Below are 56,786 nucleotides of genomic sequence, written 5' to 3'. Positions count from 1 at the left end.
CCAGGTCGGCGACCACCTGCTCGACGCCCTGGCGGACGCCATCTCGCGGCTGCGGGTGGCCGGCCAGTTCGCGGAGCCCGCCCCCTTCTACGGCGGCCTGGTCAGCGTGGCGGCAGCCGACGGCCTGCTCGCGGCCCAGGAAGCGCTGGAGGCGCAGGGCGGCGCGGTACTCTCGCGGATGGCACGCCTGGCGGCCGGCACCAGCCTGCTGTCGCCGGCGCTGATCGACGTCACCGGCCTGGACGTGCCCGACGAGGAGCACTTCGGCCCCTTGCTCAAGGTATACCGTTACCGGACCTGGGGCGAGGCGATCGAACTGGCCAACGATACCCGCTACGGGCTCTCCGCCGGGCTGATCGGCGGCGAGCGTGCCGACTGGGACGACTTCCTGGTGCGCATCCGCGCCGGCATCGTCAACTGGAACCGCCAGACCACCGGCGCCTCCGGCGACGCTCCCTTCGGCGGCGTCGGCGAGAGCGGCAACCACCGCCCCAGTGCCTATTATGCGGCCGACTACTGTGCCTATCCGGTGGCCTCCATGGAGAGCGAGGAGCTCCATCTGCCCGACCAGCTGCCGCCGGGGGTGAGCCTGTGAGTACCGACCATCGGGAAGTGAACTTCGACGGCCTGGTGGGCCCGACCCACAACTACTCGGGCCTGGCACTGGGCAACGTCGCCTCCATGACCCATGGCGGCCTGGTGGCCAACCCCAGGGAGGCCGCCCTGCAGGGGCTGGCCAAGATGAAGGCGCTGATGGACGCCGGCTATCCCCAGGGCGTGCTGCCGCCCCAGCAGCGCCCCGACCTGGGCGCGCTGCGTGCGCTGGGCTTCACCGGCAGCGACGAGCGGGTGCTGGCGCGGGCCGCCGGTGAGGCGCCGCAGCTGCTGCGTGCGGTGTGCTCCGCCTCGAGCATGTGGACCGCCAACGCCGCCACGGTGACACCGAGCCTCGACGCCCCGGACGGTCGGGTGCACTTCACTCCGGCCAACCTGCAGTCGAGCTTCCACCGCTTCCTGGAGCCGGCCACCACGGCCCGGGTGCTGGCGGCGATCTTCCGCGACGAGGCGCGCTTCGCCCACCATCCGGTGCTGCCGGCGTCCCCGGCCTTCTCCGACGAGGGGGCGGCCAACCACACCCGGCTCGCCGCCGCCCACGGCGAGCCCGGGGTACACCTCTACGTCTATGGCCGCGAGGCCTTCGGCTGGGGCAGCGAGCCGGGCGTGGCGCCCAGGCGTTTCCCGGCCCGCCAGACCCTGGAGGCGAGCCAGGCGGTGGCCCGCCAGCATGGCCTGGCCGACTATCAGGCGGTGTTCGCCCAGCAGCACCCCGATGCCATCGACGCCGGCGTCTTCCACAACGATGTCATCAGCGTGGGCAACGGCCCGGTGCTGCTCTACCACGAGCAGGCCTTCCTCGACGAGGCGGGCACCCTCGCGGCCCTGCGCGAGCGGATGGCCGAGCCGCTGATCCCGGTGCGGGTCCCGGCCGAGGCGGTGAGCCTCGAGGACGCCGTGGGCTCGTATCTCTTCAACTCCCAGCTGCTCAGCAACCCCGACGGTAGCATGACCCTGGTGGTGCCCGGCGAGTGCCAGGAGCGCGAGAGCGTGTGGCGGACGGTCCAGGACCACCTGCTGGCGGGGGCCAACCCCATCGCCGAGGTGATGGTGCAGGACGTCAAGCAGAGCATGCGCAACGGCGGCGGCCCCGCCTGCCTGCGCCTGCGGGTGGTGCTCTCCGCCGAGGAGCGCGCCGCGCTCTCCGGTCGGGTGCTGCTCGACGAGTCCCTCTATGCCGAGCTCACCGCCTGGGTGGAGCGGCACTATCGCGACCGCCTGGCCCCCGAGGATCTCTCCGACCCGGCGTTGGCCCGGGAGACGCTCACCGCCCTGGACGAACTCAGCCGGCTGCTCGGCATCGGCGCCGTCTATCCCTTCCAGCTGGGAGAGCGTTGAGTTCCCGGCTCCTTCGTCGGAATCGTGGCCATGGGCAACGGCCCCATGGCAACTGGAGCGCTTCGGGCTGGCCCAGGGTGAGCCAGTGGGCCGGGCAAGGGGCCCGGCCCGGTGGTACGAGATGGGGCCGGGGCTCTCAGCCGCCGCTGGCGGCCCCTCCGACCACGCCGTCGCGCAGGCCGCTCGGGGCGGGGCCTTTGCGCAGGTGCTGGGCCACGGCGTCTTCCGGAGAACCGGCCATCTCGCGGAACATGCCCATGGAGCCGAGCAGGGCGCTGGATTCGTAGGGCACGAACACGCGCTCCCCTTCCTCGGCCATGGTCGGCAGGACCTTGATGTAACTCTGGCCCAGCAGGTAGCCAACCACGGTGCGCTTGTTCTCCTCGCTGTCGCCGATGGCATTGAGGACCAGCTTGATCGACTCCTGCTCGCCCTGGGCCCGCAGGATGGCGGACTCCTTGTCGCCCTGGGCATTGAGGATCGCCGATTCGCGCTGCCCTTGGGCCTTGGCGATGGCCGCGGCCTTCTCGCCCTCGGCCTCGGTGACGGTGGCGCGGCGCTTGCGCTCGGCGGCCATCTGCAGGCGCATGGCGGTCTCCACCTCCTCGGGCATGGCGATGTCCTGCACCTCGACCCGCGAGATCTTCACCCCCCACTTGGAGGCGGGCTCCTCCATGGCGGCCTGGATCTCGTTATTGACCTCGGCACGGGACTCGAACAGCTTGTCGAGCTCCATCTTGCCGACCACCGAACGCAGGGTGGTCTTGGCCAGCACCTCCACCGCCTGGCTCATGTTCTCCACCTCGTAGACGGCCCGCTTGGGGTCGATGATCTGGTAGTAGAGGGCGCCGTTGATGGTCACCGTGACATTGTCGGTGGTGACCACCGGTTGGCCGGGGAAGTCCATCACCGTCTCGCGGCGGTCGATGCGGATCTCGTCGCTGGTGATGGCGTGATAGTCATCACCCATCTTCCGGTAACGGATCATGGTGATGGCGCGGGGCTGCTCGAGGAAGGGGATGATGATGTTGATGCCGCTCTCGAGCAGCCGGTGGAACGACCCCAGGCGCTCGATGACCATGACCTCGGACTGGCGCACGATCACCAGCCCCTTGGCGATGATCAGGATGCCGATGACGACGACGATCAGGCTGAGGATCAGGCCCGGGCTGATGGGTAGGTCCATGTTCACTGCTCCCTGTGTGTGGGGGATGAGTCGTTGGTTGTGGCGGTTGCGGTTGAAACGATGGCGGTCGTGCCATCGAACCTCTCGAAGGTCACCAGGGTAGCCGCCGGCAGCTCGGTGGCGCCGGTTTCCACCACCCGCAGGCGGTAGAAGTCGCCATTGATCTTGATGCCGGTGGCCCCGTCGAAGTCGCGCTTGAGGGTGGTGTAGGTGCGATGCTTCTCCACCCCGGTGCCGGTGGTGCCGTAGGCCACGCCGCGGGGCGAGAACCTCGGGCGGATCACCATCACCGCCAGCGGTACCAGCAGCCCCGAGAGTATGCCCATGCCGAGCAGCTGCCAGGGCAGGGAGAGCCCCAGGGCGGCGAGTCCGGCGGTGAGGGCCGCGGCGATGCCCAGAGCCAGCAGCACAAGGCCGCCGGTGCCCAGTTCGCCGGCGCTCAACAGCAGGGCGAGGATCAACCAGAGGTAGGCGAGGTTCCAATCCATGGTGGCTCCACAGTCGGCGGGGAATACTGTCGACCATCATCGCCGCCGCGTCGAGGGTTTTCCAGCGATGGGGTATGCTGCCGGTCAGACAGGACAGGGAGACAAGGCATGTCGTCACTGATCTACTGGTTGGACATAGCGGGGGTGATCGTCTTCGCCCTGTCGGGGGTGGTGCTCGCCTGCCGCTCGCGGATGGATCCCTTCGGCATGCTGGTGCTGGCCGCGGTGACCGGCATCGGCGGCGGAACCCTGCGCGACCTGGTGCTCGGCGTGCGGCCGGTGTTCTGGGTCACCGACCCCACCTACCTGTGGGTGATCCTGGGCACCGTGGGCCTCTCCATCCTCGGCTTCCACTACATCCACCGGCTGTCGCGCGGCTTCCTGCCGGTGGCCGACGCCTTCGGCCTGGCGCTGTTCACGGTGATCGGCACCCACAAGGCGCTGCAGCTGGCGGCACCCGGCGTGGTGGCGGTGCTGATGGGGCTGCTCACCGGCGTGGCCGGCGGCATGGTACGCGACGTGCTGGCGCGCCGGGTGCCCATGGTGCTGCGTCAGGAGGTCTATGCCACCGCCGCCATCGCCGGCGGCGTCGCCTATGTGGCGCTCGACGCCCTGGCGGTGCCCGACGCCGTCAGCGTGCCCCTGGCGTTGCTGGTGACCCTGGGCCTGCGCCTGGCGGCCATCCACTGGCACCTGGAGCTGCCCACCTTCGCCTGGGTGGTGATTCCCCGTGTCCCCCGGGAGGCCGCCCCGGCCGGTGAGGGAGAGCCGGCGTCCATGCCGTCGGGCGAGCCATCGCGTCCCAAGGTGCGGGTGCGCATGATCCGACCCGAGCAGTCGCGTCGCAGGAGGCGACCATGAGAGCGCAACGGCGGGTCAGCGTCTGGTACCGAGGGTGGCTGGCGTGCCTGCTGATCCTGCTGGCGGCCTGTGCCGCGCCGTCGCGCGACGAGGCGCCCCAGACGCATTATCGTCAGGCGGCCGACGAGATCCAGGCGATCTACGAGGCGGCGCTGCCGAGCCTGCCATTGAGCAAGCGGCGTCACTATGCCCAGCGTCTCTATCGGCTGACCGGCGAGGCCCGCTATCTCCCGGCGAACCGGGACTACATGGCGAGCCTGGCCGACCGGCTCGAGGAGGATATCGCGGGACTGGGCACGCCCGGGGTCGTCGAGCGACGCAGTCGGGAGAGCGTGGAGAACTATCCCCGGCGTACCGCCAAGCAGCGGGCGCGTGCCGAGATGCTGGCCGAGTGGGGCGAGATCGCCTATGCCCGTCGCCTGTTGTTCCGCCTGGTCCAGGCGGAGTACCACGGGATGCTGGACACCCTTCCCGGGCATGAGCGGGCCCTGGACTACCTGGGCGAGGTGGACTGGGAACCCTTCCTGACCGACCCCGAGGTGCTGGGCGTCTACGCCGCCCAGGTCGCCAACCAGGTCCACTTCCTGCACCAGCTCGGGGTGATGGACCTGCGTCGCGAGGTCGAGGCCGCCTTCCGCCGCCGCTATCCCCCCGAGGTGGTGGCCGGCCTGGACTCCGACGAATACCGCAATTGGCTCTACGGCCTGACCCACTTCGTGATTGCCGCCAGCCGCTACTACCAGCAGCAGGTGGATGCCGAGGCCCACGGCTGGGTGCTGCAGGCCCTCGAACGCGACGCCGATCGCCTGATGGTGGAGGCCACCGAGGACATCCAGGCCGAAGTCGCCCTGAGTTTCCTGCTCGTCGGGCGCGACGACCACCCGCTGGTGGGGCGCGTCCGCGATGCCCTGGTGGCCGCGGTGGACCCGCGGGCCGGCATCATCCCCTCGCCGGGCGGCAGCACCGACCTGGACAGTGGCGAGCACCGCAACGTCCTGGCCATCATGGTGCTGGGCTGGCGGGGGGAGCTGTATCAGGGGCCTTTTCGGTGGCAGGTCGATTATGGGGTCAGCGGAGAGCGAGCGGGTTTCGGAAGCGCGCCGGCAAGCTGTGGCGATAGCTCTCGCTTGATGCTGCGATAGAAGGGGCGCAGGGAATCGCTCATTTCCGCCTCGGCTCGCTCGTTGTCGATGTAGTAGGCGTTGCGCCTGCCATGGAGCTCGATGGCTTCGCCGATCTGCTGGAAGTGGAACCCCGACCTGGCCAGTAACCGCGGCAGCTTGGGCTGCATCATGGCGAAGATATGACGTCGTCCGGCGAGCTCGACCAAGGCATGGGTGGCAAGGAAGAGAGCTCCGGTGAGAAGCGGGAAGAGGTGTCGCTCGTCCTCGGTGAAAAGCTCGGTGACATAATCCTCGGAGATCGTCTCATGATGGACCGGGTGATGACGGAACGTTCTTGCCGTGGCGAGTCGGGATATCTCACAGATCTGCCGTAATGGAAGCCGATCGGGGTGCAGCGTCTCATGTGTCAGGCTGCCCCCCCCATACTCCTGCAAGGGCAGGCGGGGCGTCGGATTCAGGGACCCTCGTTTCGGCAATACCAGCCTGAAGCAGCCTGCGGCCAGACCCGTACGCCGATGCTTGATCATGCAGTGAATGGAATGGAGGTCATGCGCGTCCACTTCGATGCCGATCGATGCACCACCCGGTGGGGTATAGCCGATTTCCTGACAATAGACCCGATGTCGGAGCTGGTAGATCTCCATGCGTCGAGCCTCGCTGTCGGCCAGGGTGAAGCCGAAATCGTCTAACAGCCTTGTATACCCATGGGTAATACCCGCCCTAGAGAGGCTATTCCTGCTGTTTGTCATGGCCCATTTTCCTGAAATAAGCGACTCGCCACTGCCGGACTTCGACACAAGATCACGGCTAGGGACTCTCATCCAATGAGAAGACCTCGCGGAGGGAGGCAGGGAGACCAAGGTGGAAGCCCTGACCGTATTGGATCCCATAAGAGAGCAGGATATCGATCAGGGGGTCTTGGTCGACGAATTCGGCGATGGCCTGCTTGCCGAAACCGGTCGCGATATCGGCGATGGCCTTGACGATCACCCGGCTATCCGCGTTGACCGGCAGGTTGCGAATGAAACTGCCGTCGATCTTGATGTAGTCCACCGGCAGTTGTCCAAGGTAGTGGAAGCTGCTGAACCCCACGCCGAAGTCGTCGAGCGCGGTGCGGCAACCCAGGTCGCGGAGCGCCTGCAATACCCCTCGGGCGGTCGAGAAGTCGGTGACGGCAGCGGTCTCGGTGACCTCGAGGATCAGGTACTCGGGATTGGCGCCGCTGGCGGCGATCTCGTCGGCCAGGTACTGCTTGAGCTGCGCATCGTGCAACGACTGTCCCGACAGGTTGATGGCGAGACTCACGCCGCGTCCACTCAGCTTCGCCAGCACCTCGAGGGTATGCCGGATCACCCAGCGGTCGAGCTGGATGATCTGGCCGCTGCGCTCGGCGACCGGAATGAAGGCGCCCGGAGCTACCAGGGCGCCATCCTCATCGCGCATGCGGATCAGGACCTCGTAGTGGCGGACGTCGCGATCCTCCAGGCGCACGATGGGTTGCACCATCAGCTCGAAGCCATCTTCCTCCAGGGCCCGATGCAGACGCTCCTCCCAGTAGACGCGCTCCTGCAGCTCGTCGCGGGCGTTGTCCAGCGTGGAGAGCAGGTACCAGCGCTGGCTGCCCGAGGCCTTGGCCTGGTACATGGCCATGTCGGCGCTGGCCATCAGGTCGGTAGGGTCGTCGCCGTGGGCCGGGAAGAGGGCGATGCCGATGCTGGCACCGATGCGATGGCGGCGTTCGCCGACGTCCAGGGTCACGGTCGCGAGGATCTGGTTGACCTGCTGGGCGATGCGAATCGCCAGGGTATCATCGGATCCACGCAACAGCAGGGCGAACTCGTCGCCCCCCAGGCGGGCGATGGTGCCGCGATGGCCCAGCTCCTCGAACAGCACGCCGGCCACCGTGCGCAGCAGCTGGTCGCCGGCCTGGTGGCCGCTCAATTCGTTGACGTCCTTGAACTGGTCCAGGTCCAACAGCAGCAGGGCTCCCGAGGTGCCGCGCTGCAAGGCTTCCTTCAGCGCCTCCTGGAGGTAGCGGCGATTGAACAGCCCGGTCAGGGGATCGCGCTCGGCCAGCCAGGTCAGTCGGGCCTCTGCCGCCTTGCGCTCGGTGATGTCCAGGCCGACGGAGATCCTGCCCGGGCGTTCGTTGCCCCCCGCGGGCAGCGGGGCATGGTACCAGGCGATGGTGCGCTGGCGTCCATCGGCGGTGACTAGCAGCCGCTCCTCCTGTTGGGCGGGGTTGGCCACCGGCGACATGACGGGGCTGTCGGGGCCGAAGACATCCTCGAAGAGCCGCTTGAGCAGCAGCTCCTCCCGGACCGCCATGACCGAGAGCGCATAGTCGTTGACCAGGGTGATCCGGCCGTCGGCGTCCTGGGTGATGATGAAGACCCGTGCGGTGTCCAGCAAGCTGCCGATGAAGTCGCGCTCACGGGCCAGTTCCTCGACGCGTTCGGCCAGTTGCTCGCCGCGGGACGTGACCTCCTGCTCCAGGGTCTCCAGCTGGCCCGCCAGTCTCAGCGTCGAGCCTTCCAGGATGTCGATCTCGTCGGCCAGCCTGCCGCTGGGCTGGGGGATGGCCGTCCGGACCTCGTCGAAGCCGCCCCTGGCGAGCCTGGGCAGGATGGCGGAGATACGCCTCAGCCTGGCCATGGGACTGAGCAGGATGGCGAGCAGCAGCAGTTCCGCCGCCAGCCAGCCGCCCAGGCCGATCCCGACGAGGATGCGAGTGTCCTGGCGGATGGCGTCGATCTGGGCCGTGATGTCGGTCGAGAGCAGGAAGTAGCCGACGCTGCGCCTGTCGCCATCCTCGTCCATGCGCATCGCACTGAGCTCGATGTCCCTGGCCTGGTGGCGCAACCGGAACGGGGAGTCGACCAGCTCGGCGAGATCGGCCTGGGCGGAGGCCTGCCGGAGCACGGGCAGGTTCTGCGCCTGGCTCGTCAGGGCGACGAGATGCCCCCGCCATGCCCGGAGTAACCGCTCATCGGGAAATTCGTCGGCCCCGAAGGGGCCGGTGACCAGCAGGGCGACATCCCCGTCGGAGACTTGCTGGGCCTGGCGCGTGACGTCGGCGAGGGAGCGCGAGAGGATGACGATGCCTGCGCTGCTGCCATCGACGAGTACCGGAACCGCCGCGTACTGGCGGCAGTCCGTGGAGCAGCGCAGGGTGGTGAGCGGCGTCTCGTTGGCCAGGACCACCTGCACCCACCGTTGCACCGGGCGGCCGGTTTCCGGCTGTGGTTCACCCCATACGGCCTGCCGCTCCCCCTGGGCATCGAAGGTCAGGATCTCGTCGACCCCTCCCTCGAGCTGCAGGGTGGGCCACTGGGTGTCCAGGGCCGCCAGTATCCGGTCATGGCGCCCTTGCTCCAGGGCCGGGCCCAGTCCTTGCGCCGAGGCCACCAGGGAGGCGAGCTGTCTCAGGCCATCCTCCGAGCGCTGCAGTGCCAGTCGGATCTCGCGTATCTGGCGCTGGGTGCTCTCCTCGCGACTGGCCTCGAACTGGCGCGACAGGTTGGTATGGCCGATCCAGGAGAAGACCAAGACCAGGCCCAGCAGCAGCAGGCTGCTGAGGGCGATGACCCGCCATGTCAGGCTCAGGCGCGATCTGGTGTCATGGCTAGGCTGGTCTTGCATCGAGGCATCCCGACCGGCGATTGAGGATCAGAAACGCAGGGAAAGCTGGAAGAGCAGCATGTTCCAGCGCCGCTCGGTTTCCGAGGGATCGGGGTTGTCCTGAATGGGCAGCCAGCCGGTGCCGTCGACGTGGTGGTACTCGGCGGCGAGCATCATCCTGGGGTTGACGTTCCACTGCAGGCCCAGAGTGATGTCGTCGGCATACTGGCTGTGGGCCGGCCCGGCGCCGCTGGCTTCGAAGCTACGGCCGGAGCGGTCATCCCGATTGCTGGTCAGGCTGTCGTACCTCACCAGCCATTGCCAGTCGTCATGAAACCGGCGGGTGTATTGCAGGTACCAGCTCTCGCCGGTCACATCGACGTTGAGGAAAGGGTTAGAGAATCCGTCCAGCGTTGAGGTTCGCAGGGCATATTCCGCCGTCAGACTCCATAGTTCCTCGTTGTACTGGAGAGAAAGCACCCAGGGTTGAAAGCTGAAGTTGCCGTCACTCTCCCCGGGAGCCTCGGGCTCGAAGCGCGCTCGAGCATGGGCGGCACTCAGGGCGGCGATCACGCGACCACCGTCATGCTCGTAGCGAATCTGCCCGATGGCCGAGAGACGAGGCTCCAGGGAGCCGGGCGTGTTGTCCAGACGCATCGTGCGTCTCAGGTCGTCACCAGCCTGGATCATGCCGGCACCGAGCTGAAGGTTCAGGTTGCCATCAGGCAAGTGTTGCTCGTGGTAGAGGGACAGGCCATCCGCCGCAAGCCCCAGCGAGCGGGTCCTGTCGAAATATATCGATTGGGGAAGCAGGATGCTGGGACGGGTGAAGGCCACGTCTCGCGTCTGGTTATAGAAGCCGAACGGGTTCTTGAAGCGCCCTACCTGAATGCCCAGGGTCCGATGCTGATTGGCAATCATCTGGTAATCGATGACCCCATGATCGAGAACGGGTCGTGCATCGCTGCCATCCCCACCGGCGCGCCGGCTCAATACCTGGGCGGCGAGCAGGACATTCTCGTGGGGGCGGATCGAGGCGTTGGCGCCGATCTCGGTGTATTTCAGGCTGCCGTCGCTATCGCTGCTGGGACCGAAGAAGTCGTTGTCATCGGTGATGACCAGCGCCTGGCTCAGGAAACCGTGCACCTGGAAGGTATCCAGCATGCCCTCGTCGGCCAGGGCCGGTGCGGCGAGGCCGTGGAGCAGCAGCCCCGAGAGCACGAGCCCGAGTCGGCGTTCAGTCCATCGCAATGACTTGGACACGATCATCCAGGTACTCCCTATCCAGATAGCCCAGGGCGCCGGGGGTAGTGGCGATTTGCTCGCGCATCTCGGCCTGGGTGGCGACTCGGGTGGGGGCCTGTCCGGTCCCCGAGAAGACCATGCGATCCCAGGCCAGCTGCAGCTGGTGGGGATAGACGGCCAGGCTTTCCTTGACGAAGCGGGCGTGCAGCGGGTGGTCATTGGGCAGCACGAAGACCCGAGCCGCCTGGCCGTCCGGCCAGGTGCGCTGGCGCATGGCGAAGATGGCACGGGTGGTGTCCCGCGTCAGACGGGGGGTGCTCACGTCCGGGTGGGCCACCAGCAGCACGCTCTGTTCATCGGCCACGGCATGGGTAGCCGTGGCCAGTGCCAGCAGGCTCACCCGCAGGGCCGCTTTCAACCACGCCACTGAGCGACCTCGCGGGGTTGGAGGGCATGGCTGGGCAGCGCTGCGATGTGGCGATGGATCGACATTCGGCTTCCCTTCTGGTGATGCCAGGCTGTCCTGTGGCAGGCAGGGCGGGTGATGCGTCGGGGCCGAGCCTGCATCGCTGCCGCTGGCTCGCCTGGTCTCTAACAGGCGTCCCGAGCGACTGTGCCAATATGGCCATCCTTCCCCTAACGCTACATCAAGGGAAACCAATGTAAAGCAGTTTGCATCAACGCAGGGGCCCGGCGGCGGCAAACCGCCGGGCCGAGAGGGCGGAACTCAGCCGAAGACGGTAAAGGTCTCGGCATTGATCCACAGGTGGGCGGCGATGCTAGTGACATAGCCCAGGGCGATCACTGGCGCCCAGCGCAGGTGGCCCATGAAGGTGTAATTGCCGCGCGCCTGGCCCATCAGCGCCACCCCGGCGGCGGAACCGATGGACAGCAGGCTGCCGCCTACCCCGGCGGTGAGGGTGATCAGCAGCCAGTGGCCGTGGGACATGTCCGGCTCCATGGTCAGCACCGCGAACATCACCGGGATGTTGTCGACCACCGCCGAGATCACGCCCAGGGCGATGTTGGCCCAGGTGGCATCCCAGCCGGTGTAGAGCGCCTCCGAGAGCATCGCCAGGTAGCCCATGTAGCCCAGGCCGCCCACGCACATCACCACACCGTAGAAGAACAGCAGGGTGTCCCACTCGGCGCGCGCCACACGGTTGAAGACGTCGAAGGGCACCACGCTGCCCAGCTGGGCCAGCTTCTTGTCGTCGCCGCGACGGGCGTAGCGGGTACGCTTGCGCTCCAGTGAACGCGGTAGGCTGCGGCGCAGGTAGTAGCCGAAGAACTGCAGGTAGCCCAGGCCGGTCATCATGCCCAGCACCGGTGGCAGGTGCAGCAGGGTATGGCAGGCCACGGCGGTGGCCACGGTGAGCAGGAAGAGCGCGATGATGCGTCGCGCGCCGCGCTTGAGCCAGACGTCCTCCTCGACGCTGTCGGGCTTGCGGTTGTTGATGAAGACGCTCATCACCACTGCCGGGATCAGGAAGTTGACCAGCGAGGGGACCAACAGGACGAAGAACTCCTGGAAGTGGATCAGCCCGGCCTGCCAGACCATCAGGGTGGTGATGTCGCCGAAGGGGCTGAAGGCGCCGCCGGCGTTGGCCGCCACCACGATGTTGACACAGGAGAGATTGATGAAGCGCTTGTCACCCTCGGCCACCTTGGTGACCACGGCACACATCAGCAGGGCGGTGGTCAGGTTGTCGGCGATGGGCGAGATGACGAAGGCCAGCACCCCGGTGATCCAGAACAACTGGCGGTAGCTGAAGCCCTTGCGCACCATCCAGGCGCGCAGGGTGTCGAAGACGCGACGTTCGTCCAGGGCGTTGATGTAGGTCATCGCCACCAGCAGGAAGAGCATCAGCTCGGTGAACTCGAGCAGGGTCTCGCGGAAGGCGTGCTCGGCCTCATCGGGCATGCCCGCCTGGACATAGACCCAGCCGATCAGCGCCCAGATGATCCCCGCGGCGACCAGTACCGGCTTGGACTTGCGCATGTGCAGCTTCTCCTCGCCCATGACGAGCGCATAGGCGAGGACGAAGATACTCACGGCGACGATGCCGGGCAGCGAGCCCGTCAGGTCCAGTTCACCGGTCACCGCGAGGGCGGCGGGGCTGAACAGCAGGGCCAGGAGGGCGAGCACGAGGGCTCCCGGCCGCCAGGCGGCGTGCCGGGGCCGTGGTGAAGGGCTTTCGATTGTCGGCATGGCGAATCGATCCGGAAAGTGGGTTCATGGGTAGGGTGAAAAAGCGCGCGTATTCTAGCATGCCGTAATGCACCGCAACATGCGGCCGGCCCTTATCCCTTGGGGGTAGAAGGCAACTTTGCAGGCCCTGGAGAATCCCCGGTACAGGCATCCTCCGATGCCGGGCACGGGGGTCGGGGATGGGCTGCGTGATCGGGGAGGGCGTCGCTATCGGGCTACGTCGAAGGCGATTTTGTGGCATCATCTGCCCTCCGGCAGTCGCCGGGCACAGCAATCCGGATCGCCAACGACGCAGGCTAGGCACGCATGTTTCTCGATGAATTCCATACGCTGGCAGGAGACCGCATCACCATCACCGCGGAGCAGGCCAGCCGATTCGCCAAGGGAGTCGCCGGCGACTACAACCCCATCCACAACCCGGGGGCGCGCCGCTTCTGCGTGCCGGGCGATCTGCTGTTCGCCCTGGTGCTGGGACGCTTCGGGCTCTCCCAGCGGATGGATTTCCGCTTCCTCAACATGGTGGGCGAGGGTACACCGCTCCGCTTCCTCGAGCAGCAGGATGGTGGCATCCGGGTCCTCGACGAGGCCGGCAAGTGCTACCTGGAGGTGTCGCGCAGCGGCGACGAAACCCGGGACGAGGGGGTGATCGAGGCCTTCACGCGCTGCTACGTCTCCTTCTCCGGCAAGAACTTCCCTTACTACCTCAAGCCCCTGATGGAGGAGAAGGGGGTGATGTTCAATCCCCGGCGCCCGCTGGTGATCTACGACAGCATGGGGTTCTCGCTGGAACGCCTGGATGGCCTGTCGCCGGCGCTCGAGTTGCTCGACGCCTCCCTGGAGGTCAACGGCAAGCGCGGCGACACCCTGCTGGAGTTCCGCATCCAGTCCGCCGGCGAGTCGGTGGGCACCGGCTCCAAGAAGCTGGTCGTCAGCGGCCTGCAAGACTACGACGCCGACGCCATGGACGAGATCGTCGCCGAGTTCTATCGCCTCAAGGCCGCCTACGAGGCCGAGTACGGCTGAGGCGAGGCTGGCGTCAGGTGATGCGCAGCCGCTTGCCGAGCAGCAGGCCGCCCAGCGACCAGCGGTTGGCGACCAGGTTCAGGGCGATGGAACCGGCCATGCCGACTGCCGCCAGCAGGGCCGCATAGCCCCACAGCGGCAGCCTCTCGTCGGGGTCGAGCCGGTCGACCAGGTTGAAGAACATCGGGTGGGCCAGGTAGATGCCGAAGGAGAACTCGTTGAGGCGCTTGATGATCGGTGGCGCCGGCCGGTCGCGCAGGTGGTTCATCACCCATAGGGTAAAGAGCACGAACAGCGGCACCACCCAGACCTCCTTGGACGAGTACGCCAGCCAGCCGGGCAGCGACAGCCCCAGCACCAGCACCAGCATCGCCAGCAGCCAGCGGGGCCGCGCCAGTTCCACCAGCCAGGTGGGGCGAGCCGCCTGGGTCTTGCGGAAGTGCTCCACCGTCACCAGTGCCAGGAAGAACAGGTAGAGCCAGCCTAGCGGGGCGATCCAGTGCAGGTAGCCCGGTGGCTCCGCCCTCTGCCACTGCCAGAAGCCCCAGTAACTCATGCTCACCAGGCCGCCGATGACCAGCCAGGGGGCCGGTGGCAGCCAGCGCTTCAGGTCGAAGCGCCCATAGGCCCAGTAGAAGGCATAGAACTGGGCGGCGATGATCAGGAAGTAGCCGTGCCAGCCGGCGAAGAGGAGGTACTCGACGGCGACCTCGGCCAAGCCCGCTCCCTCCCCGCGGCGCTCGAGCTTGAGGTACTCGGCGGTGGCATAGGCCAGGCCGTAGACCAGGTAGGGCACCATCACGTACTTGAGGCGGCTGGCCAGGAAGCCCTCGGGGATGTCGCGTCCGTAGCGCGCCGAGAACAGGAAGATCGAGATGAAGATGAAGATCGGCGTGCCGAGCACGGTGGGAATGCGGATCAGGTCGGTGCCGAGGTTCGACAGGCGCTGGTTGAGGTGGTCGAGCAGGTGGAAGGCGAAGACGGCCAGGCAGCCATAACCCCGTAACCAGTAGATTTCCTCGATGCGCCGCATGCCGGACCGCTCCTCCCCCTCGTAACTGACTGAACGTTCTCGCGATACCCGTTGTCGGACCACGACAGCCACGATGAATTCCCTGCCGGGGAGATCGCCTTAGCACCCGGGCACACGGAGGGCCGTCCATGACCCTGGCCGCACGCGGCGCATTCCTGCTCATCGGCCTGCTGCTGGCGGCCCCGAGCCTGGCCGGCCAGGTCAGCCATCACCGCTTCCACTCCGAGACCCTGGGACGCGACTACCCCTACACCCTCTACCTGCCCGACGGCTACCATGAATCGGGGCTGGACTATCCGGTGATCTACCTGCTGCACGGCTCCTTCGGCAGCGCACGCGACTGGACCACCCGCGGGGCGCTCGAGGCGGTGGTCGACCGCCAGATCCGCCGTGGACGCATGCCGCCGGCGGTGATCGTCATGCCCGGCAGCCAGAGCTGGTGGGTGGACGGCCACAACGAGCCGGCGCGTACCGCCTTCTTCGAGGACCTCCTGCCTCACGTGGAGGCGGTGTGGCGGGTGGTGCCCGAGCGCGAGTGGCGAGGCGTGGCCGGGCTCTCGGCCGGCGGTTTCGGCACCGTCAACTTCATCCTCGAGCGCCCGGAGCTATTCGCCGCCGCCGCCGCCCTGAGCCCCGCCAGCTACCATCCGCTGCCGCCGGCCGACTCCACGGCCCGCGAGCATCCGGCCTTCCAGACGCCCGAGAATCGCTTCGACGCCGCCCTCTGGCAGCGGCTCAACTACCCGACCCATCTGGATGGCTACCTGGCCCAGGACTTCGTGGTGCCGCTCTACCTCAGCGCCGGCAGGCGCGATGCCTTCGATGCCGTGGCGCATGCGCGCCGCCTGCAGGCGGCGCTGGAGGCCAAGCAGCCGGGGCAGGTGCCCCTGGACGTGCTGGGCGGCGGCCATACCTGGGGGGTGTGGCGGGCCAGCCTGCCCCGGGCGCTGGACTTCATGTTCGAGTACCTGCAGCCGCCGCGCGGCTCCCGCGTGAAGGCGCCGCCGAATCCGCGTTGAAGGCCGCGCTTGGTGATGGCGGCCTGCGACCTTAGTCTGGGGGCCCCACTCCCTTCCGGACCCCGCCATGCACCCACAGCGCGAGCGACTGCACAACGAACTGCACGCCCGGCCCTCGATCTACTTCGCCGAGCCGGCCCACCTCCACCACTACGCCTTCCTCAACGGTGACGGAGGCAGCGAGGCGCTCCTCGCCCGGCTGGGCGAAGTGACCGGCATCGCCCCCGATGGGGAGGCGACCCAGGAGATCCTCACCCTCGATGGGCTCACCCTGAAATGGGAGCGTCACACCGAGTTCTTCACCCTGACCCTGCTGGTGCCGAGGCGCAACGGCGACGCCCTCTGGCCGGCGCCGCCCGAACTGCTGACCGCGATCGTCGAGCCCCATCGGGAACGATTGATCAGTGCCACCCTGGTCCTGGTCGAGTCGGCGGACCACTGGGCGGGGGAGGCCGAGGCCTACGGGTTTCGTGATCCGGCCGGTTCCCGGGTGGGCGGCGGCGACGCCACCGTCTGGGGCGACTTCCGCCTCACGCCGGAGGGCGTCAACCGCCTGCTGGTGGTCAACCGCGAGCTCAACGACTTCCGCCTCGGCCGCATGACCCGGCGGCTGCTGGAGATCGAGACCTACCGCATGATGGCCTCGCTGTCGCTGCCGCTGGCCCAGGAGCTGGGGCGCGAGCTGCAGGCGTACGAGCGCGAGCTGGGTGAGCTCTCGGATCGCAACACCGAGCAGCAGGAGGAGAACTCCCGCCCCCTGCTGGCGGCCATCTCCGCGCTCTCGGCCCGGCTCGAGCACAGCGGTGCCCGCTCCCGCCAGCGCTTCAGCGCCACCGAGGCCTATGCGCGGATCGTCTTCTCGCGCATCGAGGAGTTGCGCGAGAGCCGCGTAGGCGACTGCCAGCGGCTGGGCGTGTTCATCCTGCGGCGTTTCCGGCCCACGGTGCGCTACTGCGCGGCGATCGACCGACGCCAGGAGAGCCTGGCCGAGAGCGTGGCCCGCCTCAACGACCTGCTGCGGACCCGGGCCCAGGTGGAGATCGAGGAGCAGAACGCCGAGATGCTCAGGAGCCTCAACGAGCGCACCAGCAGCCAGCTGAAGATCCAGAAGGCGGTGGAGGGGCTGTCGATCATCGTCATCAGCTACTATATCTTCAGCCTGTTCAAGCTGGGCCTGGAGAGCCTCGACGCCCTGGGCTTCCCCATCGCGCCGGTGATGGCGGCGGCCGTGCTCGGCCCGCTGGGCCTGGCCATCATCGGCGTGCTGGCCTGGCGCATCTGGCGGGTGAAGCAGCACTAACGCCCCCCGACGACACGAGGAGACGCGGATGATACGCACGCGACTGGTGGACGGGCAGGGCCAGTACCACGGCGGCGGCGAGGAGCTCATCGCCGCCTGGCAGGCGGCGCCGGAGAGCCATATCTGGATCGACCTGCAGGGCGAGTCCGTGGCCCGCGAGCGCGCGCTGCTGGAGGCCTTCGCCTGCCATCCCATGGCCATCGAGGACGCCCACCGCGAGCGCCATCCCCCCAAGATCGAGGAGTTCGAGACCCATACCCTGATCCTCTACCGCGGTATCGCCTCCTTCGACGCCGAGCTCAACTTCGTGCCCCAGCAGGTAGCCTTCTTTATCGGCGAGCGCTACCTGATCAGCCTGCACCCGGGCACCGCCCTGAGTCTCGACCGGCTGCTGGACGGCGAGGGCGAGCGGCTGCTGCGGCGCTCGCCGGAGCAGGTGGCGCTGAAGGCGATGTACTTCTCGGCGGGCTTCTACCTCGACAGCCTGCTGGAGTTCGAGAACCAGCTCAGCGACCTGGAGGACGCCCTGCTGGATGGCGGCAGCGACGACCTGATGCGCCAGCTCATCGGCTACCGCTCCCGGCTGGTCAAGATGCGGCGGGTGTTCAACTACCATGTCGGCATCACCCAGGAGCTCACCGCATACGACTACACCCATCTGCCTCGCGACGTCGACGAGACCCTGCACGCCATCAACGACGTCCACGAGCGCTTCGAGCGGCTGCGCAGCCTGACCCAGATGTACTACGAGATCTGCGGCGACCTGGTGGACGGCTACATCTCGCTGTCGTCCCACCGCCTCAACCGCACCATGCGCATCCTCACGGTGATCACCGCCATCTTCGTGCCGCTGACCTTCCTGGCCGGCATCTACGGCATGAACTTCGAGCACATGCCCGAGCTCGGCTATCGCTGGGGCTACTTCGTGCTGCTGGGCGTGATGCTGGCCATCGGCGTCGGGCTGCTCTGGGTCTTCCGGCGCGTTCGCTGGCTATAGGGGGCTGTCGGCCGTGACGCCGACGCCGGGCGGCGCGCCGGCAGGCCGACCGCCTGAGGCCCACCGGGCAGAACCGCGGCCCCACCCGCGCCAGCACGCCGGGCATTGCCGCACTATGCTGGAAGCACGGGCCGGGCACGGCCCGTTCGGACAACCCAACGGATTTTCGGGAGGCGACCCATGAAGACTCCACGGCTTGCCGGCGGCTGGCGCTATCTGCCGCTGCTGTTACTACCCTGCGCCGCCCTGGCCGACGATGGCCACGACTTGAGCTTCCAGGGCGATGCCAGCTTCCAGGGGCCCCACGGCGGACAGGCCATCGAGGCGGCCCTGGTGGACGCCGACAGTGGCGAGGTCCTGGCCCGTCAGGACGGCAGCGTCTCCGCCGAGGACGATCCGGCCTTCGTCCTCGACTTCCCCGGTGCCTTGCAGGAGGGGCGCGGCTACGAGGTGCACTACTGGATCGACTCCAACTTCGGCGGCGGCAGCGAAGGCGCCTGCGATCCCATGGAGCACGATCACCAGTGGCGCGTGACGCTCGACGAGGCCGATGAGGCCGATGAGGCCGTCACCCATGTGGAGGACCACGATCCCGGGCGCATGACGGAGGCGTGCAGCACCTTCATGGAGTGACGGCCAAGGCGTAATGCCTTGGCGGGCAAGGCGGCCCGTGGAACTCCCGGGCCGCCCACGGGACTCAGGGCGCGAGATCGAGCAGGGCCTTGCCGCTCTCCATGTCGAAGGGCGCGGAGTGGTGCTCGTGGACGATGTGCCACTCGCCCTCGATGCGCCGCAGGCCGGCGGTCATGCGCATCCAGCCGGACTCCATCTCGCCCTGCTCGTTGGCCCCGCCGCACTCGATCAGGGCATGGCAGAAGGCGACATGGGCCTCGGCGTGGAGGGTGACCTCGTGGAGCCGGAACTCCATCGGCCCCTGGCAGAACCCCAGGCAGGTCTCCCAGTGGCGGCGGTAGGCCGCAAGCCCCTGGAATTGCAGCTGGGCGATGGCATCGAAGGCGACGATCTCGGGCGTGTAGAAGGCGGTGATGCCCTCCAGGTCCTTGGCGCGTACCGCGGCCGCCCAGCGCTCCAGGCAGTCGAGTACCGCGGCATCGGCATCGAGTGCTGTCGTGGTGGTCATGATCCTGCCTCCTCGGGTCGGCATGGTGGGGGAGTGGTGCTAGTGTGGCACCTTTCCGTCGTTCGAGCGGTGGCGGAATCGACGCTCGCAACCTCCCCGGCGGCATCCGGCGCCTCACTCGTACTTGTGCCGCCACTGCTGGGTGGCGATCTGCTCCTTGAGCAGCTCCAGCAATTCCACCAGCACCTGCTCGGTGACCCGTTCGGTATGGGCGTCGGTGCTCAGCCAGGCATCGAAGCCGCTCTCCGCCAGCTGCTCCACCAGGGCGGAGAACTCGGGCGACTGCAGGCCCTCCAGGGCCTCGTTGGCCAGCCGGCAAGCCAGGTCGGACAGCGAGCCCTCGAGCCCCCTGGCCAACTGGCTGCCCAGCGGCAGGCGCGCCAGGCGGCGGATCTCCGGGGTCTCCGCCAGCGTCCGCCCCACCAGGCCGCGAACGTAGCGCAGGGTGTCCTCGCGATGGTGCGCATAGGCCGTGCCGGCCATCGCCTCCAGGCGCTGGCCGATCTCGCGGATCAACGCCTGCTTGCGCGGCCTCACCACGCGATCCAGCGCCTGCGAGGTCAGGGCATCGCTGGCGCTGACCTGCAGCTGGATATTGTCGAGCATGCGGATGGCGATGCGGTCGGTCAGCTCCTCGAGCAGGATGTCGTAGTACTTGGCGACGACCGCGTAGAGCCGCCACCCTCGCACGTCGATCACCCCCAGCCGTTGCAGGCGGTGCAGCAGGGAGATCACGCGCAGGATGCGCAGCAGCCGGAAGCCGCCCACCGGGATGCAGCCCAGCACGTCGTACCAGTGCACGAAGGGGTAGAAGAACCAGCGATGATAGCGCTGCTCGGCGATGGCCACTGCCCAGCCCAGCAGCACGTCGAGCAGGAAGATGGCCACGAAGACCAGGTCGATGGCAATGAAGTTGGCGTGGACGTGCCGCTCGTAGGCGCCGTGCAGGCCGGGAGCCGTCGCCTCGAAGGCGGCATTCAGGGGCGGCAGCAGGTAGAGGCTGTCGAACAGCAGCAGCGCCAGGTTGGCCAGCACCAGCAGGATGATGGCGACGTCCCAGGCCAGGTGAAGCCGATCCAGTAGCGGGTTGGGCGTATCCCGGTGCGGGTTGGCCATGGCAGCTCCTTGCGCGCGGTCCGGTGGGCTCCTCCCCAGCCTAGCCGTTGGTGATCCGCTCGGCCTCCAGCCGGCGCCACACCGCCTCGCGCTCGGCCTCGTCCATGCCGCCCCAGCGGGCGATCTCGTCCAGGCGGCGGCCGCAGCCCAGGCAGCGCTGGGTGTCGGGCGCGAGGCGGCACAGCTGGATGCAGGGCGAGGCGGGGCGCGTCGTCGTCTCGGTCACGGCTTCACCTTGCCCCTCAAGGCCTTGGTCTTGCCCTTGCGGGTCTTGGCGTCGACCCGACGGCGTTGCGATGCCCGGGTCGGCTTGGTGGGCCGGCGCACCTTGCGCTGCTTCACCGCCTCGCGGATCAGCTCGCGCAGCCGCTCCAGGGCGTCCGCCCGGTTCTGCTCCAGGGTGCGGAAGCTCTGGGCCTTGATCACCACCACCCCCTCCTTGCTGATACGCTGGTCGGAGAGCGCCAGCAGTCGCTCCTTGTAGAAGGGCGGCAGGCTGGAGCGGGGGATGTCGAAGCGCAGGTGCACGGCGCTGGCCACCTTGTTGACGTTCTGGCCACCGGCGCCCTGGGCGCGGATCTGGTCGATCTCGATCTCCCAGTCACCCAGTTCGACGGTGTTGGAGATGCGCAGCATCGCGGCTCCTCGGGTCGGTGTCATGGCCGGCGCAGCGGGTCGAGCAGCCCGCTCAGGCCGTTGTGGTCGATCTCGTGCATCAGGGCCAGTAGCCGGCCGATCTCGCCGGCGGGGAAGCCCTCGCGGGCGAACCAGGCCAGGTAGGGGCCGGGCAGGTCGGCGATCAAGCGGCCCTCGTACTTGCCGAAGGGCATCCGCACCCTGACCAGTTTCAACAGGTCCTCGGGATTCATTATGCTGGCTCCATGACGGCGAGGGGCGACCTTACCATGTGGGACAGCGTAACGGAGGGGCCGGTCGGCGTCATCGCCGAGGCCCGCTGGCTCCGCGCCCCGAGGTGCCGGCCCTGAACAGCGAAGCGAGGAGGCAACATGACGACCCTGGTGATCGGTGCCAACGGCCAGATCGGCCGGCAGTTCTGCGAGCTGGCCCGGGCGGCCGGCGAGCCCATCCGCGCCATGATCCGTGACGCCGGCCAGCAGCCCTGGTTCGAGACGCGTGGCATCGAGACGGTGATCGCCGACCTGGAGGGCGACTTCGGCCATGCCTTCGACGGCTGTGACCAGGTGCTCTTCACCGCCGGCTCCGGCCCGCACACCGGCCCCGACAAGACCCTGCTGATCGACCTCTACGGCGCCATCCGCGCCGTCGACCTGGCCCGCGAACGGGGCGTGGCACGCTTCCTGATGGTCAGCGCCATGCGCGCCGAGGACCCCCAGGCCGCCCCCGAGAAGCTGCGCCCCTACATGGCCGCCAAATTCGCCGCCGACGCCTACCTGCGTGCCTCCGGCGTGCCTCGCCTGATCCTCAAGCCGGGACGGCTCACCGACGAGCCCGCCAGCCAGCGCGTGGCCACCTCGCTCGAGGAGACCGGCGGCAAGAACGGCGTCTCCCGGGCCAACGTGGCCCACGCCCTCGAGCACCTGGTGAGGGCGCGGGACCTGGTCGACCGCGAGTTCGTGCTGCTCGACGGCGAACGGCCCATCGCCGAGGTACTGGCATGACCGCCTCGGCGCCGCACCGGCTCGGCTGGCTCGAGGCCGCCGGCGACCCCTATGCCATCGGCCTGGCGCTGGGGCGGCGCGGGCGTCGCGCCGTCCACGAGAAGCTGCTCGCCAGCGACGCCTGGCGCGCCGTCACCGATGCCCGCCACCGGCCGGCGGTGATGCGCATGCTCGAGGGCACCCGGCGGCTGCCCTGGGTGCTGGAGGAGCTCGAGGGGTTGGCCGCGGGCCTGGACCTGCCGCTGGAGGCGGTATTCGCCTGGCACTGCCGCGGCGACCTGCTGGCCACGGCCTCGGATGGCTGCACCACCGTGATCCTGCCGGGGGAATCCCCCTGCATCGCCCACAACGAGGATGGCCTGCCGTGCCTCGACGGCGAGGCCTTCCTGGCCCGGCTGCGGCCCGACGACCGGCCGGGCTTCCTGAGCTTCTGCTATCCCGGCTCGCTGCCCGGCCACACCTTCGCGCTGACCGAGGCCGGTATCGTCCAGGCGGTGAACAACCTGCGCCTCACCGGCGTGGCGCCCGAGCTGCCGCGCATGGTGCTGAGCCGGGCCATGCTGGCCCAGCCCGACCTGGCGGCGATCCTGACGCTGCTGGAGGTGGCGCCGCCGGGCGGCGGCTTCCACTTCACCCTGGCCCGGCAGGGCGAGCCCGAGGTGCTGAGCCTGGAGGTCGGCGGCGGCCGGGACTCGCGGCGTCCCGTGGCGGCGCCCGGCGTGCATGCCAACCATGCCCTGCACCTGGCGGGGCCCCAGGTCGTCACCCGCTCCTCGGCGGACCGCCAGCGGCGTGGCGAGGCACTGCTCGCCGGGGGCGAGTGCGACCCGCTGGCGATCCTCGCCGACACCGGTGGGGAAGGGCTGCCCATCCACCGGCGCGAACCGGACGACCCCGACGACGAGAATACCCTGGCCACGGCGGTGTTCCGCCTGGACGAGGACGACGTGCTGTGGGAAGTCTGGGCACCGGGCGACGTTCACCCCTATCGCGGCACCCGGCGGGGCCTGTTCGCCTGAGGGGCGACGCTCACTCCAGTTGCTCCTGCAGCGTCGTCAGGTAGTCGTGGATGCGTGCGGCGTTGGTGCCCAGGTCGCCGCGGCCCAGCCGCGAGGCGGAGCGCACGTCGACGCGCACGCCGTCATCGGTTTCGGTCAGGCGTACCGCCACGTCGTCCTTGAAGCCGAACCAGCGGGTGGTGGCGGTGGCCTCGAGGCTGGTGGCGGTGACGTTGGCGATCTCCCAGCCCATCTCGCGGGCGGCGGCCTCGGCGGCCTGCATGACGGCTTCGGGCGAGGCCCGTTCCACCACCAGCGGCTGGATCCCCGGATAGGCCTCGCGCTGGCGGCTGGCGAAGGACTCGCCGGGATAGTCCACGGCATTGGGGGCGGCCTCCCGGGCCGGGGCCAGGGTCTCGAAGGCCGGCGGATCGGCCATGTCGGTGGTGATGTCGTGGATCGGCGGTACCGTCTGGGCGCGCTGCATCAGCTGCCAGGGCACCGCCATCATGGCCGCCACCGCGGCGACCACCACCAGCCCCGTCAGGGCCGGTCGCCAGCGCCGGCACAGGGTGGCGATCAGCAGGGTCAGCAGCCCCAGCAGTGCCGCGCCGATGGCCACGTAGGCGCCCAGGCGCAGCAGGTCGAAGGCGGTGCCCAGCGGCAGCAGGCCCAGCCGGTGGGCCGGCCCCGCGCCGCCCATCATCGCCGCCGCGGCGACGAGCAGCAGGACGCCCAGCCAGGCCGGCACCACCGGCCAGCGACCGCCCCGCGGTCGGGGTTTCAGGCTGAAGATCGACATGACGCCTCCGGGTGAAGGAACCAGGCCCACAGCTTACCGACTTCGCGGGCGGAATGGGGAGTGCGCATTCCACGCTCGCCCCTGCAGGAGGTGCCTCCCCACCTTCGCGCAGGTACCGCTCGAGAGGCACAGGAAGAGAAGCGAAAGCTCGCGGTTAGCCTTTCCAAACGCCGGATGACGCAGTACGCCCTCTGGATCCGCCAGGCCGTCCACTTATCGCTCATGTCTTCTATAGTGCCTAGAGGCTCATCGAGCCGAGTCCGGCGGAAAGGGAATCGTGGCTCGGCCAGGGGAAGCCGGTCTGGCAGCAGTTCGACAATGCGATCGGCAAGGCGGTCATCGACGTCGCTGTCGACGTGGGCAAAGCGAGCGAGGTAACGCACATGGCTGACGATTTGCGCGAGAGCGCCTTGCAGTACCATCGATTTCCCCGTCCCGGCAAGCTGGCGATCCAGGCGATCAAGCCCATGGCCAGCCAGCGGGATCTGTCGTTGGCCTATTCACCCGGGGTGGCCGCGGCCTGCGAGGAGATCGAACGCGACCCCCTGATGGCGGCCGAGTACACCGCCCGCGGCAATCTGGTGGCCGTGGTCAGCAACGGCACGGCGGTGCTGGGGTTGGGGGCCATCGGCGCCCTGGCCTCCAAGCCGGTCATGGAAGGCAAGGCCGTGCTGTTCAAGAAGTTCGCCGACGTGGACGTGTTCGACATCGAGATCGAGGAGCGCGACCCGGACAAGTTCATCGAGATCGTCGCCGGCCTGGAGGCCACCTTCGGCGGCATCAACCTGGAAGACATCAAGGCCCCGGAATGCTTCGATATCGAGCGGCGCCTGCGCGAGCGGATGAACATCCCGGTCTTCCACGACGACCAGCACGGTACCGCCATCGTCTCGGCGGCCGCCCTGCTCAACGGCCTGCGGGTGGTAGGCAAGGCGCTCGGCGACATCCGCCTGGTCTGCAACGGTGCCGGCTCCGCGGCCCTGGCCTGTCTGGATCTGGCGGTGGCCCTGGGGGTCCGCAAGGACAACATCCTGGTCTGCGACCGGAGTGGCGTGATCCACACCGACCGTACCGAGGACCTCGACCCCTACAAGTCGCGCTACGCGGCCCGGACCGAGGCCCGCACCCTGGCCGATGCCGTCAACGGGGCCGACGTGTTCTTCGGTCTCTCGGCCGGGGGCGCGCTCAAGGCGGAGATGGTGGCGACCATGGCCGATCGCCCCTTGATCCTGGCCATGGCCAATCCCATCCCGGAAATCATGCCGGAGGACGCCAAGGCGGTACGCCCGGATGCGGTGATCGCCACCGGACGCTCGGACTACCCCAACCAGGTCAACAACGTCCTGTGCTTCCCGTTCATCTTCCGGGGCGCCCTGGACTGTGGCGCCACCACCATCAACGAGGAGATGAAACTGGCCACCGTCACGGCCATCGCCGACATGGCGACCACCACGGTGCCGGAAACGGTGGCGGTGGCCTATGGCGGACAGGCGCTCACCTTCGGCCCCGAGTACATTCTGCCCAAACCCTTCGACCCGCGCCTGATCGACACCATCCCGCCGGCGGTGGCCAAGGCCGCCATGGAGAGCGGTGTGGCCGCTCGACCCATCGAGGACCTGGACGCCTATGCCCGCTCGCTGTCGAAACTGGTCTACCGCTCCGGCAATGTGATGGAGCCGGTGTTCGAACGGGCTCGACAGAACCCCCTCCGCTTGCTGTACGCCGAAGGCGAGGACGAGCGGGTCCTGCGCGCCATGGAGGTCTGCGTCACTCAGCACTATGCCAAGCCCGTACTGATCGGCCGCCGGGCGGTCGTCGAGGCCCGCATCGAGGAATTGGGCCTGCCGGTGACGCCCGATGTCGATTTCGAGCTGATCGACTCACAGGACTATCCCGGCTACGCCGAACTGGCCAGCGATTACCACCAGCTGATGGGACGGCGCGGTGTTCAACCGGATGCCGCCGAGAAGCGAGTCCGCAGCCGGTCCACCATCCTGGCCTCGCTGCTGCTGCGCCGGGGCGATGTGGACGCCATGATCACCGGCCCGGTGGGCACCTACCGCGAGCACCTGGGCCTGGTGCTGGACGTCATCGGCCTGCGCGAGGGCGTCAGCACGGCGGCGGCCCTGCAACTGCTGATCCTCGAGCGGGCCACCCTGTTCATTGCCGATCCCTTCGTCAATTTCGACCCCGATGCCAGTCAGATCGCCGAGATCACCCTGCTGGCCGCGGAGCAGGTTCGCCGCTTCGGCATCACTCCACGGGCCGCCCTGGTCTCCCACTCGAACTTCGGCAGCTCCGACTTCGATAGTGCCGGCAAGATGCGCGAGGCGCTGGCGCTGATCCGGGAACACGCACCGGACCTGGTGGTGGACGGCGAGATGCAAGCCGACTCGGCGCTGTCCACCGGCCTGCGCGGGCGCATCCTGCCCGATTCGCTCCTCACCGGCGAGGCCAACCTGTTGATCATGCCCAATATTGATGCGGCGAACATCGCCTTTACCGCCTTGAAGGTATTGGGCAACGGCGTGTCCGTGGGACCCATCCTGCTGGGGGCCGCCAAGCCGGTGCATGTGCTCAACCGCACCGTTACCGCACGGGGCATCGCCAACATGAGTGCCTTCGCCGTGGTCGAGGCACAGACCGGACGATAACGACAACAATGCCGACCCAACCAAGGGAGACGCTTCATGGCCTTCGAAAACTACAACGACTTCGATCCACAGGAAACCCGGGAGTGGCAGGAAGCCGTCGACGTGGTAGTGGAGCGGGTGGGCCCCGAACGGGCCACCTATCTGCTGCACAAGGCGGTGGAAGAAGCCTACGGGGCCGGGGCCGAGCCGCCGGACACCACCCGCACGCCCTATGTCAACACCATACCGCCCCACAAGGAGGCCAAGCTGCCCGGCGACGAGGCCTTGCTGCAGCGGCTGACCGCCTACCTGCGCTGGAACGCCATGGCCATGGTGGTGCGCGCCAACAAGAAACCCGCCGAACCCGGGGGGCATATCGCCAGCTACGCCTCTTCGGCGGTGATGTACGAGGTGGGCTTCAACCACTTCTGGCATGCCCCCAGCGACAGCCACGGGGGGGATATCATCTACGTCCAGGGCCATTGCGCACCGGGTATCTACGCGCGGGCGTTTCTGGAGGGACGGCTCACCGAGGAGCAGTTGGACAACTTCCGCCTGGAAGTGGACGGCAAGGGGCTCTCCTCCTATCCCCACCCCTATCTGATGCCCGACTTCTGGCAGGTCTCCACCGTCTCCATGGGCCTGGCGCCGATCATGGCCATCTATCAGGCCCGCTTCATGAAGTACCTCCACCACCGGGGGCTGGCCGACACCGAGGGGCGCAAGGTCTGGGCGTTTCTGGGCGATGGCGAGATGGACGAACCCCAGTCCCAGGGCGCCATCGCCCTGGCCAACCGGGAGAAGCTGGACAATCTGATCTTCGTGATCAACTGCAATCTGCAGCGCCTGGATGGCCCGGTGCGCGGCAACAGCAAGATCATCCAGGAACTGGAGGGCAACTTCCGGGGCGCGGGTTGGAACGTCATCAAGTGCCTGTGGGGCTCGGGCTGGGACGAACTGCTGGCCAAGGACACCCAGGGGCTGTTGCGCAAGCGCATGGAGGAGTGCATCGACGGCGAGTACCAGAACTTCAAGGCCAAGGGCGGCGCCTACATCCGCGAGCACTTCTTCGGCAAGTACCCAGAGCTCAAGGAACTGGTCGCCCATCTGTCGGACGACGACATTTACTACAAGCTGGTCCGCGGCGGCCACGATCCGCAGAAGGTCTACGCGGCCTATCACGCGGCGGTCAACACCCGGGACAAGCCCTCGGTGCTGCTGATGAAGACCGTCAAGGGCTACGGCATGGGCGAAGGCGGCGAGGGCCAGAACATCAGTCACCAGAAGAAGAAACTGGGCGAGGATCACCTCAGGTACTTCCATCAGCGCTTCGACCTGCCCTTGAGTGACGAACAGGTCACCAACGCTGAGTTCTTCAAGCCCCCCGAGGATAGCGCCGAGATGCAGTTCCTGCACGAGCAGCGCAAGGCGCTGGGGGGCTACCTACCCCAGCGCCAGCGCAACGGCGATCGGCTCGAGGCGCCCCCCTTGGACCTGTTCAAGCAGGTGCTGGCGGACAGCGGTGAGCGCACCCTGTCCACCACCATGGCCCTGGTGCGCATCATGGTCGCCCTGTCCCGGGACAAGACCCTGGGGCCGCGGCTGACCCCGATCGTCTGTGATGAGTCGCGCACCTTCGGCATGGAGGGCATGTTCCGGCAGATCGGTATCTACGCCCCCGAAGGGCAGAAGTACGTGCCCATGGACGCCGAGGAGATCATGCCCTACCGGGAGGATCAGAAAGGCCAGATCCTGCAGGAAGGCATCACCGAGGACGGGGCCATGTCGTCGTGGATCGCCGCGGCCACGTCGTATAGCAACCACGGGATCACCATGATCCCCTTCTACGTCTACTACTCCATGTTCGGCTTCCAGCGCGTCGGCGATCTGGCCTGGGCGGCCGGTGACATGCTGGCGCGGGGCTTCCTGATCGGCGGCACCTCGGGACGCACCCCTCTGAACGGCGAAGGGCTGCAGCACCAGGACGGGCACAGCCAGCTGTTCGCCCAGTTCATCCCCAACTGCAGGGCCTATGACCCCACCTTCCACTACGAGGTGGCGGTGATCGTGCGCGACGGCCTCAAGCGCATGTACGAGGACCAGGAGAACGTCTTCTACTACATCACCACCCTGAACGAGAACTACCACCATCCGGCACTGCCCGACGGCGCCGAAGACGGCATCATCAAGGGCATGTACCCGTTCAGCAAGGCCACGGGCAAGGGGCCGCGGGTACAGCTGCTGGGCTGTGGCAGCATCCTCAACGAGGTGATCGCGGCGGTGGACCTGCTGCGCGACGACTGGGGTGTGGCGGCCGACGTCTGGAGCTGCCCGAGCTTCAACGAACTGGCCCGCGACGGCCACGCCGTCAAGCGCTGGAACCGGCTGCATCCCGGGAAGAAACCGCGCAAGAGCCATGTCGAACAGTGCCTGGAAGGCACCGACGGACCGGTCATCGCCTCCACCGACTACATCCGGTTGTTCGCCGAACAGATCCGACCCTTCGTGCCGCGGCGTTACGAGGTGTTGGGCACCGACGGCTTCGGCCGCTCCGACAGCCGCCAGGCCCTGCGCCGCCACTTCGAGGTGGATCGTCATTACGTCACCGTGACTGCGCTGCAGGCCCTGGTCGACGAGGGCAAGCTCAAGAGCGGCAAGGTCCGGGACGCCATCGCCAAATACGGCATCGACCCCGAAAAGCCCAACCCCCTGTACGCCTGAGCCGGAGGAGAAGAACAGTGGCCATCCAAGAAATCAAGGTACCGGACATCGGCGACTTCAGCGATGTCCCGATCATCGAACTCCACGTCCAGGCCGGTGACAGCGTCCAGGTCGAGGACCCGCTGATCACCGTGGAATCGGACAAGGCCTCGATGGACGTCCCGGCGCCTGTCGCGGGGACGGTCAAGGAGGTCAAGGTCAAGGTCGGCGACTCGGTCTCCGAAGGCTCGACGATCGTGATGCTGGAGGCGGAGAACGAGGGAGAATCCCCCTCATCCCCTGCCGCCTCTCCGGCCGGGGAAGAAGGGAAGGCAGCGCCACCGGCGGCGGCGCCCTCTGCTCCCTCCAGCGCACCGCCGACCGGCCAGATTGCGGATTTCAGCCGGGTTCACGCCAGTCCCTCGGCTCGCCGCGTGGCCCGCGAACTGGAGGTGGACCTGAACCGAGTGCCGCCGACCGGCCTCAAGGGCCGGGTCACCCAGGAGGACATCCAGAACTTCGCCAAGGGCGGCGCTCCGGCGGCACAACCGGCGGCCGGGGCACCGTCCAGCGGAGCGGGCATGGATCTGCTGCCCTGGCCCCAGGTCGACTTCAGCAAGTTCGGTCCGGTGGAGACCAAGCCGCTGTCACGCATCAAGAAGATCTCAGGTGCCAACCTGCATCGCAACTGGGTGAGGATTCCTCACGTCACCAACCACGACGAAGCCGACATCACCGACCTGGAAGCCTTCCGGGTGCAGTTCAACAAGGCCAACGAGAAGGCGGGCATCAAGGTCAGCATGCTGGCGTTCATGATCAAGGCCGCGGTCGCCTCCTTGAAGCAGTTCCCCGAGTTCAATGCCTCGCTGGACGGCGACAACCTGATCCTCAAGCAGTACTACCACATCGGCTTCGCCGCCGACACGCCCAACGGCCTGGTGGTGCCGGTGATCCGCGATGCGGACCAGAAAGGCGTGGTCGAGATTGCCCAGGAAATGGGGGCACTGGCCAAGCTGGCCCGCGACGGCAAGCTCAAGCCCGACCAGATGCAGGGTGGCTGCTTCACCATCTCCTCGCTGGGCGGGATCGGCGGGCTCTACTTCACGCCCATCATCAACGCCCCCGAGGTGGCCATCATGGGCGTGTGCCGCTCCTTCTGGAAACAGGTCTCACCGGACGGCAAGCAGTCGGAGTGGCGCTTCATGCTGCCCCTGTCGCTGTCCTGGGATCACCGGGTGATCGATGGCGCCGCCGCGGCCCGATTCAACGTCCATTTCGCCAACCTGCTCGCCGACATGCGGCGCATCATCATGTGAGGAATCGACGACATGGCCAATGCAATCGAAGTCAAGGTGCCCGACATCGGGGACTTCAAGGACGTCGAGATCATCGAGGTGCTGGTCGAGCCGGGCGATGCGATCGACATCGAGACGCCGCTGATCACCCTGGAGACCGACAAGGCCTCCATGGACGTGCCGTCGCCGATGTCGGGCACGGTCGGTGAACTCAAGGTCAAGGAGGGGGACAAGGTCTCAGAGGGCTCGGTCATCCTGATGCTGGAACCCGCCGAGACCGGCCCCCGGGTGGCGGACCGCGACCCGCATCCGGCGGTCCATGAACAAGGGGTTGGCTCGGCGGCGCCCGGCGACGCCGGCGGCGGTTATGGTGGCGGCAGCCTGGAAGAGGTTCGGGTACCTGACATCGGCGATTTCAGCGATGTGCCGATCATCGAAGTGCTGGTACGTGCGGGCGATACGATCCGTGCCGAGGATCCGCTGATCACGGTGGAGTCCGACAAGGCCTCGATGGACGTGCCCGCACCCAAGGCCGGCAAGGTCAGCGAGGTGCTGGTGTCGGTCGGCGACAAGGTTTCGGAAGGCTCGGCCATTCTGGTGCTGGAAGCGGAAGGGAAAGCCCCCGCCTCCCAACCCGTTGCCACCGGCGAAAAGCCATCGGCGGCCGCCGCGCCCGCCCCACAGGCGGCCACCCACACCGGCGGGGCCGACCTCGAGTGCGAGATGCTGGTGCTCGGCGCCGGCCCGGGCGGCTACTCGGCCGCCTTCCGGGCCGCCGACCTGGGGATGAAGACGGTGCTGGTGGAACGCTATGCCAGCCTCGGGGGGGTGTGCCTGAACGTCGGCTGCATCCCCTCCAAGGCGCTGCTGCATGTCGCGGCGGTCACCGATGCGGCCAAAGCCATGGCCGATCACGGCATCGCCTTCGGCAAGCCGAAAATCGATCTCGACAAACTGCGTGGCTGGAAGGAAAAGGTCGTCGGCCAGCTCACCGGCGGGCTGGCCGGCATGGCCAAGGCACGCAAGGTCCAGGTCGTGCGTGGGGTCGGGACCTTCCTCGATCCGCATCACCTGGAAGTCGCCCTGACCAGCGGCGACGGCCAGGAGCAGACCGGCGACAAGCAGGTGGTGAAGTTCGACAAGTGCATCATCGCCGCCGGTTCGCAGTCGGTGAAACTGCCCTTCATTCCCGACGACCCCCGGGTGGTCGATTCCACCGGCGCGCTGGAACTGACCTCCATTCCCAAGCGCATGCTGGTCATCGGCGGCGGCATCATCGGCCTGGAGATGGCCACGGTCTACTCCACCCTGGGCACCCGCATCGACGTGGTCGAGATGCTCGACGGGCTGATGACCGGCGCCGACCGCGACCTGGTCAAGGTCTGGGAGAAGGTCAACACGCCGCGCTTCGACAAGGTGATGCTCAAGACCCGGACCACTGACGTGAAAGCCCAGAAGGGCGGCCTCAAGGTCAGCTTCGAGGGCGACAACGCCCCCGCCGAGCCACAGACGTACGACATGATCCTGCAATCGGTCGGGCGCCGCCCCAATGGCAACAAGATCGGCGCCGAAAACGCCGGCGTGGCGGTCGACGAGCGCGGCTTCATCAATGTCGACAAGCAGTTGCGCACCAACGTCGGGCACATCTTCGCTATCGGCGACATCATCGGCCAGCCGATGCTGGCCCACAAGGCGGTGCACGAGGCGCATGTCGCCGCCGAGGCCGCGGCCGGACAGAAGAGCTTCTTCGATGCCCGCCAGATTCCCTCGGTGGCCTACACCGACCCGGAAATCGCCTGGGCCGGCAAGACCGAGACCGAATGCAAGGCCGAAGGCATCAAGTACGGCAAGGCAGTATTCCCCTGGGCAGCTTCCGGTCGTGCCATCGCCAACGGCCGCGACGAGGGCTTCACCAAGCTGCTGTTCGACGAGGACACCCACCGCATCATCGGCGGGGCCATCGTCGGCACCCAGGCGGGGGATCTGATCAGCGAACTGTGTCTGGCCGTCGAAATGGGCTGCGACCCGGTCGACATCGGCAAGACCATCCACCCGCATCCGACCCTGGGCGAATCGGTGGGCATGGCCGCCGAACTCTTCGAAGGCGTGTGTACCGATCTGCCGCCGCAGAAGAAGCGATAGGGTGACTTCCATCGGGCTGCCGATGTCGCCGCGCTCACGCAGCTACCCAACCCGAGCCGGTAAACCTGGAACGATGGAACTTGAATGCAGAGAAGGGGGAGGACATAAAAATGACCGAACAACCTCGCCAGCCGGAAGAAAATGATGAAACAACCGGCGGTCGATCCGCCAGGATGACCTGGGGCCTGCGCGCCTTCGGGTTGCTCATGGCGCTGGTGGTGTGGCTCGCCATGGGCCAGGCCGAGGGGCTGTCGTCGGACGCGCGCTGGGTGGCGACGATCGCCACCCTGATGGCGGTCTGGTGGATGACCGAGGCGATTCCGCTCTCGGCCACGTCCCTGCTGCCGATCGTGCTGATCCCGATGCTCACGGCGCGGACCGTCGGCGAGGCTACGGCGCCCTACGCCAGCTCCATCGTGTTTCTGTTCCTCGGCGGCTTCCTGATCGCCATCGCCATGGAGAAATGGAACCTCCACCGGCGCATTGCGCTCTTGACGCTCGCCCGGGTCGGGATCGAGCCGAAGCGGATCGTGCTCGGCATGATGCTCGCCACGGGCTTCCTGTCGATGTGGGTCTCGAACACCGCGACGACGCTGATGATGCTGCCGATCGGGCTCTCCGTGCTCCGCCTGGTGGCGGAGCGCAGCGGCGAGTCCACGGAAATCGTCTCCCCCGGCCATGATCCCGCGGGCCACGCGCACGACCACCACCGGGCCGGCCATGTCGACTTCATCGTCGATGACAACATCAAACGGTTCGGCGTCTGCCTGCTCCTGGCGATCGCCTGGTCGGCGAGCATGGGCGGCCTCGGCACCCTGCTGGGTAGCCCGCCGAACGCCATCGTCGCCGGCTACGCCGCCGACGAGCTCGGCCGCACCATCGGCTTCCTCGAATGGATGATACTCGGCGTGCCGCTGGCCTTCACCTTCATCCTGGTGGGCTGGGTGCTGATGACCCGGGTGCTCTACCGGTTCGAGGTCGCGGAGATTCCCGGCGGCAAGGAGATGATCGATGGCGAGATCCACAAGCTCGGCCCGCTCAGTCAGGGCGAGAAGATGGTGATGATCGTCTTCGGCTCGGCGGCCTTCCTGTGGGTCGTGCCCGGGTTGCTCGCCACCCTCCCCTGGGTGGGCGAGCGGATGGGGCCGCTGGGCGAGCTCAACGACACCGCCATCGCCATCGCCGCCGGCATCGCGATGTTCATCCTGCCCGGAAGAGGCCGGCGCGAGATGGTGCTGAACTGGCAGGACGCCGAGGACGGGCTGCCCTGGGGCGTACTGCTGCTGTTCGGCGGCGGCCTGAGCCTCGCCGGCGCGGTCGCGGGGAGCGGGCTCGACAGCTGGTTCGGCGAGCAGATCACCGGGCTGCAGGTGCTGCCGATCCTGCTGCTGGTCGCCGCCGTGGCCACGATCGTGCTCTTCCTCACCGAGGTCACCAGCAACACGGCGACGGCCGCGACCTTCATCCCCGTGCTCGGGGGGGTGGCGGTCGGGATCGGCGCCGACCCGATGACGCTGCTCATCCCCGCCGCCTTCGCCGCGACCTGTGCCTTCATGCTGCCGGTCGGCACGCCGCCCAACGCCATCGTCTTCGGCACCGGCGCGGTCACCATCGCCCAGATGGCGCGGGGCGGGGTCATCCTCAACCTCATCGGGGTCGTCCTGATCACCGCCTTCTGCTATCTGCTGGGCGGCTTCGCGCTCGGGCTGCAGTTCTGACCGGTGGCCGTCGTGCCTTCCCGGGGTGGATGGCCTTCGGCCCGCGCGAATGCCTCGGGATAGCGCCGCTGTGCCCAGCATAGCGGCTCAAGGCGCGGTTGACGCAAGGCGCCGGCGCCGCGCATCTTGGCGCAAACGTAAACCGCTGGAGGCGACATGGAAACGTTGTTGCATGCAGGTTCGGACGTGACGGAGGCGGTGCTGGCCGCCATCGCGCATATGCCGACGACCAGCCTGCCGGTACTGATGGACGATGACTTCGCCCGGCGCCTGACCGATGCCGATTTCATGCGGGTAACGGTGCTGCTGGCGCAGAAGAGCTACGACGAGGGAGGCTGCCCCATCGGCGCGGTGATCATCGACAATGCCACGCGCCGAATCCTCGGCAAGGGGCACAACACCCTGGTGCAGGAGAACCACCCCTACCATCACGGGGAGACCTCCGCCATCCGCGATGCCGGGCGCATCGACTTTGGCCGCACCACCCTGTTCACCTCCCTGAGCCCCTGCGAGATCTGCGCGACCCTGCTCCGCATGCGGGGCGTCTCGCGCGTGGTGGTGGGCGATGTCACCAATGCCTCGGGGACCGAACCCCTGCTGCGCGACAAGGGCATTCAGGTCGATATCCTGGAAGACCCGCGCGGCATCGAGCTGTATGCCCGCTTCCGCGCCGAAAGGCCCGAGCTGGACCTCGAAGACTGGAAAGGCCTCAATGCAACGCGAGAGCAGTGACATCGGCCCGGATGGCATCCTGCCGGCAGACACCATGACGCGCCCCCTCACCACCGAGCGGCCGATCGGCGTGATCAGTGATACCCACGGGCTGCTGCGCCCCGAGGCGCTGGCGATGCTGGAGGGCTGCGGGTTGATCCTGCACCTGGGCGACGTGGGCAGCCGAGACGAGGACGCCGCCATCCTCGAGCGGCTGGCCGACCTGGCTCCGGTGGCGGCGGTGCGCGGCAATATCGATACCGCGCCCTGGGCCGAGGCGCTGCCGATGACCCGAGACCTCACCGTCAACGGCTGGCGCCTGCACCTGGTGCATATCCTCCAGGAATTCGACCCGGCCACGCCCTGCGACGCCGTGCTCCACGGCCACTCCCACAAGCCGCGCCACGAGTGGCAGGATGGCCGGCTGCTGTTCAATCCCGGCGCCGCCGGCAAGCGTCGATTCCGCCTGCCCATCACCCTGGGCAAGCTGTGGGCCGACGAGCGCGGCCTGCGCGGCGCCATCCTGCACCTGCCGCTGTGAGCAGGGGGCGACTGTCAGCGGGTCCGTGATCGCCGATACGAGGACATCGCAAGCATGACGACGACCCAGGAAACCGAGCTGGCCCCGCACCTGCGGGAACTGCTCATGGGACTGCCCGACGAGGCGCTGCCGATCACCTACCGGCAGGCCGCCGAGGCCCTGGGCCTCACGCCGCCACGCACCATCCAGCGCGTCGCCCTGGCCCTGGAGGCGCTGATGCGCGAGGACGTTGCCGCCGGGCGCCCGATGATCGCCGCCCTGGTGGTCAGTCGCCGCGGCGACCTGCCCCGACAGGGCTTCTTCGAGCTGGCCGTGGAGCTCGGCCGCTTTCCGGCCGACCCGGCCCGGCATGAGGCCGCATACCGTGAGGAGGTTGCCAAGGCGCTGGCCGAGCGGTGACGGCCTGGGCCTGACCGAGCTGGGCCAGGCCGTGCTCGAGGGGCATCGTTCCTGGCGGGAGCTTGCCCCTGTCGAGCGCTGGTGGGTGGGATACGGATTCCGCCAGGTAAGCCAGCCCCGGTCGGTTATGAGCACGTCTGGCTTCCTCTCGCGACTGGCGCAGGTTGATGGTGGCCTCCTCGAAATGGTGCCTGCGCGCCGCTGCCCTGCCAGCATGAACAGGCGTGGCGTATCGGCAGGAACCTGATCGATGATGTTGACGTGTGTCACGTGACGGATTACTTTTCGGAAATGATCAAGTCCTTTGCCGACAAGCGCACCCAGGAGCTGTATGCCAAGGGGCAGTCAAGACGGTTCCCGGCCGCTGTGGCAGCCAGGGCTGCCCGCAAGCTGGAGTACATCCACCTGGCCGCGCGGCTGGATGATCTGAGAGTACCTCCCGGCAATCGGTTGCATGCGCTCTCCGGTGATAGGGCGGGGCAATATGCCATATCGATCAATGCCCAATGGCGTATCTGCTTTCGTTTCGAAGACGGTGACGCCTACGATGTCGAAGTATGTGACTACCACTGACATGAGGAAGTGAAGATGGCCATTCAAAATACGGGTGGCATGCAGCGAAGGCCCACGCATCCCGGTGAAATGTTGCGCGAGGATTTCCTGCCAGATTATGGCCTGACCGTTGCGGGGCTTGCCGAAGCGTTGGGCGTATCACGCCAGTCCATCAATGAATTGCTACGCGAGCGGCGAGCCGTCAGCCCGGAGATGGCGCTGAGGCTCGGCCGCTTGTTTGGTAACTCACCGGAATTCTGGCTGAACGCCCAGCGCGCCATCGACCTCTGGGTGGCTGCCGCGGCCATCAAGGACGAGGTGGAGCGGATCAAACCGCTCGACGCAGCATGATCGGCTCCGGGAGCGAGATGGGATATGATAAGCAGGTTAACGATTCATGCCATTATCCCTCGAGGTCCCATGAACCCCACCATTGAGTTGCTCAAGTCCCATCGCTCGATCCGCAAGTTCACCGACCGGCAGATCCCCCGCGAGCTGCTGCTGGAGCTGATCCGCGCCGGCCAGGCCGCGGCGACCTCCAGCCACGTCCAGGCCTACAGCGTCATCCACGTCAGGAACCCGGCCAACCGCGAGAGGATCGCCGAGCTGGCCGGCGGCCAGGCCTATGTGGCGAGCTGCTCGGACTTCCTGGTATTCTGCGCCGACATGAAGCGTCCCACGGAGGCCTCCGAGCGCACCGGTGCCAACGTGGTGCGCGGCATGACCGAGCAGCTGCTGGTGGCCAGCGTCGACACCGCCCTGATGGCCCAGAATGTGGCGATCGCCGCGGAGTCCGAGGGGCTGGGCCTCTGCTACATCGGCGGCATCCGCAACAACCCCCACGCCATCAGCGACCTGCTGCGCCTGCCGGAGCACGTCTACCCGGTGTTCGGCATGTGCCTCGGCTACCCGGCCGTTGATCCGGACGTGAAGCCGCGCCTGCCGGTGGAGGCGATCCTCAAGGAGGACCATTACACCGAGGATCGCGAGCAGGTCGAGGCCTTCGACGAGGCCATGCAGAGCTATTACGGCGGGCGCAAGGGCGGCAACAAGGACTCCAACTGGTCGCGCAATCTCTCTCCGCTGTTCGATACCAAGCTACGCGCCCATATGCGCGACTTCCTGGTCGAGCGCGGCTTCGAGATGAAGTAGCGGTGGGGCGTCAAGGTCCCGCTGGGGATTGCCTGTACGCCATGCTAGGCATGATCCATGCACGGCCACATGGATCGATTTCCTGGGGGCCTGCGCGGCGCCATCCTGCATCTGCCGTTGTGAGACCCAGGCGGCCCGCCGGACGATGGATCACTTGAAGCGGGAGCGGGCGGACTTGAAGGATTCGCTCACCGAGTCCCAGGCACGTTCGACGCCATCCTTGACGTCCTCCCAGGCGTCATCGCTGGCCTCCCGTAGCTCGGCCAGCTTCTGCCGGGCCTCATCGCGGTGCGACTCGAGCCTGTCGATCTCTTCCTGGTACTCGATGCGGGCATCGGCCTGGGCACCCTGTGCACGGGCCTTCAGCTTGTCCACCTCGGCCTGCCATTCGTCCAGCTTGGCCTGCAGCTTCTGCTCGTATGCTTCCCTGTTGCTCATGGGGCTCTCCTTTCCGTCTGACGGTGTGTGATCCAGAAGTGCGCGCGCTCGGTCTGTCGGACGCATGCTACCTACTCAGAGTGGAATATCCCGCTGGGGTTTCCATGCCGGCGACGATTCCGCGGCAGGCCCTCAAGTCTCCGTATACGCTTCCATTGCGAACAGGGCCAGGAACTGCCTGCCCCATAGGAAGTCACGGTCGACCGAGCCCAGATCGGCTTCATCACACACGGCCTCCCATTGTTCCCGGATCGTGGCGATCCTGGCTATGCCGGCTGTCGGAGCGGCTGAACGGAACGCGGCCGGGTCTCGGGGCCCGGCCGCAGGGTGTCATGCCTTGTGGTGCTGGCAGGTCACCGTCGGGTTGAACGGCTCGAGGTTGCCGTTGGGATTGTCGCGAAACCACAGGTGCTGATCGTAGTGCGCCTCGAAGTGGTGGGCCTCCTCGGCGGGGGTGGTCGGGTCGTCGACCATGTAGTCCCAGTTGCGCCCGGCCAGGGTCGGCGGTCCGCCGTTGCCCGCGGCTTCCCAGGCCTTGTGGAACACCAGGTTCTCGACGCCGACCAGCATCAGGGAGCCGTCTTCCTGGGGCTCGTAGAGCAGGATGGCGGGGTTCATGAAGTCGGTATGGGTGCCGGTGCCGTCGACCCGTGGCGCGGTGACCGTGAGGCCGAGCAGGTCGGGACGCAGGTAGTGGATGCCCATGGCACCCAGTTCGGCGGGCATGCCATGGGCCGCCGCCGTGACGCACTCCCCGGAGGGATCCGGGATATAGCCTTCCGTCAGGGCCACATTGACATCCTCGAAGCGCAGCGTGGCGGCGCGTACCGATTCGATCAGTGCCGCCACCTCATCGCTCTGGACGCTGCCTGTCGGCGGGTATGCCGCTGCCAGTTGCGCCGCTGTCAGGCCCGCCACGATGACACCACCCCACAGGACTGCACGCATAGGATTTTCCTCCCGGCGCTGCCGGGCCGGCCGCATCGGGCAGAGTGCCCACCGGCGTCCCAACCCGAGCCCCCTCGCGGCCGAAAGGAGGGTGACCCGGAACGCATTGACCATCCCTATCACTATAGTGGAGCCGGCGACCTGGCCGACCGATATCGTCGCCAGGGAACTCAGCGGCATCGATCCAGCGCATGGGGGAAATCATTCTTTGGTGCTAGGATGAATCTCATAACACCATAACGACACCGCCCGTACGCAAGGGATGACACCATGGCAACGGCTTACACCGAGCCCCGCATCACCGCCGGGTGCAGGACCAAGGAGGATGGCCGAATCGCTGATCCAGATAGGCGTTGTTCCACGCTAGAGTTGGCATTATCGCTGTCCATATCTTGACGTTAAGGTGGCCCATGGAAGCTGGAGCATCCAACGCGACAGAAGAGCATACGCTGGTGGATATTTCCCTGGGGCTGGATGAATTGGCCGAAGCGTCGTCCGAACGCGCGCTGCTCGAGATCCTGCATGCCATCCGCATCCATCTCGGTATGGAAGTCGCCTTTATCTCGGAGCTTGAGAACGAAAGGCGGATCTTTCGCTTCGTGGACGAGGAGGCGGGAGCACCACACCTGGAAGTCGGGGCTTCGGATCCTGTTGAGGAAAGCTACTGCCAACGGGTCGTGGATGGCCGGCTGCCGGAAGTGATCCCCGATGCACGACAGGAGCCGGCGGCGCTGGACCTGGTGGCCACCCGGGAGATGCCGATAGGCGCTCACCTCAGCGTGCCCATACGCCTGCAGGATGGCAGCGTTTACGGCACGCTGTGCTGCTTCGATCGCCAAGCCAACGCCACCTTGAATGAGCGTGACCTGGCCATGATGCGGGTCTTTGCCGACTTTGTGGCGCGGCAGCTTGAGCGTCAGCGCGAGCGCAAGCAACGGCAGAAGGGCGCCGAGGCAAGAATACGCGATGTGCTCGACCAGCGTCGCTTCCACATCGTCTTCCAGCCCATGCACGATCTCGTCGACCAGCGCATCGCCGGTTATGAAGCGCTGTCGCGCTTCGTCGCCGAGCCGAACCGAGGTCCCGACAAGTGGTTCGAGGAAGCCGCCACTGTGGGGCTGCGAGTGGAACTGGAACTGGCGACCATCGAGTTGGCGCTGGAGGCGCTGCCCGAGATTCCCGACTCGGCCTATCTGTCACTCAATGCCTCTCCGGTCACCATTCTGTCCGGCCGGCTTGCCGCTCTGTTCGGGCCCTATCCCCTTGACCGCCTGATGCTCGAGGTCACCGAACACGATGTCGTTGACGACTACGCCGGCCTCTTCGAGGCGCTGGTCGAGATGCGTGGGCAAGGGCTCAGGCTGGCGATCGATGATGCCGGCGCCGGCTATGCCAGCTTTCGCCACATCCTCCGCCTGGCGCCGGACGTCATCAAGCTGGATCGGTCCCTGACCCACGGCATAGACACGCGCCCCGACAGCCGAGCGCTGGCCGCGGCACTGGTGGGCTTCACGGCCGAAACGGGCAGCCGGCTGCTCGCCGAGGGCGTCGAGACACAGGCCGAGTTGCAAGCACTGCGAGACATCGGGGTCCGCAAGGCGCAGGGCTATCTGCTGGGGCGGCCGGGCCCCTTGCCTGCCTGACGAGGCCCCTCCGGGAGCTTTCCGAGTCCGATCAGGAAGGTAGTACTCCACGTTCTCGGTAAATCGGCCTCCGCACTCCCGCTTTGCTCTCCCGCAAGCAGCCTGGCTCGAGCCAACGACTCTCCGAGAAAAGCGGCACGGTTCACATCGGGACCCCGGGTAGAGGCTTGAGCTCAAGGGGCGTGCCAACCGGCAGCGCCTCGCTCGGCCAGCAACCATGACCCCAGCCCGGCGACGGCGAGTCCCAGGGTGGCGAAGAGCATGAAGGTGGTGACATGGCCTTCGGCCCCGACCAGCCAGCCGGCCAGCGGGGAGCCGGCGACCTGACCGACCGAGGTGGCGAGCAGCGGCAGCACCGGGGCGAAGGAGGGCGCCTCGATCATGATCTGGGTGCTCCTGACCAGGTGGAAACCGGTGAGGGTCATGTAGCCGACGCCGAACAGGGCCGCGGATACCAGGGCGAGGGCGAAGTTGCCGGGATCGACGGCCAGCAGCGCGAGGCTGGCAGACATCACCGTGAGGCCGGCAGCATGGCTCGCGGCCGGCCCGAAGCGCGCGATGAGATCGCCGGCGCCGGCACCCGCCAGCCCCCCGAGGCCGACCGCCAGCCACATCCAGGCGGTCTGGCTCGGCGCGAGCCCCCCGGCGTTGATCACCGCATCGGGGGCGAACACCCAGTAGGCCGCGCTCACGCCCCCCATGCCGGCGGCCAGGCCGCTCAGCCGGGCGATGCCGAGCCACTGCACCCGGCTCACCGGCAGGGCCGCCGGGCACGGCCGCGATGCCGAGGGGCCCTGGTCATCCCGGGGCAGATAGCAGAAGGCCGCCAGGGCGCCCAGGGCCGCCAGGGAGGCGAACCCGATATAGGCACTGCGCCAGGCCTCCGCCCAGATCAGCACCGCGGGCATGGCGAGCGCGATCCCCAGGCTGGTGCCCGCATTGATGGTGGCGTTGACCCGCCCGCGCAGGACCCAGGACGGCACGACCCGGTGAACCGCCTCGGCCATCACCGGCGATGACAGCCCGGTGCTGATCCCGCAGATCAGCACGCCGCCGGCCAGCAGCAGCGAGGACGGCGCCAGGGCGATCGTCACCAGCCCGATCACGGCCAGGCCGGCGGCCGCCACCCCCGCGCGGCGAACCCCGAGGCGGCGCGTCACCCAGGGGGCGGCGAGGATGGCGAAGACGAAGCTCAGGAAAGGCAGGGCGCCGATCACTCCCGCCATGGTGGCGGAGATCGTCAGCTCGTCGCGCATCGCGGGCAGGAAGAGCCCGAACACGAAGCGCGCCAGGCCGTAGGTGATGGCGATGACCCCGCTGCCGAGGGTCGCCATGCCGAGGGGGGACAGCGGCCTCATGGGGTCTCGCTCCGGGCCGCTGCGAGCAGGGCGTCGGCCACCGCTCGCGTGTCGGCCAGGGCCGTCTGCGCGCCCAGCAGGGCCACCGCCGTATTGCTGCCTTCCAGCAACAGAAAGACGCGTCGCGCCAGGCCGGCGTGGTGGTCCAGCCCGTCGCGGGCCACGGCGGCCTCGAGGCGTGCCAGCAGGTCGGTCTTGGCGGACGTCGCCAGGGCATGGATCTCGGTGCTGTGCTCGGCGAACTCGCCCATCGCCTGGGCCATGATGCAGCCATGCTGGCTGTAGCGTTCCAGCCAGTGGCCATGCGCATCGATCAGGGCCCGTGTCACCTGGCCCGGCGAGGCGCAGGCGGTTGCCGCATCGAGGCTGGCCATGAAGCGTTCATGGCGGGCCTTCAGCACGGCCGCCACCAGGGCCTCCTTGGAGGGGAAGTGGTTGTAGAGCGTCATGCGTACCACCCCGGCGGCTGCCACGATGCGGTCGATGCCGGTGGCGTGGAATCCCTGCTCATAGAAGAGGCGCTCGGCCGTGGCGAGCAGCTGGTCGCGCTTGGAGGCTGGCATCGGATGTCGCTCCTGTATAGACCGATCTATCTAAATACAGGCCCATCTAAGTATAGGACATCCGGCGGTGTCAAACGATACTGCAATGAAGGGCGCCCGTAAGGGCGCCCGGCTGGGATCAGGCGTCGCTCGCGCCACCGACCGTCTGGAAGACCTCGAAGCCCTCGAACTTCGGCGGGCCCAGGTAGAGGCCCTCACGGCGGCTCTGGCCGGCGTTGGCGTGCGCCTTGCGGAATGCCTCGGAGTGCGTCCAGGCCTCGAAGTCGTCGCGCGAGCGCCAAATGGTGTGCGAGGCGTAGAGGACGTGATCCTCCTCCTCGGGGCCGCGCAGCATGTGGAATTCGACGAAGCCGGGCAGGCCCTGCAGGTGGGTCTCCCGCTCCAGCCAGATCTGCTCGAACTCTTCCGTTCTTTCGGGATTGACCCGGAAACGGTTCATGGCGATGAACACGGTGCTCGCTCCTTGTGGTCAGGCGGCGGATGGTTTCCGGGTGACGATGACACCTTCACCGATGGTGGGCAAGGTCACCGCACGCCGCCGCGCTGCGCTCGACCCGCACTGGCAACCGGCCGGCAACGATCCGACGCATCAGAGTTTCAACAGGCCTGCGCCGATCGCCTCGCCGAGGCGGTCGACGGCGGAGGCCAGCCGTTCGTCGATGACATGCAGGTATTCCGTCCAGTCGTCGACGTGGCGCAGTTCCGTCTTGCCGTCCGAGATGCCGCGCAGGACGACGAGCGGCACGTCGAAGCGCATGCAGGCGCGCAGGCAGGCATAGCTTTCCATGTCCACCATCTCGGCGGCGATGGCGTCATAGGCCGAGCCCGAGACGATATTGGCGCCGGTCGACAGCGAGGCCTCACGAATGCCGGGGATGCGCAAGGGCAGCGGGACGGTCGCCGGCAGGTCGAGAAAGGGCGTGGCACCCTTCTCGAAGCCCAACGGGGAGGCGTCCATGTCGCGGTAGGAGACGCAGGTCGCCTGATAGATCTCGGTCTGTTCGAGAACCCGGCTGCCGGCCGATCCCAGCGACACCACGAGATGCGGCAGGCGCTCGTGCCGGGCGAGGGCGGCAAGGGCCGCGGTGAGCTCGACGGCCGCCTCGACGGGGCCAACGCCGGTCATGAAAGGTGCGAAACGCTGCTGGAGATGCGGGCCGTATTCGGCCTCGGCCGCCATCACGAAGAGGATGTCGCGGCCGCCCAGGCCGGTCAGCGGCGCCGGTGCGCGTGGTGTCTGGTTCATCCCGAGAGTTTCCCGCAGGCAATCAATACCATCATCATGAAAGGCAGGGTGACGGTCACCTTGGCTCAGTGTACTGCCCTGGAACAGGGATGCGCGATGGCGCGCCGTCGATGACGTCTCGACTGAACCGCCTATGGGCCAAGCCATGCTTCGGTGCTAGGCTGACGTTCGATACCTGATAACGATACCGCCGATACGCAAGGGATAACCCCCCATGGCAACGGACTCTGCCGACTCCCACATTACAACACTCCGCGTTCTCGACAGGGGCAGGCGTCCATCGGCGGCACCTCGCTTTCTGATTCCACCCACGCCATCGGACCTCCCGGCAGTGATTGCCATGGCTGGATGATACATGCGTAACAATCAGAACCCCGAACAGCGCGCCCGCGATCGCATCGACGACCAGCTCCGATCCTCCGGCTGGGTCGTGCAAAGCCTGGCGGAGCTGAATCCGTCGGCAGCGCGGGGCGTAGCGGTGCGGGAGTATCCCACCGAGACCGGGCCCATGGATTATCTCCTGCTGGTGGACGGCGAGGCGGTGGGCCTGATCGAAGCCAAGCGCGAGGAGGAAGGCCATCGCATCAGCACGGTGGAGGAGCAGTCGGCCCGCTATGCCGATGCCCATCTGAAGCATATCGGCAAGGTGGATCTGCGCTTCGTCTATGAGGCCACCGGCGAGATCACCCGCTTCACCGACCGCCACGACCCGGCGCCCCGCGCCCGCGAGGTGTTCCAGTTCCACCGCCCGGAGACCCTGACGGTGTGGCGCTCGCAGCCCGCCCCGTTCCGCAAGCGACTGCAGGCACTAACCGTCCTTCAACCGGATGGCCTGCGCGACTGCCAGTTTCACGCCATCGGCAACCTGGAAACCTCCCTCAAGGAGAACCGCCCCCGGGCGCTGATCCAGATGGCCACCGGCGCGGGCAAGACCTTCACCGCCATCACCAGCATCTATCGCCTGCTCAAGCACGCTGGGGCCAAGCGCGTGCTGTTCCTGGTGGACACCCGCAACCTGGGCGTGCAGGCGGAGAACGAGTTCCACCAGTACCTGCCCCAGGACGACAACCGCAAGTTCACCGAGCTCTACACCGTCCAGCGTCTGCGCTCGCCCCATGTGCCCAGCGATGGCCAGGTCTGCATCTGCACCATCCAGCGGCTCTACTCCATCCTCAAGGGCGAGCCGCTGCCCGAAGAGGCCGAAGACGAACCGGCCGGGCTCGATGCCCTGCGCAAGGAACCCTTGCCGGTGGTCTACAACGCCAAGGTGCCGCCGGAGTTCTTCGATGTCATCGTCATCGACGAGTGCCACCGCTCCATCTACAACCTCTGGCGGCAGGTGATCGAGTATTTCGACAGTTTCCTGGTGGGGCTCACCGCCACGCCGGACAACCGCACCTTCGGCTTCTTCCAGCAGAACGTGGTCAGCGAGTACCCGCTGGAGCAGTCCGTGGTGGATGGCGTGAACGTGGATCACTTCGTCTGGCGCATCGACACCCGGCTGACCCGGGAGGGCGCGACCATCGAGGCGGAGGAGACCGTCGAGCACCGCGACCGCCTGACCCGCGAACAGCGCTGGTCGCAGCTCGACGAGGATCTGGAATACGCCGGCAGCCAGCTCGACCGCAGCGTGGTCAACCCCAACCAGATCCGCACCGTCATCCGAGCCTTCCGCGACGCCCTGCCGCGCATGTTCCCGGAGCGCCGCCTGCCGGCCGGCGAGGGCGGCGACGGTATCAACACTGGCGGCGTCGAGGTGCCCAAGACCCTGATCTTCGCCAAGACCGACAGCCACGCCGACGACATCATCAAGATCGTCCGCGAGGAGTTCGCCGCCGGCAACGACTTCTGCAAGAAGATCACCTACCGCATCGACGAAGACCCCCAAGGCCTGCTCAACAGCTTCCGCAACGATTACCACCCGCGCATCGCCGTCACCGTGGACATGATCGCCACTGGCACCGATGTGAAGCCCCTCGAGTGCCTGCTATTCATGCGCGACGTGAAGAGCCGCAACTACTACATGCAGATGGTCGGCCGCGGCACCCGCAGCCTGGACGCCGACGGCCTGCGCCAGGTCAACCGCAGCGCCAGCGGCCCCAAGGAGCACTTCGTGCTGGTCGACGCCGTGGGGGTGAGCGAATCGAAGAAGATGGAAACCGGCACCCTGGAACGCAAGCCCAGCGTGCCCATGAAGGAGCTCATGCAGGGCGTGACCATGGGCGTGCGCGCCCCGGACACCCTGACCAGCCTGGCCGGCCGCCTGGCCCGCTTCAGCAAGCGGCTCGATGACGAACAGCATCGCGAAGTGCGTAAGATCACCGGCGGCCCGGACCTCAATTCCATCGCCGCCGAACTGCTGGCCACTGACGACCCGGACGCCCTGCGCCGCGCCGCCCGGGAGGCTCATCAGCTTCCCGAAACCGCCGAGCCAAGCCCGGCGCAGATCGAGACGGTGCGCGAGCAGCGAGCGAAGGCCGCCACCGCCTCCATCACCGGCCCGCTGACTACCTATCTCGAAGAGGTCCGCCAGCGCCAGGAGCAGCTGGTGGACGAGATCAACCCGGACGAGATTACCATCAGCGACTGGGAGACCGACGCCGACACCCACCGCGAGAACCTGCGCCAGGCATTCCGGGAGTGGCTGGAGGCCCACCGGGACGACATCGACGCCCTGACCATTTACTATCACCAGCCGCACCGGCGCCGCGAGATCACCGCCCGGGCCATCCGCGAGCTGCGCGACGCGCTGAAGCGCGAGCAACCCAAGCTCGCCCCGGCCCGGGTCTGGGACGCCTACGCCCGCCTGGACCAGGTTCCGGCGCGCCGGCCGGAATCGGAGCTGGCCCAGATCATCGCCCTGGTGCGCCGGGTCAGCGGCTGGGACAACAAGCTCACGCCCTATGCCGACACCGTGCGCGCCAACTTCAAGCGCTGGGTCTTCGGCCGGCACTCCGGCAATCAGCCCAAATTCAACGAGGAACAGATGGCCTGGCTCGAAAAGATCCGCGACCATATCGCCGCCAGCTTCCACATCGGCGTGGAAGACCTGGACTACGCCCCCTTCGACGCCGAAGGCGGCCGCGGGCGCATGTGGCAACTGTTCGGCGAGAATATGGAGAGCGTGTTGGATCAGATGAATGACGAGATGGCGGCGTGATGAAGACTTCTGCGCTAGACCTACCTGCAAAGGCTGCCCAGAGGCCAAACCAGTGGGAAGAGACGGAGCTTGGAGAGTTCATTGCTGCTATAGAGAGCGGTAAAAGCTTTAAATGCCTTGAACGACCCCCAGAAGACAATGAGGTCGGTGTGGCCAAGGTGAGCGCGGTAACGTGGGGTGAGTATCAAGAGCAAGAAAGTAAGACTTGCTTAGACACGAAGCGTATCCAGGAGCGTTTGTTTATTCGCGAAGGTGACTTCTTGTTCAGCCGAGCGAATACGGTAGAGCTTGTCGGTGCCTGCGTGATTGCGAAGTCTGTTGCGCGCAATATCATGCTCAGCGACAAGATCCTTAGATTGGAATTTTCCGGAATGCTTCCGCGCTTTGTCCTTTTCTATCTACGGTCCAAGCAAGGTCGCCGCCAGATTGAACTGCTGAGCACGGGAAACCAGCAGTCAATGCGCAATATTGGCCAAGAGCGAATCAGGGCGATTCAAATACCCGTGCCGCCTCTTGCCGAACAACGCCGTATCGTCGCCAAGATCGAGGAACTCTTCTCCGAACTGGACAAGGGCATGGAAAGCCTGAAAACCGCCCGCGCCCAGCTCAAGACCTACCGCCACTCCCTGCTCAAGGTCGCCTTCGAAGGCCGCCTAACCGAACAATGGCGCCACAAGGCGAAACAATCCGATAAGCTGATCTTTGTTCGCCAAACGCTGGAGAGTATCCCACCTTTACCCAGGCCAAATCGCTGGAAAACGCGGAGCAAGGATGTGATCTATTCGCATCCTTGTTTGGCGGTCGGAAACCCTAAGACCCCGTTGCCTAAAGAATGGCAATGGGTTCCGCTTGTGGATGTTGCGAGGATGGAAAGTGGGCACACACCAAGTCGGCGGCGGCCGGAATGGTGGGATGGCGATATTCCGTGGATAGGCATAGCAGATGCTCGCACTAACAACGGAAAAATTATATCCGAGACTGCACAGTACACCAATGAAGAAGGTCTGAAAAACTCTGCTGCGAGACTTCTCCCTCAGGGCACTGTTTGCGTGAGCCGTACTGCGTCAGTTGGTTATGTGGTCGAAATGGGATTTGATATGGCCACCAGTCAGGACTTTGTTAACTGGGTTCCCTCGCAAGCCGTTACTTCGGCTTGGCTTCGCTTGATCTTTGGTGCCCACAAAGAGTACCTGCTTCGATTCAGTAGAGGTACTACCCATAGAACTATCTATTTTCCAGAATGGCTGTCAGTACATATTGGCTTGCCGCCCCTAGAAGAACAGCGCCGAATCGTCGAGGTGGCGGAGGCCAGGCTATCGGAATTGGAGGCACTGGAACGCACGATTGAACAATCACTTGGGCAATCTGATGCCCTCCGCCAATCCATCCTGAAGTGCGCCTTCGAAGGCAAGCTCGTCCCCCAGAACCCTGACGACGAGCCGGCCAGCGAGCTGCTGAAACGCATCCGCCAGGCACAGGCGAATGCGCCCAAACCCGGACGCCGCAAGCGCCAAGCCGAGGCCTCGGCATGAATGCTTCCACCGCTCGCGCGTTGCTCGACCAGCTCCGGCAGCTCGATGAATCCGACCGCATCGAGGCTAAGCGGGCCTCGGCCATCGGCAAGTCGATCATGGAGACGGTTTGCGCCTTGGCCAACGAGCCGGGGCTGGGCGGTGGCTGGTTGCTGCTGGGGGTAGAAAAGGCATCGGACCAGCCGGGAGATTACCGGGTGGCCGGCGTGCAGGACCCGGACACGCTGCTCAATGACCTGCATTCGCAGTGTGCCAATGCCTTCAATGTGCCGGTGCGGATTCAGGCCCGGGCGGAAGCGCTGGAGGAGGGCACGGTCATCGTGGTGGAGGTGTCGGAGGCCGATCCAGCGTCCCGTCCCATCCACTTCGCCAGCAAGCCCCTGCCGCGCTCGGCGTGGCGTCGTGGGCCCAGCGGCGACTACCGCTGCAACCAGGACGATCTGGCGGCATTGTATCTGGGGCGGGCGGGCCAGAGCCACGATGCCTCGGTCGTGTCCGGCGCCAGCCTGGAGGACCTGGACCCGGACGCCATCGAGCACTACCGCGATGCCCGCCGCGCGGTGAACCCGGCGGCGGAAGAGCTGACCTTTTCCGACCCGGAGTTGCTGGAGGCGCTGGGCGCCGTGGTCCGCAAGTCAGGCCAGCTGTATCCGACGGTGGCCGGCGTGCTGCTGTTCGGCCGCCGGGGTGCCCTGCGCCGGCTGTTCCCCGCTAACCGCGTGGACTACATTCGCATTCCCGGCAAGGAGTGGATCGAGGACCCGCACGAGCGTTTCACCACGCTAGACCTGCGCGATACGCTGCCTCGGCTGATCCAGCGGGCCACTGCGGCGGTGCTGGATGACCTGCCGCGAGCCTTCCAACTGCCGGAGGGCGAGATCCGGCGGGACGAGAAGACGGTGCTGCCGGACAAGGTGGTCCGGGAGGCGGTGGTGAATGCGGTGATGCACCGCAACTACCAGCGCCAGCAGCCCATCCAGCTGCTGCGCTACAGCAACCGACTGGAAGTTCAGAACCCGGGCTACTCCTTGAAGGCGCTGGAGAACCTGGGCGAGCCCGGCTCGCAATGGCGCAACCCCGTGATTGCCTCGGTGCTCCATGAGATGGGGCTGGCAGAGACCAAGGGCAGCGGCATTCGCGTCATGCGCCGGCTGATGGACGAGGCAGGCCTATCCCCACCGAGCTTCGATTCAGACCGTCACCACGATCAGTTCGCCGCCACCTACCTGTTCCACCACTTCCTGAGCGAGGCGGATATTGCCTGGCTGGGGCAGTTCCGGCACCTGGGGCTTGGCGAGGACGAGCAGCGGGCGCTGATCTTCCTCCGCGAGACCGGCCGGATCACCAATTCCGATTACCGCGACCTGAACCGGGTCGATACCCTGGCCGCCAGCCAGCGCCTGGCGCACCTGCGGGACCTGGGGCTCGTCGAGCAGGTGCCGCGGGGCCCGGCGACGTACTATGTGCCGGGCGAGCGGCTCGAGCCGCTGGCGGAGGAGGGGGAAGGCGACCTCTTCACACCCTTATCTACGCAGTCGGGGGGCTTATCACAGGAGTCCGGGGGCTTACCTACGCAGTCAGAGAGCTTATCTACACAGTCAGAGAGCTTATCTACACAGTCAGAGAGTTTATCTGCACGGTCAGAGGGCGAATCTAGGGAGTTCCTGCTGGCCGAACTGCCCGAGTCGCTGCGCCAGATCATAGAGTCTATGGGTCAGAGGAGTCGGGATACCAGCCGGATGGAATCCGTCATCCTGCAGCTTTGCGCATTTCGACCTTGCTCCCTGAGCGAACTGGCAACGATCACGGGCCGTAATCGCCACTACCTCCGGCACCGTTATCTGAAGCCATTGATACGCAGCGGGCAGCTTCAGAGAAAGTATCCCCATGAACCCAACCGCCCGGATCAGGCTTACATTGCCACCGAGGAGCCATCATGAACGCCGAAAGCCTGGTTTCCAAAGTCTGGAACTTCTGTCACATGCTCCGCGACGACGGCGTGAGCTATGGCGACTACCTGGAACAGCTCACCTACCTGATCTTTCTCAAGATGGCGGACGAATACAGCCGGCCGCCCTGGCATCGGGATGTGGGCATCCCCGAGTGGTACAACTGGCAAAGCCTCAAGGCGCGCAAGGGGACGGAGCTCGAGGGGCATTACATCGAGCTGCTGCGCCAGCTGGGCCGGGAGCGGGGCATGCTGGGCCAGATCTTCACCAAGGCCCAGAACAAGATCCAGGACCCGGCCAAGCTGGCAAGGCTGATCGACCTGATCGATGCCGAGACCTGGGTGATGTTGGATGCCGAGGTCAAGGGCGACATGTACGAGGGCCTGCTCGAGCGCAACGCCCAGGACACCAAGTCCGGCGCAGGCCAGTACTTCACCCCGCGTCCGCTGATCCGCGCCATGGTGGAGTGCGTTCGCCCGCAACCCGCCAGGACGATCTGCGATCCGGCCTGCGGCACCGGTGGCTTCTTCCTCGCTGCCTACGATTACATCAAGGACCACCACATGGCGGAGATGACCGCCGAGGAGAAGCAGGCCCTCAAGCACCACACCTTCTACGGCAACGAGATCGTTCCCAGCGCCCGCCGCATGTGCTTGATGAACCTCTTCCTGCACAACATCGGCGACATCGGCGATGACCCCACCATCTCGCCCACCGACGCACTGTTGGCGGAGAATCCCAGGCGGCACGACTACGTGCTGGCCAATCCGCCCTTCGGCAAGAAGAGCACGCTTACCATCACCAACGAGGCCGGCGAGCAGGAGCGCGAGGAGTTCGAATACAACCGCCAGGACTTCTGGGCCACCACCTCCAACAAACAGCTCAACTTCGTTCAGCACATCAGGACGCTGCTGAAGGAAAACGGCCAGGCCGCCGTGGTGGTGCCGGACAATGTGCTGTTCGAGGGCGGGGCGGGCGAGACGGTACGCCGCAAGCTGATGGAAACCACCGAGCTGCACACCATCCTGCGCCTGCCCACTGGCATCTTCTACGCCCACGGCGTCAAGGCCAACGTGCTGTTCTTCGACGGCCGCCCCGGCCGCGCCGAACCCTGGACGGACGCGGTCTGGTTCTACGACTATCGCACCAACATCCACCACACCCTGAAGAAGAAGCCGCTGCGCGACGAACACCTGCGCGAGTTCGTCGAGTGCTACAAGCCGGGCGAGCGTCACCTGCGCGAGGAGACCTGGAGCGAGGATAGCCCGGAAGGTCGCTGGCGCCGCTACAGCCGGGAAGAGGTCTTCCAGCGCGACAAGACCAGCCTCGACATCTTCTGGCTGCGCGACAAGTCTCTGGGGGATCTGGACAACCTGCCCGAGCCCGACGACATCGCAGAAGAGATCATCGAGAACCTGGAATCCGGCCTGGAAAGCTTCAGGAGTGTGTTATCGGCGCTGCAGTCCGACACTGAAGCGGACCCGATCCGCCGGAGTGGGAGTCATGGGGTGGAGTAGGGTTCATTTCGTCTCGAGAATTGCCTGGCGCAGTGCCTCGGGCGGTTGGGCGCCCGACAGACCGACTGCACCATCGATGATGAAGGTGGGCACACCGCTCACACCCAGTCGCCGTGCCTCGTCGAGGCCGGCTCTTACCTCGCTGCGGCCCTGGTCGCTCGCGAGAAAGGCGGGTATGTCGATATCCGCTAGCCCGCCGGCACGCGCGGCGTTGGCCAGTACCGCGCTGTCACCGATGTCCTGCCCCTCGACGAAGTAGTGCCGGAAGAGCGCGTCGACCACGGCCGACTGGACGCCATGTTCCCCGGCGAGCCAGATCAGCCGGTGGGCGTCGAAGGTGTTGGGCGTTCGCGTCATATGTTCGTGGTGAATCTCGAGGCCGGCCTGGGCGGCAGCGGCCTCCACCTGGGCGTCGAGAGCCTGGGAGCGCTCCCAGGAGCCGAACTTGGCAGTGCGGTAGTCGCGCCGCGACAGGCCCTCGGCGGGCATGTCGGGATTGAGCTCGAAGGGGTACCAGGCCACCGATACGCCGATTTCCTCGGGCAGTTCGGCCAAGGCGAGATCGAGGTGGCGTTTGCCGATGAAGCACCATGGGCAGATGGCATCGGAGATCACGGTGATGTCGACGTGAGGCATGGTCGCTGAACCAGTGGGTAGGATTCCCTCGAACCCTATCATCTCCAAGCGCAGTGGTGTGGTTCATCGACGCGGCTTGCCTTGCCATGGGTCACCTCGTCCCAGTGTACCGCCTTGACGGGGTGCCCACCGCTCCTGGGCAGGATCGAGCGGCCAGCGTCGCATTTTCGCCTGCTAGGCTGAAAGGAGGTTCCCACGCCGCCCCGGGAGGGCGCCAGAGCCATGGGGAAGGGCGCGCGAGACAGCGGCGGGAGGAGGTTTACCATGCCTTCCAGAGCACGCTACTCCCATGGCGGCTGGCTGGGCGCCGCCCTGGGGCTCTGCCTGGCGGCACCCCTGGCCGTCGCCGAGATTCGGGAAGCCAGCGGTGAGTGGCGCCGGATGGCACCGCTACCCGAGGCGCGTACCGAGGTCAGCGTGGCCACCGACGGCGAGCGCATCTTCCTCGCCGGCGGCTTCCGGCAGGCCGGTGAGCGCGACGCCACGGCGCCGCGCACGCTCTTCGTCTATGACCCCGGCGACGACCGCTGGGAGGCCCTCACGGAGCTGCCGCGTGGCGTCAATCACGCCGGCTTCGAGTATCACGACGGCCGGCTCTACGTGATCGCCGGCTACGAGGAAGCCAGCTTCATCCCCACCGACGCTTTCTATATCTACGACATCGACACGGATAAGTGGCGCCAAGGCCCGGTGGTCCCCACCCCGCGGGGCGCCTTGGCCACGGCCGTGCTCGACGGGCGCATTCACGCCATTGGCGGCACCACCCACGGCCGGGAGGATGTCAGCGTCCACGAGGTCTACGACCCGCAAAGCGACGCGTGGAGCCAGCTCGCGGCCATGCCCACCCCGCGCAACCATCACCGTGCCGCCGAGATCGACGGTCGCATCGTGGTGCTCGCCGGCCGTGACGACTCTACCTTCCGCCTGACCACCAACGAGATCTACCACCCCGACGACGATCGCTGGGAGGAGGGCGCCCCGGTACCCACCGGGCGCAGCGGGGTCGCCGCGACGGCGCTCGACGACTGGGTCTACCTGTTCGGCGGCGAGACCTTCACGCCCGAGGAGCGCACCTTCGACGAGGCGGAGCGCTACCACCCGGAGGAGGACCGCTGGGAGCGCCTGCCGCCCATGCCCACGGCCCGCCACGGCCTGGATGCGGCGGCGGTGGAGGGGGCCATCTACGTCATCGCCGGCGGCCCGGAAGCCGGCTTCGCCTTTTCCGGCGTCAACGAGCGGCTGATTCCCGACGACTGAGACGTGACTCTCCGTTGATCCCATGCATGGGACAAATCATTCTTTGGTGCTAGGCTGAATCTAAGAACACCATAACGACACCACCAGTACGCAAGGGATGCCCCTATGGCGACGGATTCCCCCGAACCCCGCATCACCCTGCACCCGCACGACCGCCGGGTGCGGGTGACGATCGGCGACACCCTGCTTGCCGACACCACCCGCGCCATCGAACTCCGCGAACGCGGCTACCCGCCGCGTCAGTACCTTCCCCGCGAAGACGTGCGGATGGAGCTGCTGACGCCCGCCGATACCGTGACCCACTGCCCGTTCAAGGGCGATGCTTCCTACTTCTCGTTTGGTGATCACGCCAATGTGGCGTGGAGTTATGAGCAGCCATTGGAGGGCATGGAAGCGATTGCTGGGAGGCTGGCGTTTGATGGTGAAAAAGTTGAGGTGAGGGTGAATGAATGACCGCGCACGACCCAAAGCCGACATCCCGCAAAAGGCGGCGAGTACGACCACTGCGGATATGTAGCATGCACGATGATTGGTGTTATACTGCCGAGCTATTCTTAAATCATAGAGTTTTCAATGGGTTGTGAGTGTTGTTGCGTGCGGGATAACATTGTTGAACGCGCGTGCTCGTTAAAGTGGAATATCGAGAACGCTATATAATACAACTTTTATGCAGTCACAGGGAGTGAGTATGAATGAATTTGGAGCCTTTACATCTTTCCTATCCGGTATTGGCTTAGGTGGTGTGATCACATTTTTGATCAAACATTTCCTCGAGCAGAGATCAAAACTAAGGGAGATGTGGCTTTTAGACTACAAGGCCTCCTGTGATGGTTTGCTCGATGCATATCGGGAAGTCGCGCTCAAAGATTCCGATGAATCGAAGAAAAAATATGCCTATTGGGAGTTAAAGCTACAACTATACGCTTCGGAAACTGTGCTCCAAAAGCTTCAAGAATTGAAGGATAGCCCACCTGGTACAACAGCCAGAGACACTGCTCAGCGAGCATTATTGAGAGAAATGCGTAAGGACCTTGGCTTTGCATAACAAGTCGCTGTTGTCGGACAATTTTTCCACCGCTTCGCGGCTCCAAAATTGCCGCAGAGCTTAGCGTTAAGCAGGAGAGGATTCCACCTGGTGAGTATCAACATATTTATCGATACAAATATTTTCCTGTCTTTTTACCACCTCTCCGATGATGACCTCGAAGAGATTCGAAAGCTGAGTGTGCTTTTGGAAAGAGACGAGGTCAGGCTTTGGTTGCCCCAGCAAGTAAAAGATGAGTTTTTCAGAAACAGAGAAAATAAGGTCCACGATGCGATTAAGCGCCTGAAGGACCAAAATAAAAAAGCATCGTTTCCTGTATTTTGTAAAAGCTACCCCGAATTCAATGAGATTCGTGAGCTTCAAAATAATTTCAACTCGAAAATGAAAGACTTAGTAAGTGGTTTGGAGTCCGACATTAGAGAGCGGAAGCTTGAGGCTGATGAGGTCATTGGCGAGCTCTTCCGGAATTCGAAGGAGCTGCCTATAAGCGACGAAGTCGTTAGCAAGGCAAGGTTCCGTGTTGATGTGGGGAATCCACCGGGGAAAAATGGATCTCTCGGCGATGCAATAAATTGGGAGGTTCTTCTTTCTCAGGTGCCTATGGGAGAAGAACTGTATTTAATAGCGGATGATAAGGATTACTACTCTGTATTGGACGAAAACTCTTTGAAAGATTTCTTGATTGATGAGTGGTCCGAGACAAATAAGTCTGACGTTATTTTCTACAGGAGGCTATCTCAGTTCTTTAAGGACCATTATCCAGATATTCGAATGGCTAGTGAGCTCGAGAAAGAACTTGATATCAAGTCACTCCGTGAGAGCTCCAATTTTGCAGCAACGCACTCCACGATTGCGAGACTATCGTCCTACGGCGATTTTTCTTATAGCCAAGTAAACGAGTTATCAAGAATCTTAGTCAACAATGAACAAGTGAGTTGGATTGTATGTGATTCTGATGTAAATGGTTTCTACGCCGATTTGGTGAATAAGTACCGTGAGCAAATTGAGACCGAATACCTTCAAGAAGTTGAAGCCCATTTGTGGTCATGTGTCGACGAGTAGCATGCTTAATCACTGTTATGTTTACAAGGTGTAGGGCTATGGAAGATATACGAGGAAATCTCAGGTCATACCCCAAGCAAGAAATAGCTATGGAGTATTTGAATCTAGCTCTACGCGAATATGTAGCCGGTAGAAATTTAATAGCTGTCATCAATCTTTCTGGTGCAGCAGAGGAGATGCTTGGCAAGATTGTATCACTCAAAAAGAATGAGAGCGCTTTTCAGCGAGCTCAAAGGTGGACGCGAAGCTGGTTCAAATTAGTCGGCAAAGAAACGCCGGCGAATAAAGACCTTAACAAGCACCTCCTTAAAGTGAAAAATGGTATCAAACACATCGATGGTAAAGATGATATGAATATTGAGTTCGATATAGACCGAGAAGCCAAGGAAGCAATCCGGAGAGCAATTGAAAACTTTAACCAAATACCTGGCATTAGCCAATCTGCAGAAATACTTGCATATTATCAACGTGAGAGAACATAACAAGGTGCACCACCAACGGCCACTTCGTGGCCTGGACCTCGCTTCGCGAGGCCGGTGTGCGCGGCGTTATGTGTGTTGCGCATGTACTGCACTAGGGAGGTAGTATGATTATCGAAAAATCAAAATTTGAACAAGCATGTCGCTCTAATTCAGCAAAATTGGCTGCATTACCTCAAGACAATGAAAAATGGTGTTTGGCTATGAAAGTCGGATCCGCAACAGCTTATCTTGGGCATTCAAGTGCTCGGTAGTTGTCAAGCAAGTTGTCGTCTCTGAGTTCATTCACGCCGCCCGTTTTTCTGGTTCGGGCGTGGTGACATGCAGTTCCCGCTCCGGGTTGAGCGAGAC

At 65.8% G+C, this 56,786-nt stretch carries 53 protein-coding genes (1 of these 53 running past the window's edge); 32 read left to right on the top strand and 21 right to left on the bottom strand.

All coding sequences use genetic code 11. The annotated features are described in order from the left end of the window. Nucleotides 1-595, top strand: partial view of a succinylglutamate-semialdehyde dehydrogenase gene (astD, locus tag QWY80_RS10430; protein ID WP_290231393.1) — the 3' end only. It extends 875 nt beyond the left edge of the window; the window shows 595 of its 1,470 coding nt (coding positions 876-1,470); its start codon lies beyond the left edge, outside the window; the stop codon is at nucleotides 593-595. Then, nucleotides 592-1,953 (top strand): N-succinylarginine dihydrolase, encoded by a 1,362-nt coding sequence (gene astB / locus QWY80_RS10425; RefSeq protein ID WP_290231121.1) that lies wholly within the window; start codon nucleotides 592-594, stop codon nucleotides 1,951-1,953. The genes astD and astB overlap by 4 nt, the downstream gene beginning before the upstream one ends. Nucleotides 1,954-2,089: 136 nt before the next feature. On the opposite strand, the gene QWY80_RS10420 is transcribed toward astB, so the two are convergent. Further along, entirely contained in the window at nucleotides 2,090-3,139 is a 1,050-nt protein-coding gene (locus QWY80_RS10420; protein ID WP_290231118.1) for an SPFH domain-containing protein, read from the bottom strand. Between the two features lie 2 nt (nucleotides 3,140-3,141). Next, nucleotides 3,142-3,627 (bottom strand): nodulation efficiency, NfeD-like protein, encoded by a 486-nt coding sequence (locus tag QWY80_RS10415; RefSeq protein WP_290231117.1) that lies wholly within the window; start codon nucleotides 3,625-3,627, stop codon nucleotides 3,142-3,144. A 108-nt stretch (nucleotides 3,628-3,735) separates the two neighbouring features. Between QWY80_RS10415 and QWY80_RS10410 the strand changes: the two genes are divergently transcribed. Together QWY80_RS10410 and QWY80_RS10405 are read left to right on the top strand one after the other, a co-directional pair. Then, nucleotides 3,736-4,488, top strand: coding sequence for a trimeric intracellular cation channel family protein (locus tag QWY80_RS10410; protein ID WP_290231114.1), 753 nt, complete (start codon nucleotides 3,736-3,738; stop codon nucleotides 4,486-4,488). After that, nucleotides 4,485-5,630: a DUF3541 domain-containing protein gene (locus tag QWY80_RS10405; protein WP_290231112.1), complete on the top strand. Its 1,146-nt coding sequence runs from the start codon at nucleotides 4,485-4,487 to the stop codon at nucleotides 5,628-5,630. Before QWY80_RS10410 ends, QWY80_RS10405 begins: the two co-directional genes overlap by 4 nt. Here the strand turns inward: QWY80_RS10405 and QWY80_RS10400 are convergent. The 5 genes from QWY80_RS10400 to nhaD all read right to left on the bottom strand — a co-directional run bounded on the left by QWY80_RS10400 (nucleotide 5,549) and on the right by nhaD (nucleotide 12,690). Then, nucleotides 5,549-6,256 (bottom strand): PEP-CTERM/exosortase system-associated acyltransferase, encoded by a 708-nt coding sequence (locus QWY80_RS10400; RefSeq protein ID WP_290231110.1) that lies wholly within the window; start codon nucleotides 6,254-6,256, stop codon nucleotides 5,549-5,551. The genes QWY80_RS10405 and QWY80_RS10400 overlap by 82 nt on opposite strands. A gap of 163 nt (nucleotides 6,257-6,419) precedes the next feature. Continuing rightward, complete coding sequence (locus QWY80_RS10395) at nucleotides 6,420-9,254, bottom strand: bifunctional diguanylate cyclase/phosphodiesterase (protein WP_290231108.1); 2,835 nt, start codon at nucleotides 9,252-9,254, stop codon at nucleotides 6,420-6,422. A gap of 27 nt (nucleotides 9,255-9,281) precedes the next feature. Then, nucleotides 9,282-10,502, bottom strand: coding sequence for a putative porin (locus QWY80_RS10390; RefSeq protein ID WP_290231105.1), 1,221 nt, complete (start codon nucleotides 10,500-10,502; stop codon nucleotides 9,282-9,284). Further along, a complete protein-coding gene (locus QWY80_RS10385; protein ID WP_435389341.1) occupies nucleotides 10,471-10,905 on the bottom strand; it encodes a hypothetical protein in 435 nt (144 codons plus the stop codon). The genes QWY80_RS10390 and QWY80_RS10385 overlap by 32 nt, the downstream gene beginning before the upstream one ends. A 300-nt stretch (nucleotides 10,906-11,205) precedes the next feature. Further along, nucleotides 11,206-12,690, bottom strand: coding sequence for a sodium:proton antiporter NhaD (nhaD, locus tag QWY80_RS10380; RefSeq protein ID WP_290231103.1), 1,485 nt, complete (start codon nucleotides 12,688-12,690; stop codon nucleotides 11,206-11,208). 306 nt (nucleotides 12,691-12,996) lie between these two features. Here nhaD and QWY80_RS10375 point away from each other — a divergent pair, with 306 nt between their 5' ends. After that, nucleotides 12,997-13,713, top strand: a complete 717-nt coding sequence (locus tag QWY80_RS10375) for a DUF3581 family protein (RefSeq protein WP_290231100.1) — start codon at nucleotides 12,997-12,999, stop codon at nucleotides 13,711-13,713. A gap of 13 nt (nucleotides 13,714-13,726) precedes the next feature. On the opposite strand, the gene QWY80_RS10370 is transcribed toward QWY80_RS10375, so the two are convergent. Next, complete coding sequence (locus QWY80_RS10370) at nucleotides 13,727-14,746, bottom strand: acyltransferase family protein (RefSeq protein ID WP_290231099.1); 1,020 nt, start codon at nucleotides 14,744-14,746, stop codon at nucleotides 13,727-13,729. 128 nt (nucleotides 14,747-14,874) lie between these two features. Here QWY80_RS10370 and QWY80_RS10365 point away from each other — a divergent pair, with 128 nt between their 5' ends. The 4 genes from QWY80_RS10365 (at nucleotide 14,875) to QWY80_RS10350 (ending at nucleotide 18,695) form a co-directional block, all read left to right on the top strand. After that, nucleotides 14,875-15,765 (top strand): alpha/beta hydrolase, encoded by an 891-nt coding sequence (locus QWY80_RS10365; protein ID WP_290231097.1) that lies wholly within the window; start codon nucleotides 14,875-14,877, stop codon nucleotides 15,763-15,765. Nucleotides 15,766-15,832: 67 nt separating this feature from the next. Beyond that, complete coding sequence (locus QWY80_RS10360; protein ID WP_290231095.1) at nucleotides 15,833-17,065, top strand: DUF3422 domain-containing protein; 1,233 nt, start codon at nucleotides 15,833-15,835, stop codon at nucleotides 17,063-17,065. A gap of 28 nt (nucleotides 17,066-17,093) precedes the next feature. Next, nucleotides 17,094-18,062, top strand: a complete 969-nt coding sequence (locus QWY80_RS10355; protein ID WP_290231093.1) for a magnesium transporter CorA family protein — start codon at nucleotides 17,094-17,096, stop codon at nucleotides 18,060-18,062. 180 nt (nucleotides 18,063-18,242) lie between these two features. After that, nucleotides 18,243-18,695: a hypothetical protein gene (locus QWY80_RS10350; protein WP_290231091.1), complete on the top strand. Its 453-nt coding sequence runs from the start codon at nucleotides 18,243-18,245 to the stop codon at nucleotides 18,693-18,695. A 64-nt stretch (nucleotides 18,696-18,759) separates the two neighbouring features. Here the strand turns inward: QWY80_RS10350 and QWY80_RS10345 are convergent, their stop codons facing one another. The 5 genes from QWY80_RS10345 to QWY80_RS10325 form a co-directional block, all read right to left on the bottom strand. After that, entirely contained in the window at nucleotides 18,760-19,203 is a 444-nt protein-coding gene (locus QWY80_RS10345; protein WP_290231089.1) for a YybH family protein, read from the bottom strand. A gap of 114 nt (nucleotides 19,204-19,317) precedes the next feature. Then, entirely contained in the window at nucleotides 19,318-20,319 is a 1,002-nt protein-coding gene (locus QWY80_RS10340; protein WP_290231087.1) for an ion transporter, read from the bottom strand. Nucleotides 20,320-20,359: 40 nt separating this feature from the next. Continuing rightward, nucleotides 20,360-20,545, bottom strand: coding sequence for a DUF1289 domain-containing protein (locus tag QWY80_RS10335; RefSeq protein ID WP_290231086.1), 186 nt, complete (start codon nucleotides 20,543-20,545; stop codon nucleotides 20,360-20,362). Further along, entirely contained in the window at nucleotides 20,542-20,955 is a 414-nt protein-coding gene (gene arfB / locus QWY80_RS10330) for an alternative ribosome rescue aminoacyl-tRNA hydrolase ArfB (RefSeq protein ID WP_290231083.1), read from the bottom strand. The genes QWY80_RS10335 and arfB overlap by 4 nt, the downstream gene beginning before the upstream one ends. 20 nt (nucleotides 20,956-20,975) lie before the next feature. Then, entirely contained in the window at nucleotides 20,976-21,188 is a 213-nt protein-coding gene (locus QWY80_RS10325) for a DUF3820 family protein (RefSeq protein WP_290231081.1), read from the bottom strand. Between the two features lie 138 nt (nucleotides 21,189-21,326). Here QWY80_RS10325 and QWY80_RS10320 point away from each other — a divergent pair, with 138 nt between their 5' ends. Both QWY80_RS10320 and QWY80_RS10315 read left to right on the top strand, forming a co-directional pair. After that, nucleotides 21,327-21,959 (top strand): SDR family oxidoreductase, encoded by a 633-nt coding sequence (locus QWY80_RS10320; RefSeq protein WP_290231079.1) that lies wholly within the window; start codon nucleotides 21,327-21,329, stop codon nucleotides 21,957-21,959. Next, nucleotides 21,956-22,978 carry a C45 family autoproteolytic acyltransferase/hydrolase gene (locus QWY80_RS10315; RefSeq protein ID WP_290231076.1) on the top strand — a complete coding sequence of 341 codons (1,023 nt, stop codon included), beginning with the start codon at nucleotides 21,956-21,958 and terminating at the stop codon, nucleotides 22,976-22,978. Before QWY80_RS10320 ends, QWY80_RS10315 begins: the two co-directional genes overlap by 4 nt. A gap of 10 nt (nucleotides 22,979-22,988) precedes the next feature. Here QWY80_RS10315 and QWY80_RS10310 read toward each other — a convergent pair whose 3' ends face one another. Beyond that, complete coding sequence (locus tag QWY80_RS10310; RefSeq protein ID WP_290231074.1) at nucleotides 22,989-23,759, bottom strand: DUF1499 domain-containing protein; 771 nt, start codon at nucleotides 23,757-23,759, stop codon at nucleotides 22,989-22,991. Between the two features lie 383 nt (nucleotides 23,760-24,142). On the opposite strand from QWY80_RS10310, the gene QWY80_RS19405 reads away from it, so the two are divergent. The 11 genes from QWY80_RS19405 (at nucleotide 24,143) to nfsA (ending at nucleotide 37,602) form a co-directional block, all read left to right on the top strand. After that, a complete protein-coding gene (locus QWY80_RS19405; protein ID WP_353960449.1) occupies nucleotides 24,143-26,413 on the top strand; it encodes an NADP-dependent malic enzyme in 2,271 nt (756 codons plus the stop codon). Nucleotides 26,414-26,449: 36 nt separating this feature from the next. Then, a complete protein-coding gene (aceE, locus tag QWY80_RS10295; RefSeq protein ID WP_290231073.1) occupies nucleotides 26,450-29,113 on the top strand; it encodes a pyruvate dehydrogenase (acetyl-transferring), homodimeric type in 2,664 nt (887 codons plus the stop codon). Nucleotides 29,114-29,130: 17 nt separating this feature from the next. Then, nucleotides 29,131-30,408: a dihydrolipoyllysine-residue acetyltransferase gene (aceF, locus tag QWY80_RS10290; protein ID WP_290231071.1), complete on the top strand. Its 1,278-nt coding sequence runs from the start codon at nucleotides 29,131-29,133 to the stop codon at nucleotides 30,406-30,408. Nucleotides 30,409-30,420: 12 nt separating this feature from the next. Continuing rightward, nucleotides 30,421-32,529 carry a dihydrolipoyl dehydrogenase gene (lpdA, locus tag QWY80_RS10280; RefSeq protein ID WP_353960448.1) on the top strand — a complete coding sequence of 703 codons (2,109 nt, stop codon included), beginning with the start codon at nucleotides 30,421-30,423 and terminating at the stop codon, nucleotides 32,527-32,529. A 110-nt stretch (nucleotides 32,530-32,639) separates the two neighbouring features. After that, nucleotides 32,640-34,247, top strand: a complete 1,608-nt coding sequence (locus QWY80_RS10275; RefSeq protein ID WP_290231069.1) for an SLC13 family permease — start codon at nucleotides 32,640-32,642, stop codon at nucleotides 34,245-34,247. 156 nt (nucleotides 34,248-34,403) lie between these two features. Next, entirely contained in the window at nucleotides 34,404-34,979 is a 576-nt protein-coding gene (locus QWY80_RS10270; RefSeq protein WP_290231067.1) for a nucleoside deaminase, read from the top strand. Nucleotides 34,980-35,013: 34 nt separating this feature from the next. After that, nucleotides 35,014-35,499: a metallophosphoesterase family protein gene (locus QWY80_RS10265; RefSeq protein ID WP_290231384.1), complete on the top strand. Its 486-nt coding sequence runs from the start codon at nucleotides 35,014-35,016 to the stop codon at nucleotides 35,497-35,499. A gap of 54 nt (nucleotides 35,500-35,553) precedes the next feature. Beyond that, nucleotides 35,554-35,898: a hypothetical protein gene (locus tag QWY80_RS10260; RefSeq protein WP_290231065.1), complete on the top strand. Its 345-nt coding sequence runs from the start codon at nucleotides 35,554-35,556 to the stop codon at nucleotides 35,896-35,898. A 270-nt stretch (nucleotides 35,899-36,168) separates the two neighbouring features. Then, entirely contained in the window at nucleotides 36,169-36,471 is a 303-nt protein-coding gene (locus QWY80_RS10255; RefSeq protein ID WP_290231062.1) for a type II toxin-antitoxin system RelE/ParE family toxin, read from the top strand. A 15-nt stretch (nucleotides 36,472-36,486) separates the two neighbouring features. Next, nucleotides 36,487-36,801: a HigA family addiction module antitoxin gene (locus QWY80_RS10250; protein WP_290231060.1), complete on the top strand. Its 315-nt coding sequence runs from the start codon at nucleotides 36,487-36,489 to the stop codon at nucleotides 36,799-36,801. 69 nt (nucleotides 36,802-36,870) lie between these two features. After that, nucleotides 36,871-37,602, top strand: a complete 732-nt coding sequence (nfsA, locus tag QWY80_RS10245) for an oxygen-insensitive NADPH nitroreductase (protein ID WP_290231059.1) — start codon at nucleotides 36,871-36,873, stop codon at nucleotides 37,600-37,602. Between the two features lie 150 nt (nucleotides 37,603-37,752). On the opposite strand, the gene QWY80_RS10240 is transcribed toward nfsA, so the two are convergent. Together QWY80_RS10240 and QWY80_RS10235 are read right to left on the bottom strand one after the other, a co-directional pair. Further along, the gene (locus tag QWY80_RS10240; protein WP_290231057.1) at nucleotides 37,753-38,040 is read right to left on the bottom strand and encodes a sll1863 family stress response protein; all 288 of its coding nucleotides are present in this window, start codon (nucleotides 38,038-38,040) and stop codon (nucleotides 37,753-37,755) included. Between the two features lie 330 nt (nucleotides 38,041-38,370). Then, entirely contained in the window at nucleotides 38,371-38,988 is a 618-nt protein-coding gene (locus QWY80_RS10235; protein WP_290231055.1) for a hypothetical protein, read from the bottom strand. 410 nt (nucleotides 38,989-39,398) lie between these two features. On the opposite strand from QWY80_RS10235, the gene QWY80_RS10230 reads away from it, so the two are divergent. Beyond that, nucleotides 39,399-40,631 (top strand): sensor domain-containing phosphodiesterase, encoded by a 1,233-nt coding sequence (locus QWY80_RS10230; protein WP_290231053.1) that lies wholly within the window; start codon nucleotides 39,399-39,401, stop codon nucleotides 40,629-40,631. Nucleotides 40,632-40,804: 173 nt separating this feature from the next. Here QWY80_RS10230 and QWY80_RS10225 read toward each other — a convergent pair whose 3' ends face one another. The 4 genes from QWY80_RS10225 to QWY80_RS10210 form a co-directional block, all read right to left on the bottom strand. Next, nucleotides 40,805-41,989, bottom strand: coding sequence for an MFS transporter (locus tag QWY80_RS10225; protein ID WP_290231051.1), 1,185 nt, complete (start codon nucleotides 41,987-41,989; stop codon nucleotides 40,805-40,807). Continuing rightward, nucleotides 41,986-42,552, bottom strand: a complete 567-nt coding sequence (locus QWY80_RS10220; protein ID WP_290231049.1) for a TetR/AcrR family transcriptional regulator — start codon at nucleotides 42,550-42,552, stop codon at nucleotides 41,986-41,988. The genes QWY80_RS10225 and QWY80_RS10220 overlap by 4 nt, the downstream gene beginning before the upstream one ends. Before the next feature lie 118 nt (nucleotides 42,553-42,670). Then, nucleotides 42,671-43,003, bottom strand: coding sequence for a heme-degrading protein HmuQ (gene hmuQ, locus QWY80_RS10215; protein WP_290231047.1), 333 nt, complete (start codon nucleotides 43,001-43,003; stop codon nucleotides 42,671-42,673). 138 nt (nucleotides 43,004-43,141) lie between these two features. Beyond that, a complete protein-coding gene (locus tag QWY80_RS10210; protein WP_290231045.1) occupies nucleotides 43,142-43,798 on the bottom strand; it encodes a 5'-methylthioadenosine/S-adenosylhomocysteine nucleosidase in 657 nt (218 codons plus the stop codon). A gap of 355 nt (nucleotides 43,799-44,153) precedes the next feature. On the opposite strand from QWY80_RS10210, the gene QWY80_RS10205 reads away from it, so the two are divergent. From QWY80_RS10205 to QWY80_RS10190, 4 genes are read left to right on the top strand one after another with little or no spacing between them, the layout of a single operon-like run. Next, nucleotides 44,154-46,958: a type I restriction endonuclease subunit R gene (locus QWY80_RS10205; protein ID WP_290231042.1), complete on the top strand. Its 2,805-nt coding sequence runs from the start codon at nucleotides 44,154-44,156 to the stop codon at nucleotides 46,956-46,958. Further along, nucleotides 46,958-48,490, top strand: coding sequence for a restriction endonuclease subunit S (locus QWY80_RS10200; protein WP_290231382.1), 1,533 nt, complete (start codon nucleotides 46,958-46,960; stop codon nucleotides 48,488-48,490). Before QWY80_RS10205 ends, QWY80_RS10200 begins: the two co-directional genes overlap by 1 nt. Next, nucleotides 48,487-50,430, top strand: a complete 1,944-nt coding sequence (locus QWY80_RS10195) for a DUF8451 domain-containing protein (protein ID WP_290231040.1) — start codon at nucleotides 48,487-48,489, stop codon at nucleotides 50,428-50,430. Before QWY80_RS10200 ends, QWY80_RS10195 begins: the two co-directional genes overlap by 4 nt. Then, a complete protein-coding gene (locus QWY80_RS10190) occupies nucleotides 50,427-51,956 on the top strand; it encodes a class I SAM-dependent DNA methyltransferase (protein WP_290231038.1) in 1,530 nt (509 codons plus the stop codon). The genes QWY80_RS10195 and QWY80_RS10190 overlap by 4 nt, the downstream gene beginning before the upstream one ends. A gap of 3 nt (nucleotides 51,957-51,959) precedes the next feature. Here the strand turns inward: QWY80_RS10190 and QWY80_RS10185 are convergent, their stop codons facing one another. Further along, nucleotides 51,960-52,571 (bottom strand): DsbA family oxidoreductase, encoded by a 612-nt coding sequence (locus QWY80_RS10185; RefSeq protein ID WP_290231035.1) that lies wholly within the window; start codon nucleotides 52,569-52,571, stop codon nucleotides 51,960-51,962. A 285-nt stretch (nucleotides 52,572-52,856) separates the two neighbouring features. On the opposite strand from QWY80_RS10185, the gene QWY80_RS10180 reads away from it, so the two are divergent. The 5 genes from QWY80_RS10180 (at nucleotide 52,857) to QWY80_RS10160 (ending at nucleotide 56,438) form a co-directional block, all read left to right on the top strand. Then, nucleotides 52,857-53,849, top strand: a complete 993-nt coding sequence (locus tag QWY80_RS10180) for a Kelch repeat-containing protein (protein ID WP_290231033.1) — start codon at nucleotides 52,857-52,859, stop codon at nucleotides 53,847-53,849. 105 nt (nucleotides 53,850-53,954) lie between these two features. Next, nucleotides 53,955-54,302: a DUF427 domain-containing protein gene (locus QWY80_RS10175; RefSeq protein WP_290231031.1), complete on the top strand. Its 348-nt coding sequence runs from the start codon at nucleotides 53,955-53,957 to the stop codon at nucleotides 54,300-54,302. Between the two features lie 235 nt (nucleotides 54,303-54,537). After that, the gene (locus tag QWY80_RS10170) at nucleotides 54,538-54,894 is read left to right on the top strand and encodes a hypothetical protein (protein ID WP_290231029.1); all 357 of its coding nucleotides are present in this window, start codon (nucleotides 54,538-54,540) and stop codon (nucleotides 54,892-54,894) included. Nucleotides 54,895-54,984: 90 nt separating this feature from the next. Next, nucleotides 54,985-55,956 carry a PIN domain-containing protein gene (locus tag QWY80_RS10165; RefSeq protein WP_290231027.1) on the top strand — a complete coding sequence of 324 codons (972 nt, stop codon included), beginning with the start codon at nucleotides 54,985-54,987 and terminating at the stop codon, nucleotides 55,954-55,956. 38 nt (nucleotides 55,957-55,994) lie between these two features. Then, nucleotides 55,995-56,438 (top strand): hypothetical protein, encoded by a 444-nt coding sequence (locus tag QWY80_RS10160; protein ID WP_290231025.1) that lies wholly within the window; start codon nucleotides 55,995-55,997, stop codon nucleotides 56,436-56,438. Nucleotides 56,439-56,786: the final 348 nt, after the last annotated feature.

Source organism: Halomonas ramblicola (genome assembly GCF_030409215.1).
Lineage (GTDB): Bacteria > Pseudomonadota > Gammaproteobacteria > Pseudomonadales > Halomonadaceae > Halomonas > Halomonas ramblicola.
The sequence above is the reverse complement of the archived record's forward strand: the minus strand, read 5'-3'. Positions and strand labels throughout refer to the sequence as shown.

Coding starts and splice junctions, on each gene's coding strand:
- QWY80_RS10420 (WP_290231118.1), bottom strand. CDS start 3,139: ATGGACCTACCCATCAGCCCGGGCCTGATCCTCAGCCTGATCGTCGTC.
- QWY80_RS10415 (WP_290231117.1), bottom strand. CDS start 3,627: ATGGATTGGAACCTCGCCTACCTCTGGTTGATCCTCGCCCTGCTGTTG.
- QWY80_RS10410 (WP_290231114.1), top strand. CDS start 3,736: ATGTCGTCACTGATCTACTGGTTGGACATAGCGGGGGTGATCGTCTTC.
- QWY80_RS10405 (WP_290231112.1), top strand. CDS start 4,485: ATGAGAGCGCAACGGCGGGTCAGCGTCTGGTACCGAGGGTGGCTGGCG.
- QWY80_RS10400 (WP_290231110.1), bottom strand. CDS start 6,256: ATGGAGATCTACCAGCTCCGACATCGGGTCTATTGTCAGGAAATCGGC.
- QWY80_RS10395 (WP_290231108.1), bottom strand. CDS start 9,254: ATGCAAGACCAGCCTAGCCATGACACCAGATCGCGCCTGAGCCTGACA.
- QWY80_RS10390 (WP_290231105.1), bottom strand. CDS start 10,502: ATGATCGTGTCCAAGTCATTGCGATGGACTGAACGCCGACTCGGGCTC.
- nhaD (WP_290231103.1), bottom strand. CDS start 12,690: ATGCCGACAATCGAAAGCCCTTCACCACGGCCCCGGCACGCCGCCTGG.
- QWY80_RS10375 (WP_290231100.1), top strand. CDS start 12,997: ATGTTTCTCGATGAATTCCATACGCTGGCAGGAGACCGCATCACCATC.
- QWY80_RS10370 (WP_290231099.1), bottom strand. CDS start 14,746: ATGCGGCGCATCGAGGAAATCTACTGGTTACGGGGTTATGGCTGCCTG.
- QWY80_RS10365 (WP_290231097.1), top strand. CDS start 14,875: ATGACCCTGGCCGCACGCGGCGCATTCCTGCTCATCGGCCTGCTGCTG.
- QWY80_RS10360 (WP_290231095.1), top strand. CDS start 15,833: ATGCACCCACAGCGCGAGCGACTGCACAACGAACTGCACGCCCGGCCC.
- QWY80_RS10355 (WP_290231093.1), top strand. CDS start 17,094: ATGATACGCACGCGACTGGTGGACGGGCAGGGCCAGTACCACGGCGGC.
- QWY80_RS10350 (WP_290231091.1), top strand. CDS start 18,243: ATGAAGACTCCACGGCTTGCCGGCGGCTGGCGCTATCTGCCGCTGCTG.
- QWY80_RS10345 (WP_290231089.1), bottom strand. CDS start 19,203: ATGACCACCACGACAGCACTCGATGCCGATGCCGCGGTACTCGACTGC.
- QWY80_RS10340 (WP_290231087.1), bottom strand. CDS start 20,319: ATGGCCAACCCGCACCGGGATACGCCCAACCCGCTACTGGATCGGCTT.
- arfB (WP_290231083.1), bottom strand. CDS start 20,955: ATGCTGCGCATCTCCAACACCGTCGAACTGGGTGACTGGGAGATCGAG.
- QWY80_RS10325 (WP_290231081.1), bottom strand. CDS start 21,188: ATGAATCCCGAGGACCTGTTGAAACTGGTCAGGGTGCGGATGCCCTTC.
- QWY80_RS10320 (WP_290231079.1), top strand. CDS start 21,327: ATGACGACCCTGGTGATCGGTGCCAACGGCCAGATCGGCCGGCAGTTC.
- QWY80_RS10315 (WP_290231076.1), top strand. CDS start 21,956: ATGACCGCCTCGGCGCCGCACCGGCTCGGCTGGCTCGAGGCCGCCGGC.
- QWY80_RS10310 (WP_290231074.1), bottom strand. CDS start 23,759: ATGTCGATCTTCAGCCTGAAACCCCGACCGCGGGGCGGTCGCTGGCCG.
- QWY80_RS19405 (WP_353960449.1), top strand. CDS start 24,143: ATGGCTGACGATTTGCGCGAGAGCGCCTTGCAGTACCATCGATTTCCC.
- aceE (WP_290231073.1), top strand. CDS start 26,450: ATGGCCTTCGAAAACTACAACGACTTCGATCCACAGGAAACCCGGGAG.
- lpdA (WP_353960448.1), top strand. CDS start 30,421: ATGGCCAATGCAATCGAAGTCAAGGTGCCCGACATCGGGGACTTCAAG.
- QWY80_RS10275 (WP_290231069.1), top strand. CDS start 32,640: ATGACCGAACAACCTCGCCAGCCGGAAGAAAATGATGAAACAACCGGC.
- QWY80_RS10270 (WP_290231067.1), top strand. CDS start 34,404: ATGGAAACGTTGTTGCATGCAGGTTCGGACGTGACGGAGGCGGTGCTG.
- QWY80_RS10265 (WP_290231384.1), top strand. CDS start 35,014: ATGACGCGCCCCCTCACCACCGAGCGGCCGATCGGCGTGATCAGTGAT.
- QWY80_RS10260 (WP_290231065.1), top strand. CDS start 35,554: ATGACGACGACCCAGGAAACCGAGCTGGCCCCGCACCTGCGGGAACTG.
- QWY80_RS10250 (WP_290231060.1), top strand. CDS start 36,487: ATGGCCATTCAAAATACGGGTGGCATGCAGCGAAGGCCCACGCATCCC.
- nfsA (WP_290231059.1), top strand. CDS start 36,871: ATGAACCCCACCATTGAGTTGCTCAAGTCCCATCGCTCGATCCGCAAG.
- QWY80_RS10240 (WP_290231057.1), bottom strand. CDS start 38,040: ATGAGCAACAGGGAAGCATACGAGCAGAAGCTGCAGGCCAAGCTGGAC.
- QWY80_RS10235 (WP_290231055.1), bottom strand. CDS start 38,988: ATGCGTGCAGTCCTGTGGGGTGGTGTCATCGTGGCGGGCCTGACAGCG.
- QWY80_RS10230 (WP_290231053.1), top strand. CDS start 39,399: ATGGAAGCTGGAGCATCCAACGCGACAGAAGAGCATACGCTGGTGGAT.
- QWY80_RS10225 (WP_290231051.1), bottom strand. CDS start 41,989: ATGAGGCCGCTGTCCCCCCTCGGCATGGCGACCCTCGGCAGCGGGGTC.
- QWY80_RS10220 (WP_290231049.1), bottom strand. CDS start 42,552: ATGCCAGCCTCCAAGCGCGACCAGCTGCTCGCCACGGCCGAGCGCCTC.
- QWY80_RS10210 (WP_290231045.1), bottom strand. CDS start 43,798: ATGAACCAGACACCACGCGCACCGGCGCCGCTGACCGGCCTGGGCGGC.
- QWY80_RS10205 (WP_290231042.1), top strand. CDS start 44,154: ATGCGTAACAATCAGAACCCCGAACAGCGCGCCCGCGATCGCATCGAC.
- QWY80_RS10200 (WP_290231382.1), top strand. CDS start 46,958: ATGAAGACTTCTGCGCTAGACCTACCTGCAAAGGCTGCCCAGAGGCCA.
- QWY80_RS10195 (WP_290231040.1), top strand. CDS start 48,487: ATGAATGCTTCCACCGCTCGCGCGTTGCTCGACCAGCTCCGGCAGCTC.
- QWY80_RS10190 (WP_290231038.1), top strand. CDS start 50,427: ATGAACGCCGAAAGCCTGGTTTCCAAAGTCTGGAACTTCTGTCACATG.
- QWY80_RS10180 (WP_290231033.1), top strand. CDS start 52,857: ATGCCTTCCAGAGCACGCTACTCCCATGGCGGCTGGCTGGGCGCCGCC.
- QWY80_RS10175 (WP_290231031.1), top strand. CDS start 53,955: ATGGCGACGGATTCCCCCGAACCCCGCATCACCCTGCACCCGCACGAC.
- QWY80_RS10170 (WP_290231029.1), top strand. CDS start 54,538: ATGAATGAATTTGGAGCCTTTACATCTTTCCTATCCGGTATTGGCTTA.
- QWY80_RS10160 (WP_290231025.1), top strand. CDS start 55,995: ATGGAAGATATACGAGGAAATCTCAGGTCATACCCCAAGCAAGAAATA.